At 72.2% G+C, this 54,639-nt stretch carries 53 protein-coding genes; 40 read left to right on the top strand and 13 right to left on the bottom strand.

Features of this window, described 5'->3' with window-relative positions; all coding sequences use genetic code 11:
• Window positions 1-133: 133 nt before the first annotated feature.
• On the bottom strand, window positions 134-586 hold the full coding sequence (locus AB0F11_RS26950; RefSeq protein ID WP_362178739.1) for a hypothetical protein: 453 nt from the start codon (window positions 584-586) through the stop codon (window positions 134-136).
• A gap of 176 nt (window positions 587-762) precedes the next feature.
• On the opposite strand from AB0F11_RS26950, the gene AB0F11_RS26945 reads away from it, so the two are divergent.
• From AB0F11_RS26945 to AB0F11_RS26915, 7 genes are all read left to right on the top strand, one after another.
• The gene (locus AB0F11_RS26945) at window positions 763-1,176 is read left to right on the top strand and encodes a DoxX family protein (protein ID WP_362178737.1); all 414 of its coding nucleotides are present in this window, start codon (window positions 763-765) and stop codon (window positions 1,174-1,176) included.
• A 160-nt stretch (window positions 1,177-1,336) separates the two neighbouring features.
• On the top strand, window positions 1,337-2,035 hold the full coding sequence (locus AB0F11_RS26940; protein ID WP_362178734.1) for a hypothetical protein: 699 nt from the start codon (window positions 1,337-1,339) through the stop codon (window positions 2,033-2,035).
• A gap of 45 nt (window positions 2,036-2,080) precedes the next feature.
• The gene (locus AB0F11_RS26935; RefSeq protein ID WP_362178732.1) at window positions 2,081-2,857 is read left to right on the top strand and encodes a hypothetical protein; all 777 of its coding nucleotides are present in this window, start codon (window positions 2,081-2,083) and stop codon (window positions 2,855-2,857) included.
• 1,970 nt (window positions 2,858-4,827) lie between these two features.
• The gene (rpe, locus tag AB0F11_RS26930; RefSeq protein ID WP_362178729.1) at window positions 4,828-5,514 is read left to right on the top strand and encodes a ribulose-phosphate 3-epimerase; all 687 of its coding nucleotides are present in this window, start codon (window positions 4,828-4,830) and stop codon (window positions 5,512-5,514) included.
• Between the two features lie 152 nt (window positions 5,515-5,666).
• Window positions 5,667-6,680: a sugar-binding domain-containing protein gene (locus AB0F11_RS26925; protein WP_361912582.1), complete on the top strand. Its 1,014-nt coding sequence runs from the start codon at window positions 5,667-5,669 to the stop codon at window positions 6,678-6,680.
• A gap of 82 nt (window positions 6,681-6,762) precedes the next feature.
• On the top strand, window positions 6,763-7,206 hold the full coding sequence (locus AB0F11_RS26920; protein WP_362178726.1) for a ribonuclease domain-containing protein: 444 nt from the start codon (window positions 6,763-6,765) through the stop codon (window positions 7,204-7,206).
• Window positions 7,203-7,568, top strand: a complete 366-nt coding sequence (locus tag AB0F11_RS26915; protein ID WP_362178723.1) for a barstar family protein — start codon at window positions 7,203-7,205, stop codon at window positions 7,566-7,568. The genes AB0F11_RS26920 and AB0F11_RS26915 overlap by 4 nt, the downstream gene beginning before the upstream one ends.
• A gap of 97 nt (window positions 7,569-7,665) precedes the next feature.
• Here the strand turns inward: AB0F11_RS26915 and AB0F11_RS26910 are convergent, their stop codons facing one another.
• The 5 genes from AB0F11_RS26910 to AB0F11_RS26890 form a co-directional block, all read right to left on the bottom strand.
• Window positions 7,666-8,148, bottom strand: a complete 483-nt coding sequence (locus AB0F11_RS26910; RefSeq protein WP_362178720.1) for a group II truncated hemoglobin — start codon at window positions 8,146-8,148, stop codon at window positions 7,666-7,668.
• Entirely contained in the window at window positions 8,145-8,480 is a 336-nt protein-coding gene (locus AB0F11_RS26905) for an antibiotic biosynthesis monooxygenase family protein (RefSeq protein ID WP_356850942.1), read from the bottom strand. Before AB0F11_RS26905 ends, AB0F11_RS26910 begins: the two co-directional genes overlap by 4 nt.
• An 85-nt stretch (window positions 8,481-8,565) precedes the next feature.
• On the bottom strand, window positions 8,566-9,111 hold the full coding sequence (locus AB0F11_RS26900; protein ID WP_362178717.1) for a hypothetical protein: 546 nt from the start codon (window positions 9,109-9,111) through the stop codon (window positions 8,566-8,568).
• A 70-nt stretch (window positions 9,112-9,181) separates the two neighbouring features.
• The gene (locus tag AB0F11_RS26895) at window positions 9,182-11,020 is read right to left on the bottom strand and encodes an FAD-dependent oxidoreductase (protein WP_362178714.1); all 1,839 of its coding nucleotides are present in this window, start codon (window positions 11,018-11,020) and stop codon (window positions 9,182-9,184) included.
• Complete coding sequence (locus tag AB0F11_RS26890; RefSeq protein WP_362178711.1) at window positions 11,017-11,286, bottom strand: UBP-type zinc finger domain-containing protein; 270 nt, start codon at window positions 11,284-11,286, stop codon at window positions 11,017-11,019. The genes AB0F11_RS26895 and AB0F11_RS26890 overlap by 4 nt, the downstream gene beginning before the upstream one ends.
• 279 nt (window positions 11,287-11,565) lie before the next feature.
• On the opposite strand from AB0F11_RS26890, the gene AB0F11_RS26885 reads away from it, so the two are divergent.
• The 28 genes from AB0F11_RS26885 to AB0F11_RS26750 all read left to right on the top strand — a co-directional run bounded on the left by AB0F11_RS26885 (window position 11,566) and on the right by AB0F11_RS26750 (window position 40,167).
• Window positions 11,566-12,390 carry a type 1 glutamine amidotransferase domain-containing protein gene (locus AB0F11_RS26885; protein ID WP_362178708.1) on the top strand — a complete coding sequence of 275 codons (825 nt, stop codon included), beginning with the start codon at window positions 11,566-11,568 and terminating at the stop codon, window positions 12,388-12,390.
• Between the two features lie 42 nt (window positions 12,391-12,432).
• Window positions 12,433-14,076: a thiamine pyrophosphate-binding protein gene (locus tag AB0F11_RS26880; RefSeq protein WP_362178705.1), complete on the top strand. Its 1,644-nt coding sequence runs from the start codon at window positions 12,433-12,435 to the stop codon at window positions 14,074-14,076.
• 54 nt (window positions 14,077-14,130) lie between these two features.
• Complete coding sequence (locus AB0F11_RS26875) at window positions 14,131-14,565, top strand: nuclear transport factor 2 family protein (RefSeq protein WP_362178702.1); 435 nt, start codon at window positions 14,131-14,133, stop codon at window positions 14,563-14,565.
• Between the two features lie 73 nt (window positions 14,566-14,638).
• On the top strand, window positions 14,639-15,094 hold the full coding sequence (locus AB0F11_RS26870; protein WP_362178700.1) for a nuclear transport factor 2 family protein: 456 nt from the start codon (window positions 14,639-14,641) through the stop codon (window positions 15,092-15,094).
• Between the two features lie 13 nt (window positions 15,095-15,107).
• Entirely contained in the window at window positions 15,108-15,488 is a 381-nt protein-coding gene (locus AB0F11_RS26865; RefSeq protein ID WP_361912545.1) for a nuclear transport factor 2 family protein, read from the top strand.
• 12 nt (window positions 15,489-15,500) lie between these two features.
• A complete protein-coding gene (locus AB0F11_RS26860; protein WP_362178697.1) occupies window positions 15,501-17,105 on the top strand; it encodes a GMC oxidoreductase in 1,605 nt (534 codons plus the stop codon).
• Window positions 17,098-17,709 (top strand): DJ-1/PfpI family protein, encoded by a 612-nt coding sequence (locus tag AB0F11_RS26855; protein ID WP_361912539.1) that lies wholly within the window; start codon window positions 17,098-17,100, stop codon window positions 17,707-17,709. The genes AB0F11_RS26860 and AB0F11_RS26855 overlap by 8 nt, the downstream gene beginning before the upstream one ends.
• Window positions 17,709-18,140, top strand: coding sequence for a VOC family protein (locus tag AB0F11_RS26850; protein ID WP_362178694.1), 432 nt, complete (start codon window positions 17,709-17,711; stop codon window positions 18,138-18,140). The genes AB0F11_RS26855 and AB0F11_RS26850 overlap by 1 nt, the downstream gene beginning before the upstream one ends.
• 1 nt (window position 18,141) lies before the next feature.
• Window positions 18,142-19,962, top strand: a complete 1,821-nt coding sequence (locus AB0F11_RS26845) for an AGE family epimerase/isomerase (RefSeq protein ID WP_362178691.1) — start codon at window positions 18,142-18,144, stop codon at window positions 19,960-19,962.
• 41 nt (window positions 19,963-20,003) lie between these two features.
• Window positions 20,004-20,378, top strand: a complete 375-nt coding sequence (locus AB0F11_RS26840) for an STAS domain-containing protein (protein ID WP_362178689.1) — start codon at window positions 20,004-20,006, stop codon at window positions 20,376-20,378.
• The gene (glgX, locus tag AB0F11_RS26835; RefSeq protein ID WP_362178686.1) at window positions 20,375-22,516 is read left to right on the top strand and encodes a glycogen debranching protein GlgX; all 2,142 of its coding nucleotides are present in this window, start codon (window positions 20,375-20,377) and stop codon (window positions 22,514-22,516) included. Before AB0F11_RS26840 ends, glgX begins: the two co-directional genes overlap by 4 nt.
• A gap of 1 nt (window position 22,517) precedes the next feature.
• The gene (locus tag AB0F11_RS26830) at window positions 22,518-22,829 is read left to right on the top strand and encodes an STAS domain-containing protein (protein WP_362178683.1); all 312 of its coding nucleotides are present in this window, start codon (window positions 22,518-22,520) and stop codon (window positions 22,827-22,829) included.
• Window positions 22,830-22,834: 5 nt separating this feature from the next.
• Complete coding sequence (locus tag AB0F11_RS26825) at window positions 22,835-23,311, top strand: anti-sigma regulatory factor (RefSeq protein ID WP_362178680.1); 477 nt, start codon at window positions 22,835-22,837, stop codon at window positions 23,309-23,311.
• Window positions 23,293-24,582, top strand: coding sequence for a PP2C family protein-serine/threonine phosphatase (locus AB0F11_RS26820; RefSeq protein WP_362178678.1), 1,290 nt, complete (start codon window positions 23,293-23,295; stop codon window positions 24,580-24,582). The genes AB0F11_RS26825 and AB0F11_RS26820 overlap by 19 nt, the downstream gene beginning before the upstream one ends.
• Window positions 24,582-25,325, top strand: coding sequence for a MinD/ParA family protein (locus tag AB0F11_RS26815; protein WP_362178676.1), 744 nt, complete (start codon window positions 24,582-24,584; stop codon window positions 25,323-25,325). The genes AB0F11_RS26820 and AB0F11_RS26815 overlap by 1 nt, the downstream gene beginning before the upstream one ends.
• A 73-nt stretch (window positions 25,326-25,398) precedes the next feature.
• Window positions 25,399-26,139: a type 1 glutamine amidotransferase domain-containing protein gene (locus tag AB0F11_RS26810; protein WP_362178673.1), complete on the top strand. Its 741-nt coding sequence runs from the start codon at window positions 25,399-25,401 to the stop codon at window positions 26,137-26,139.
• A gap of 30 nt (window positions 26,140-26,169) precedes the next feature.
• Entirely contained in the window at window positions 26,170-27,654 is a 1,485-nt protein-coding gene (locus tag AB0F11_RS26805; protein ID WP_361912510.1) for an aldehyde dehydrogenase family protein, read from the top strand.
• A gap of 67 nt (window positions 27,655-27,721) precedes the next feature.
• Window positions 27,722-28,336: an NAD(P)-binding domain-containing protein gene (locus tag AB0F11_RS26800; RefSeq protein ID WP_362178670.1), complete on the top strand. Its 615-nt coding sequence runs from the start codon at window positions 27,722-27,724 to the stop codon at window positions 28,334-28,336.
• Window positions 28,321-28,833: a (2Fe-2S)-binding protein gene (locus AB0F11_RS26795; RefSeq protein ID WP_362178667.1), complete on the top strand. Its 513-nt coding sequence runs from the start codon at window positions 28,321-28,323 to the stop codon at window positions 28,831-28,833. Before AB0F11_RS26800 ends, AB0F11_RS26795 begins: the two co-directional genes overlap by 16 nt.
• A gap of 4 nt (window positions 28,834-28,837) precedes the next feature.
• On the top strand, window positions 28,838-31,246 hold the full coding sequence (locus tag AB0F11_RS26790) for a xanthine dehydrogenase family protein molybdopterin-binding subunit (protein WP_362178665.1): 2,409 nt from the start codon (window positions 28,838-28,840) through the stop codon (window positions 31,244-31,246).
• The gene (locus tag AB0F11_RS26785) at window positions 31,243-32,070 is read left to right on the top strand and encodes an FAD binding domain-containing protein (protein WP_362178662.1); all 828 of its coding nucleotides are present in this window, start codon (window positions 31,243-31,245) and stop codon (window positions 32,068-32,070) included. Before AB0F11_RS26790 ends, AB0F11_RS26785 begins: the two co-directional genes overlap by 4 nt.
• A 25-nt stretch (window positions 32,071-32,095) precedes the next feature.
• Window positions 32,096-33,382 (top strand): MFS transporter, encoded by a 1,287-nt coding sequence (locus tag AB0F11_RS26780; RefSeq protein WP_362178659.1) that lies wholly within the window; start codon window positions 32,096-32,098, stop codon window positions 33,380-33,382.
• Complete coding sequence (locus tag AB0F11_RS26775; RefSeq protein WP_362178657.1) at window positions 33,379-34,893, top strand: ATP-binding protein; 1,515 nt, start codon at window positions 33,379-33,381, stop codon at window positions 34,891-34,893. Before AB0F11_RS26780 ends, AB0F11_RS26775 begins: the two co-directional genes overlap by 4 nt.
• Window positions 34,894-34,905: 12 nt before the next feature.
• Complete coding sequence (locus tag AB0F11_RS26770; protein ID WP_362178655.1) at window positions 34,906-35,247, top strand: nuclear transport factor 2 family protein; 342 nt, start codon at window positions 34,906-34,908, stop codon at window positions 35,245-35,247.
• Window positions 35,248-35,329: 82 nt separating this feature from the next.
• Window positions 35,330-35,977, top strand: coding sequence for a TMEM175 family protein (locus AB0F11_RS26765; RefSeq protein ID WP_362178652.1), 648 nt, complete (start codon window positions 35,330-35,332; stop codon window positions 35,975-35,977).
• Window positions 35,978-36,050: 73 nt separating this feature from the next.
• Entirely contained in the window at window positions 36,051-37,409 is a 1,359-nt protein-coding gene (locus AB0F11_RS26760; protein WP_362178650.1) for a transposase, read from the top strand.
• A complete protein-coding gene (locus AB0F11_RS26755) occupies window positions 37,409-38,578 on the top strand; it encodes an XdhC family protein (protein WP_362178647.1) in 1,170 nt (389 codons plus the stop codon). The genes AB0F11_RS26760 and AB0F11_RS26755 overlap by 1 nt, the downstream gene beginning before the upstream one ends.
• A gap of 146 nt (window positions 38,579-38,724) precedes the next feature.
• Window positions 38,725-40,167 (top strand): GuaB1 family IMP dehydrogenase-related protein, encoded by a 1,443-nt coding sequence (locus AB0F11_RS26750; protein WP_362178640.1) that lies wholly within the window; start codon window positions 38,725-38,727, stop codon window positions 40,165-40,167.
• Window positions 40,168-40,482: 315 nt separating this feature from the next.
• Here the strand turns inward: AB0F11_RS26750 and AB0F11_RS26745 are convergent, their stop codons facing one another.
• From AB0F11_RS26745 to AB0F11_RS26720, 6 genes are all read right to left on the bottom strand, one after another.
• Entirely contained in the window at window positions 40,483-41,748 is a 1,266-nt protein-coding gene (locus tag AB0F11_RS26745; protein WP_362178637.1) for a histidine kinase, read from the bottom strand.
• Window positions 41,745-43,475 (bottom strand): cation acetate symporter, encoded by a 1,731-nt coding sequence (locus AB0F11_RS26740; protein WP_362178634.1) that lies wholly within the window; start codon window positions 43,473-43,475, stop codon window positions 41,745-41,747. Before AB0F11_RS26740 ends, AB0F11_RS26745 begins: the two co-directional genes overlap by 4 nt.
• Before the next feature lie 161 nt (window positions 43,476-43,636).
• Window positions 43,637-43,936 (bottom strand): hypothetical protein, encoded by a 300-nt coding sequence (locus AB0F11_RS26735; RefSeq protein WP_362178632.1) that lies wholly within the window; start codon window positions 43,934-43,936, stop codon window positions 43,637-43,639.
• A 241-nt stretch (window positions 43,937-44,177) separates the two neighbouring features.
• Window positions 44,178-45,023, bottom strand: a complete 846-nt coding sequence (locus AB0F11_RS26730) for a LytTR family DNA-binding domain-containing protein (RefSeq protein WP_362178629.1) — start codon at window positions 45,021-45,023, stop codon at window positions 44,178-44,180.
• A 160-nt stretch (window positions 45,024-45,183) separates the two neighbouring features.
• The gene (locus AB0F11_RS26725) at window positions 45,184-46,194 is read right to left on the bottom strand and encodes an SCO0930 family lipoprotein (RefSeq protein WP_362178626.1); all 1,011 of its coding nucleotides are present in this window, start codon (window positions 46,192-46,194) and stop codon (window positions 45,184-45,186) included.
• 126 nt (window positions 46,195-46,320) lie between these two features.
• Window positions 46,321-47,346: a GDSL-type esterase/lipase family protein gene (locus AB0F11_RS26720; protein ID WP_362178625.1), complete on the bottom strand. Its 1,026-nt coding sequence runs from the start codon at window positions 47,344-47,346 to the stop codon at window positions 46,321-46,323.
• A 306-nt stretch (window positions 47,347-47,652) separates the two neighbouring features.
• On the opposite strand from AB0F11_RS26720, the gene AB0F11_RS26715 reads away from it, so the two are divergent.
• Together AB0F11_RS26715 and AB0F11_RS26710 are read left to right on the top strand one after the other, a co-directional pair.
• Window positions 47,653-49,122 (top strand): amino acid permease, encoded by a 1,470-nt coding sequence (locus tag AB0F11_RS26715; protein ID WP_362178622.1) that lies wholly within the window; start codon window positions 47,653-47,655, stop codon window positions 49,120-49,122.
• Window positions 49,123-49,132: 10 nt separating this feature from the next.
• Window positions 49,133-49,588 (top strand): Lrp/AsnC family transcriptional regulator, encoded by a 456-nt coding sequence (locus AB0F11_RS26710; RefSeq protein ID WP_007262967.1) that lies wholly within the window; start codon window positions 49,133-49,135, stop codon window positions 49,586-49,588.
• A 361-nt stretch (window positions 49,589-49,949) separates the two neighbouring features.
• On the opposite strand, the gene AB0F11_RS26705 is transcribed toward AB0F11_RS26710, so the two are convergent.
• The gene (locus AB0F11_RS26705; protein WP_362178619.1) at window positions 49,950-50,672 is read right to left on the bottom strand and encodes a GNAT family N-acetyltransferase; all 723 of its coding nucleotides are present in this window, start codon (window positions 50,670-50,672) and stop codon (window positions 49,950-49,952) included.
• A 416-nt stretch (window positions 50,673-51,088) separates the two neighbouring features.
• Here AB0F11_RS26705 and AB0F11_RS26700 point away from each other — a divergent pair, with 416 nt between their 5' ends.
• The 3 genes from AB0F11_RS26700 (at window position 51,089) to AB0F11_RS26690 (ending at window position 54,283) form a co-directional block, all read left to right on the top strand.
• Window positions 51,089-51,463 (top strand): hypothetical protein, encoded by a 375-nt coding sequence (locus tag AB0F11_RS26700; RefSeq protein ID WP_362178618.1) that lies wholly within the window; start codon window positions 51,089-51,091, stop codon window positions 51,461-51,463.
• A 258-nt stretch (window positions 51,464-51,721) separates the two neighbouring features.
• Window positions 51,722-52,522 (top strand): carbon-nitrogen hydrolase family protein, encoded by an 801-nt coding sequence (locus tag AB0F11_RS26695; protein ID WP_362178616.1) that lies wholly within the window; start codon window positions 51,722-51,724, stop codon window positions 52,520-52,522.
• A gap of 63 nt (window positions 52,523-52,585) precedes the next feature.
• Window positions 52,586-54,283: an NAD(P)/FAD-dependent oxidoreductase gene (locus AB0F11_RS26690; protein WP_362178613.1), complete on the top strand. Its 1,698-nt coding sequence runs from the start codon at window positions 52,586-52,588 to the stop codon at window positions 54,281-54,283.
• Window positions 54,284-54,639: the final 356 nt, after the last annotated feature.

Here is a 54,639-nt window from a genome sequence, read left to right as displayed (position 1 = left end):
ATACCCCCCGTTCGGGCGCCCCCCCCCCCACCCCCCCGCCCCCCGCCCCTCATGCGTGTCAGCGTCACGAGGCCGAGCCGACGGCTCGGCGGTCTCAGCAGGCGGTCTCAATAGGCGGTCTCAGTAGGCCGTCTCAGTAGGCCAGGGACGGGCCCTTCACGAATTCGGCGAACTCGTGGTTCTTCCCGTTGGGCAGGAACTGCAATTCGGCCCGGTACACGTGTCCGGCCGTGGGGTTCGACAGGACGAATTTCAGCTGCTGGGATTTTCCGCACGGCACGAGCGCGCCATCCCAGCGCCATCCGGTGGTGTCGTCGAACGAGACGAGCCGCAGCCGGCAGGCAGGGCCCGCGTCAGCGGCCAGGTCGGCCCGCGCGTCGAACCGGATCGTCGGCCGGCCCTCGTCTCCCGCCACCACGGCGACACACGCCTGCCGCGTCGACGGGCCGGTACAGCCGCCACCGGACGAGGCGACGGCGGGTCCGACCGCCGTGACGACGGTCGCGCCGCCCAGCGCGACGGCCGCAGCCGCCGTCATGGCGAGGGTGCCGAAACGGCGGCGTAAAGCGGATACGGAAAAGGTCATGGAAATCCCCTTTCTTCATTCATTTCGGAAGGACCAGCCGAGCATAGATGGGTGATGAAACTTTCTGTGCATGAATTTCGCCCCGACGCGGACGGGGGAGCGGGCGAAATCGGGCAGGCGCCGGGCGTCCCGCGCGACCGCGTGACGGCTGTCCGACAGCTCCCCCGGAGGCCACCATGGACGTCCTCGTGCTCATCGGGCGCATCCTGTTCGCCCTGCTCTTCGCGGTCTCCGCGGTGGGCCACCCGACCAAGACCATGGCCGGGTACGCGGCTTCCCGCGGCGTGCCGATGGCCACCGCCGCCACTCTCGGCAGCGGCTTCGTGATGCTGGTCGGCGCGATCAGCGTCGGCGTCGGCCTGTGGGCCGACATCGGCGCCCTCGCACTCGGCGCGTTCTGCTTCTCGGCCGCCCTGCTGATGCACGGCTTCTGGGCCGAGAAGGAACCGCAGGCCCGGCAGATGGAGCAGGTGAACTTCTTCAAGGACACCGCTCTGGGCGGCGCCGCCCTCGTCCTCTTCGCGTTCTTCGCCTTCGCCGGGCACGAACTCGGGCTCATGGTCACCGGCCCGCTGCTCCCCATCAGCTGAGCGCCTCCCGTTCGGGTGATGCTGCCGGACTCCCATGGACGCCGGTGGCCGGAAGCCGCTGCTCCGTCGGGGATCTTGACGCGTCTGCCGCGTATCGAAGCGGTGCCGTGATCGTTTCTTCATCCGAAAGCTCACACCTGCTGCGGAACGGGAGGACGAGGTGACCGCTTGGCAGTACCTCGCCGGAGCGGGCCTGGTGGCGGCGCTGTACCCGCTACAAGGCCAGGTGGCCGTCGCCGACGACGGCGGCGGCCACGCCGCCGCCCGGCCCGATGTGTGCGTGCCGTCCGGCAGCCCCCGCCCGACCCCAGCGCCGCCGCAGGCCGCGCCCCCGACGGTGCGGCCCCCGGCACGGGCCACCGAGCCCGGAGCCCAGCGGCCGACCGTGCACCACCCCGGGCAGGCGCCCCACCCCGCGCGGCCGATCCCCGCCCCGGCGAAACCACCGGCCCGGGCGGCTGCGCCCGTGGCGGGGCCGGTGGCGGGGCCGGTGGCGGGGCCCCGGCCGGTTCCGGCGTTGGCGCCGGCGCCGGCTCCAATGCCGGATCCGGTACCGGCATCGGCGCCGGGGCTGGTGCCTGCGGCGAAGGCCGGGGCCGCGGAGCCGGAGCCCCCGGCACCCGCGCCGGATCCCGGGCCACCTGCCGGGCCGCCACCCGCCGACACCCTCGCCCCGCCTCCGGCCGAAGCGGGGGAGCCGGTGCGTGCGACGGCCTTCCACGTGCGCCCGTACCGCTCGAAAGCCCTGGGACGACGGGGGCCTGACGGCCTGCCCACCGTGATGCTCATGGCCGTCGTCACCACCCCGGCCGTGCTCGCCGCGGCCGTCCTGCGACCGCGCTCCAAGAACCGCACCTGAGGCCGGTCCCACCGACCGGCCCCCTCCACCAACGGGAGAACCCTCGTGTCCGAATGGCTGATCCTGGCCATCGCCATGGCGCTCGTCTGCGCCCTCGTCTTCGCCTTCACTGCGCTCCGGCACCGCCGGGTCGCACCCGACGAGGACACCAGCGAAACCCCCGACGTCATCGAGTACATGACGATGATGGTCGGCGTGGTCTACGCCATCGTGCTCGGCCTGGCCATCGCGGGCGTCTGGGAGGCGCGCGGCGCCGCCGAGGACAGCGTGCGGCGCGAGGCCCAGGCCCTGTACGAGGTCACCCAGCGCGCCGACGTCTACCCGGCCGCCGTTCGCGACCGGATCCGCAGCGAGGTCGACGCGTACGTCACCCACACTGTCGCCGTGGACTGGCCGCGGCTGACCGCGGGTGACACCGCCTCGCCCGAGGGTGCGGACCTGCTGGCCAAGCTCCGCACCGACGTCACCCACCAGAGCCCCGCCACGGAACTCCAGGCCCAGGCGTACCAGCCGCTGCTGGACCAGATCGCGGCCGCCGACGACGCCCGCCACTCGCGGGTGCAGAGCGACGAGTCCACGCTGCCGAGCGTGGTCTGGTTCGGACTGCTGACCGGCGGCGTGGTCACCGTCGGCCTGATCTTCACCCTGCAGATCCGCCGCTCGGGCCGTGAGCTGCTGCTGGCCGGACTCTTCAGCGCGCTGATCGTCTTCCTGCTGTTCATGGTGTGGAGCTTCGACGCCCCGTACGGCCGCGGCGGAATCGATTCCGCGGCCCCGTTCGAGGACCTGTTCCCGAAACTGGCCCTGGCGGCGGAGCGGTAGGGGGCCGCGGGCGGGGCGGGGTCGGTCGGGCGCACGGCGGCGGGGCGGGGGCGGGGTTACGGCAGCAGCACGGGCGGACCGCGGCGGTCGGCAAGGCGGCAGCCGCGACGGGCAGCGATCCGGGGGCGGGGGCGGATCTGCTGGGCGGTGCCTCGTAGGGGCGGGGTCACGGTGGGGCGGGGTCGGGGAGTGTCCGGGGGCTTCCCGGCCGCCCATTGTCCTTTCGGTCCGCGCCGGCTCGTCAAGGGCGCTCCCTGCGGTCGCGTCGCTACGCGATGGCCTGCGGCCACCCTTGACAAGCCGACGCGAACCGAAATGCCAAAGAGCTGCCGGGAAGCCCCCGAAGGATGGCCAGGGGGTCAAGTCCAGCCTCCACTCCCGTCAGAGAGGGCAGTCCGGGTCCCGATGTGCAGAATCCGTCCTCCCCGGACCGCCACCCCTCCCCAGCCCCGGGCATACGGGTAGCCGAGCCCCCAAGGCCCGAAAGAGGACCCTCTCCGGACCCGAGGGGCGCCAACCTGCATGAGACTTCGACGAATTGGCTGCCAGGAGCGGGGAGACGCCCCAGATCGCTACGCGCTCCTCTTTTCTCGGCGTCCGACGGCCGTCCGTGGCTGATAGCGCACCAGATCGCTACGTCGTCCCTCACGTCTCAGCGTCCGACGGCCGTCTGGGCTTGTGGGCGCGTCAGTTCGCTACGCGCTGCCGGTCTCTCGGCGTCCGACGGTCGTCTGGAGCTGGCCAAGGGTCGCCGACGGTCACAGGCTTCCCCCTCACTACGTCTGACGACGTCTCAACATCGCCCGCGAGTCGAAGAAGGGCCCTCAGGTAGTCGGATGACGACTTTCGTGACGCCAGACTCCGTCTGACGCCCCTCCGCCTCCCACCCGGCATCAAAATGCGGACAAAACACCCGCTGGCGCGCCTACCAGCCACGGACGGTCGTCAGTCGCCGATAGACCGGCAGTACGTAGCGATCTGGCGCGTCTGCCAGCCCCAGACGGCGGTCGGCCGCCGAGCAATGCGGCAGCAGGTAGTGATCTGGTGCGCTATCGGCCACGGACGGCCGTCAGCCGCCGAGACGTGCGCGACCGTGTAGCGATCTGGTGCGCTATCAGCCCCAGACGGCCGTTGGACGCTGAGAGAAGAGGAGCGCGTAGCGATCTGGGGCGTCTCCCCGCTTCTGGCGGTCATTTCTTCGTCGTTTCGTGCAGGTTGGGGCCCCTTGGCTTCGGAGCGGGCCATGGAAGGGGGTTTTGGGGCTCGGCTGCCCGTATGCCCGGGGCTGGGGAGGGGTGGTGGTGCTGGGGGAAAGGATTCTGCACCTCCCGACCCGGGCTGCTCTCTCTGGCGAGGGCCGTGTGTGGATTGTTCCCCCTGGCCATCCTTCGGGGGCTTCCCGGCAGCTCTTTGGCATTTCGGTTCGTGTCGGCTTGTCAAGGGTGGCCGAAGGCGATCGCGCAGCGACGCGACGCAGGAGCGCCCTTGACGAGCCGGCGCGAACCGAAAGGACAATGGGCGGCCGGGACGCCCCCGGACACCCACCGACCCCGCCCCACCGTGACCCCGGCCATCGGCTCCTGGTCAGCCCCTAAGGCGCGTCCTCGGGTGCTGGCCGCCGCTCTTCCGGCTGCGGTCTTGGTGCCGGGTGGGCGGCCCTCCACCCACTCGCCCCTCCGCTCCGCCTCTCTCCCTCCGCTCCGCCTTCCCTCCCCCCTCCCTCCCCCCTCCGCCCCCCCCGCCAGGGTCCATGCAGAGGCTGACGCCGCGGTCGTCGGTGGCGCCGACCGGCGGCGTGGTCGGTGGCCACCCCGTGGCCGCCCGTCGCCGCGATCCGCGGCGCAGCCGTCGCCGGAGACGATCTCGAAGGGGAGCTTAATTGTTCTTCGGAGATCGTTTAGGAGCGCTACTTCTGGGGCCAGATACGGGGTCGTGGCCAGAAGTGCGCGCAGGCATGGCAGGCTTGGGGCATGGCCGCTCAGATTTCTCCCAGCATCCTGTCCGCCGACTTCGCCCGCCTCGCCGAGGAGGCGAAGGCCGTCGAGGGCGCCGACTGGCTGCATGTCGACGTCATGGACAACCATTTCGTCCCCAACCTCACCCTCGGTATGCCCGTCGTGGAGTCCCTGAGCAGGGCCACCGACACGCCGCTGGATCTGCACCTGATGATCGCGGACCCGGACCGCTGGGCCCCGCAGTACATCGAGGCCGGTGCAGGGTCCGTCACCTTCCACGCCGAGGCCGCCGCCGCGCCGGTGCGGCTCGCGCGGGAGATCCGGGCCAAGGGTGCCCGCGCGGCCATGGCGCTCAAGCCGGCGACGCCGATCGAGCAGTACGAGGACATCCTCCCCGAGCTCGACATGGTGCTGATCATGACGGTCGAGCCGGGCTTCGGCGGCCAGCCCTTTCTCGACATCATGCTCCCCAAGATCCGCCGGACCCGGGAGCTGATCGCCAAGCACGGCCTGGACCTGTGGCTCCAGGTCGACGGCGGGGTCTCCGCCACCACGATCGAGCGATGCGCCGAGGCCGGCGCGGACGTGTTCGTCGCCGGCAGCGCCGTGTACGGGGCGGTCGACCCGGCCGCTGCCGTCCGTACGCTGCGCGAGCAGGCGGACGTGGCGATCGCTGCGGCGCCCTGGGTCTGCGACCACTGAGCGCACCGAGGCAACCACGCCAGACGAGGGTTGGAGGACAGGTCGGTGAACGGCAGCTGTCCAGGCTGATCAACGGCCGTCGGATCTGACAGGATGAACGACGAGTCGAGAGTGTGAACAGCAGTAGCAGTGAGGAGAGCGCGGTGTCGGCAATGTCGGCGGGACGGTCAGCCCTGCGGATGGGACCCGCGGAGCTGGTGCAGGCGGCGGCCATGGCCCGCCGCTTCTACCTGGAGGGCAAGTCCAAGATCCAGATCGCCGAGGAGTTCGGCGTGAGCCGCTTCAAGGTGGCCCGGGTCCTGGAGACCGCCCTCGAGCGCGACCTCGTGCGGATCGAGATCCGGGTGCCGGCCGAGCTGGACGCGGAGCGCTCCGACGCGCTCCGCGCCCGGTACGGGCTGCGGCACGCGGTCGTCGTCGAGTCCCCCGCCGACACGAGCGAGGACGCCCCGGACCCGGAGAACCTCGGCGCGGTCGCGGCCGACCTGCTCGGCGAGCTCGTCAGCGAGGGCGACGTGCTGGGCCTGGCCTGGGGGCGGTCCACCATCCACATGGCCGCCTCGCTGCACCGGCTCCCGCAGTGCACCGTCGTGCAGCTGACCGGCGTGTACGACGCCGGCACCGCCGAGCGCGGCTCGGTGGAGGCCGTGCGCCGCGCCGCGCAGGTCTCGGGCGGTGACGCGCACCCCATCTACGCCCCGATGCTGCTGCCCGATCCGGCCACCGCGGCCGCGCTGCGCAACCAGACCGGGATCGCGCGGGCCTTCGAGTACTTCGACAAGGTGACCGTCGCGGCGGTGTCCATCGGCTCCTGGGAGCCGGGGATCTCCACCGTCCACGACATGCTGACCGACGAGGAGCGGGCCCACTACGCCTCGCTCGGCGTCGCGGCCGAGATGTCCGCGCACCTCTTCGACAAGGACGGCCGCAGGGTCGGGCGGGACCTCGGCGAGCGCTGCATCACCGTCGAGGCGGACCGGCTGCGCCGGATCCCCGAGGTCGTGGCGATCGCGGGCGGGCTGCGCAAGGCGGCGGCGATCGGCGCGGTGCTGCGCTCGGGCCTGGTGACCAGCCTGGTCACGGACACGGCGGTGGCGGACTATCTGCTGACCGAGTCGGAGCCCGGTCTGCGGCCCGCGCTGGACCGCGCCGACCCTGACGAGTGACGGAGTGACCGCCGATCGCATCCGGCCGGGTCCCGCCGCCGTGTGATTCGCTAGCGCATCCGACATTTGGCACGATCTATGCATGATCGTGCGGAACGCGCCCCGGGCCCGGTTGCTGCTGCGCCTGCTCGGGGCGGTGTTCCTCTGCGTCGCGCTCGTCGCCACGGCCGGCGGCTGCGGCGGCTCCGGGGCCCGGTCCGCGGCGCCCTCCCGGTCCGCGCCGGCGTCCGCGCCCGCCTGGGCGAAGGGGATGGCGACCGTACGGGCCGACGCGCTGCCGCCGCAGGCGCGCGAGGTGCTGAGGCTCATCGACCGGGGCGGGCCGTACCCGTACCGGCAGGACGGGACCGTGTTCGGGAACTTCGAGAAGGTGCTGCCGCAGCAGAAGCGCGGCTACTACCACGAGTTCACGGTGCAGACGCCCGGGGAGCGCGACCGCGGGGCCCGGCGGATCGTGACCGGCCAGGGCGGGGAGTTCTACTACACGGACGACCACTACGACACCTTCAAGGCGGTGCTGCGATGACCCTCGATCCGCAGCCCCTCGCCCCGGCCCTGGCCGCCGCCGAGCGGGCCGGCTGGGCGACCGTACGGGTCGACCTCGACGGCGTACGCGACAAGGCCGGGCTGATGCGCCGATGGGAGGCGGCGCTGCGGCTGCCCGACTGGTTCGGGCGGAACTGGGACGCGCTGGCCGATGCGCTGATCGACCTGTCGTGGCTGCCGCCGGCGCCGGGCCGGCTGCTCGCCGTGACCTCGTGGCGGGGCTACGCCGAGGCGCGGCCCGCCGACTGGGAGACGCTCCGGGAGGTGCTCCAGGAGGCCGTGGCGTACTGGCGGGAGGCCGAGGACGGGGCCCTGGAAGTGCTGCTCTCCGACACGCCGTGACGCGCCGTGACGGGGGCGGGGCCGTTCGCCCCGCCCCCGTCACGGGGCCGTTCGTGGTGCGCCTGTTCGTTCGTGCGCCGTGCCGCCGTTCGGCAGGTCAGCCTTTCGGGATCCACGGAGGGGTCTGGCCCCAGGACCAGATCGGGATCTTGGCCGCGTCGACCGGGGGCGGGTTGGGCCCCGAGTAGATGAGGGCCATCCGGGTGCCCCACTCGATGTAGTACGCGAAGACGGCGCGGAATTCGGGGTCGGTGGGCAGGCCGACCTCGTCGGCCGTGTCCATGAGCAGGTCCACCCAGCGGCGGCGCTGCTCCTCGGTGATGCCGCGGCCCAGGTGCTTGGTGGCCATGTGCTGGTGGCCGCCGTGGTGGGCGGTGTAGTCGGACGGGCCGCCGAAGACCTCCGACAGCCAGACCGCCACGTGCCGGGGGTGCTCCTTGTCCATGCCCGCGAAGACGGGGGCCAGGATCTCGTCCTGCAGGGCGTGGTCGTAGAAGGCGACGGTGAGGCGGTGCATCGCCTCGGCTCCGCCCATCCACTCGTAGATGGTCGGAGTGGTTCCGGGTGTGGTGCTGCTCATGACTGGGGTGCGGCCTTTCCGGGGCCGGCCACGTCGGTGACGCGGTAGTGCTGCATCTCCTCGATGGCCTTGACGTAGGGGCGGATCGCGCTGAAGAAGGCCGGGAAGTGCTCACCCTTGCGGAAGCCGTTCAGGTGGGCGTCGACCGAGGTCCAGCGGATGCGGAGGACGTAGTGCTCGCGGTCGTTCTCCTCCTCGCAGCGGGCCAGCTCGTAGTCGATGCACTCGGGCGAGGCGGCCAGGGCCTCCGCGGCCTGCCGGTACGAGTCCTCGAAGGCCTGCTGGTCGTCCAAGGCGATCCGGTAGCGGATGTATTCGACGGTGGTGGTCATGCTGCGTGCCTCTCCCTGAGTCCTGAGTCGGGCGTCGGTCGCGGCCAAGCCTGGCGCGATCATGCCCCGACGCGGGGCCCTTTCGTCATTCCGACGCAGACTTCTGGGAGTCCGTCTCCCCGGTGTCCGTCTTCGGGGAGTCCGTCTCCCGGGAGTCCGTACGGTCGGGGCCCTCCTCCCGCACCTTGCGGACCCTGGCCAGGGAGTCGCGCAGCTCGGTCAGCCACTCGTCCGTGTTGCGGCCGACCAGGCGTACGCACCAGGCGAGGGCGTCGGCCCGGCTGCGGGCCACACCGCCCTCGACCAGGGTGTCGAGGACCTGGCGTTCCGGCTGGCGCAGGCGCGTCATCACCGGTACCGCCAGGTGGGTGAACAGGATGCGGTCGTCCCCGGACTGGACGGCCCAGGCGACCTTGCGGCGGTAGAGCTCCTCCGCCTGCCGGGCCACCTCGATGCGCTGTTCGCGGGTGCGTTCGCGGAACGCCTTGACCGACTCGTTGGCCGGGAGGGTGCCGACGACCGTGATCTCCTCGCGGTCGACGGCCACCTCGACCAGGGACTCGTAGACGTCCACCGGAAGGCGGTCCGCGAACCAGGTGCGCAGCTGCTCGCTCTGCTCGGATGTAATCATGTAATCAACGTTGCATCCGTTCGCGGCTTGATCGCAAGGGATCCGCGTTCGCTCTGGGCTGCGTTCGCTCTCAGCCCATCGAGCGGTACCGGTGGATCAGCGAGACCGCCATCGCCCCCTCTCCCACGCCCGACGCGACCCGCTTGACCGAGTGGGCGCGGACGTCGCCGGCCGCGAAGACGCCCGGGACGCTGGTCTCCAGGGGGTAGGGGGCCCGCTCCAGGCTCCATTCCGCGGGCAGTTCGCCGCCGTTGGCGATCAGGTCGGAGCCGGTCAGGACGAAGCCGTACTCGTCGCGCTCGACCACGCCCGACAGCCAGTCCGTGTGCGGGCGGGCGCCGATGAAGGTGAACATGAAACGGGCCGGGACCTCGATGTTCTCGCCGGTGTCGGCGTCGTGGAGGGTGAGCCGTTCCAGGTGCTCGCCGCCGTCGAGGGCGACCACGGTCGTGCGGACCTTCACCTCGATGTTCGGGGTGCGCTCGATCTCGTCGATCAGGTAGCGGGACATGCTGGCGTCCAGCGACTCCGCTCGGACCAGCACCGTGACCTTGGCCGCGTACTTGGCGAAGTGCACCGCCGCCTGCCCGGCCGAGTTCGCGCCGCCCACGATGTAGACGTGCTGCGAGATGCAGGCCGAGCTCTCCGTGGTGGCCGCGCCGTAGTACAGGCCGGCCCCCTCGAAGCGCTCGGCGCCCGGCGCCTGGAGGCGGTTGTACGAGACCCCCGTGGCCAGCAGCACCGTCTCGGCGCTGATCTCCGTGCCGTCCGCCAGCGTCAGGATCTTCGCCGGGTCGTCGCGGGTCAGCGAGACGACCTCCACCGGGTGCAGGATCTCGGCGCCGAACCGGGAGGCCTGGATGGTGGCGCGGCGGGTCAGGTCCCCGCCGGAGAGGCCGGAGGGGAAGCCGAGGTAGTTCTCGATCAGGCTGGAGGTGCCGGCCTGCCCGCCGGGGGCGCGCGAGTCCAGCATCAGCGTGGACAGGCCCTCGGAGGCCGCGTACACCCCGGCCGCCAGGCCCGCCGGACCGGCTCCGACGATCACGCACTCGTAGTGCGGGCGTGAGGCGGTGGTGGCCAGGCCCAGGCGCTGGGCGAGCTCGGTGTCGGTGGGGGCGGAGAGCACCGCCCCGTCCGGGAAGCGGACGAGGGGCAGCGCGGCGTCGGGCTGGGCCGCGATCAGGGTGAGGGCCTCAGGGTCCCGTTCGACGTTGAGGAAGCGGAACGGCTGGCCGTTGCGGGTGAAGAAGTCGCGGACGGCGTGGGTGCCGGGGGAGACGAGGTGGCCGGCGACGATGATGCCGTCGTAGGCGGGCCGGTAGGTGGCCAGCCAGTCGGACAGCAGGTCGTCCAGGACCGGGAAGAGCCGCTCGTGCGGCGGGTCCCACGGCTTGAGCAGGTAGTAGTCCAGCCGGACCCGGTTGATGGCCGTGATCGCCGCGTCGGTCTCCGCGTACGCGGTGAGCAGCACGCGGCGGGCGTCGGGGAAGCGGCTGACGGCCTCCAGCAGGAACTCGACGCCGGTGACGTCGGGCATCCGCTGGTCCACGAGGAAGAGGGCCGGGTCGTGGCCGCGCTCGTCGAGGGAGTCCAGGATCTTCAGGGCGTCGGCGGCCGAGGAGGCGCCGAGCACCCGGTAGCGGTCGCCGTAGGCGCTGCGCAGGTCCCGGCGGACGGCCCGCAGCACCTGAGGGTCGTCGTCCACGGCCAGGATGACGGGCTTGCGGCTCTCCGCGCGCTCGGCGGTGGCCGCGCCGGTGGTGGCGGCCGTGGTGGCGGCGGTGGTGACGGCCGTGGCGGCAGGGGCGCCCGCGCCCGCAGCTGTGGCGGTCGCGGCGCTGGCTGTCGGGGCGGTCGCGGCGGTGGCCGTCGCGGCGCCGGCGGAGGTGCTCTCGGGGGCCGCGCTCATGCCGCTTCCAGCATCAGCTTGTCGGCGTAGCACCAGGCCCACGTCTCGCCGGGCTCGTGCGAGGCCGCGATCGGGTGGTCGGTGGTGCGGAAGTGCCGGGTGGCGTGGCGGTTCTTGGAGGAGTCGCAGCATCCGACGTGGCCGCAGGACAGGCACATCCGCAGGTGCACCCAGCTGTCGCCGAGGGCGAGGCACTCCTCGCAGCCCTCGGTGCCCGGCTCCACCGGGCGTATCTGATCGAGATGTGTGCACAACAGGTCCGTCATCGTCCCCGTCCCTCTCCTCGTCTGCGCGCGACGTACTCCGCCCGCCCGTGATTCACGGCGCGTCCAGACCATAGGCGGGAGGTGCGCGAATGGTTCAGCGATTCGGCCGATGTCAGGAAGTCCCGGGGCTACTTCATGACGTCCGCGGGCGACTAGGTGAGGTGGCCCGAGAAGGAGCCGTTCTACCTCACGAAGTCGCACACGGGCGCTTTGACGCTCGAGCCGCGCACAAGCAGTGTGGTGGACGCAAACGACAACAGGCGGCGCCTGGAGGAATCCGTGAGCAGAAAGATTCTGGTCATTGTCTCCGAACACGGTTACTGGGCCGAGGAACTGATAGGGCCGGTGTCGAAGTTCGACGAGCGCGGCTACGAGGTCGTATTCGCCACGCCGACCGGAAAGCGCGCGCACGCACTTCCGCCGAGCCTCGACGCGAACTTCATCGACCCTCCGCTGGGCCGCTCGGTCACCACCGAGGAGAACGCCCGACTGGGCCGCGAGTTCGAGCAGTCGAGCCGGCTGGACTCGCCGCTCGACATCGAGGCCTGGGTGCCCGAGCGCCCGTACACGAGCGACGAGGGCTACCTGCGCAAGCTGGAGCAGTACCACCGCGATCTGGAGAAGCTCGGGTCGGACATCGCCGACTACGACGCGATCCTCATCGTCGGCGGCAGCGGCCCGATCGTCGACCTCGCCAACAACGAGCGGGTGCACGCCCTGATCCTGGCCTTCAAGAACGCCGGCAAGGTCGTGGCGGCCGAGTGCTACGGCGTCGCCTGCCTGGCCTTCGCCCGAGACTGGGGCGACCGCCGCAGCATCATCTGGGGCAAGCACGTGACCGGGCACTGCAAGGAGTACGACTACAAGGACGGCACCGGGTTCCTCGGCACCGACTTCAACATGGGCCCGCCGCCGTACCCGCTGGAGTACATCCTGCGCGATGCGACCGGCCCGCGCGGGGCGTACCACGGCAATTTCGGGCACCCGCTTTCGGTGATCGTCGACTACCCGTTCGTGACGGGCCGGTCCACCCCGGATTCGTATCTCACGGGGCAGAAGATCGTGGAAGTCCTGGAGGAAGGCCTCACCCGCTACGGGTGGTGAACCGGGAAACTCCGGAAACTCTTCGGGAAAGAAGGGGGATTCATGGGAGCCACTCCCGGACGGGAAAGGCTGATCGAGCAGTTCAAGGCCGACGGCCTGACGGTGATGTTCGGAAATCCGGGGACGGTGGAGCAGGGATTCCTCGACGCGGTCGACGCTGCGGAGGACTTCCACTACGTCCTCGCCCTCCAGGAAACCGTGGCGGCCGGCATCGCCGACGGCTACGCCCGGGCCACCGGCGGTGCGGCCCTGCTCCAGCTGCACTCCGGTGTGGGCCTGGGCAACGGCATCGGCATGCTCTACCAGTCGCTGCGCGGCCACACCCCGCTGGTCGTGGTCGCCGGCGACGCGGGGGTCCGCTACGACGCCATGGACGCGCAGATGGCCTGCGACCTGGTGGCGCTGGCCCGGCCGGTCACCAAGTACGCGACCCGGGTCACCGACCCGCGGTCGGTGCTGCGCACCGTGCGCCGGGCGGTGAAGATCGCCCTGACGCCTCCGCGCGGCCCGGTGTTCGTGGCGCTGCCGATGGACGTGCTGGACGAGCTCAACTCCGAGCCCGTCCTGCCCGCCGCCGTCCCGCTCACGGACGTCGCGCCCTCCCCGTCCTCGGTGGGGCGCGCGGCGGAGCTGCTCGCCTCCGCGGAGCGGCCCGTGGTCCTGGTGGGCGACGGGGTGGCGCTCTCCGGGGCGCAGCGCGAACTCGCGGCCGTCGCCGAGCTGCTGGGCGCGGACGTGTACGAGGTGGACTCCTCGGAGGTGAACATCGCGGCCTCGCACCCGCTGCGCCGCGGCCAGACGGGCCACATGTTCGGCCCGCACAGCAAGGAGCTCGTCGCCGGGGCGGACGGTGTGCTGATCGTGGGCACGTACGTCTTCCCCGAGGTGTTCCCCGAGCTGGACAGCCCCTTCCGGCCGGGCGCCAAGGTCGTCCACATCGACCTGAACGCCTACGAGATCGCCAAGAACCACCCGGTCGACCTGGGGCTGGCCGCCGACCCGCGGTACGCGCTGCGCGCCCTGGCCGGCGTACTGGAGGAGCAGCTGAGCCCGCGGCGGCGGGCGGCCGCGGCCGCCCGGCTGGACGCCCGCACCCGGGAGCGGGCGCTGGCGGCGCGCTCGGGCGAGGCGCAGGACGACGGCACGCCGATGGCGGTCTTCCTGCGGACGCTGGCCGAGCGCACCGGCGGGGACCTGATCGTCTTCGACGAGGCGCTGACCACATCCCCGCTGGTCACCCGGTACCTGCCGCCGGAGCGGCCGGGCGACTACCACCTGACCCGCGGCGGCTCGCTGGGCGTGGGCTTCCCCGGCGCGGTCGGCATCAAGCTGGCCCGCCCGGACCGCCTCGTCGTCGGCTTCGCGGGCGACGGCGGGGCGATGTACACGTACCAGGCGCTGTGGACCGCGGTGCGGCACGGCGTCGACGCCAAGTTCGTGGTGTGCAACAACCGCAAGTACCGGCTGCTGGACGACAACATCGCCCAGTACTGGCGGGAGCGGGACATCCCCGAGCACGGCTTCCCGGGCTCCTTCGACCTGTCCCACCCGGAGATCGACTTCGCGGGCCTGGCCCGGTCGCTCGGTGCCGGGGGGATGCGGGTGGAGAAGCCGGACGAGGCGGTCGCCGCGGTGGGCCGGATGCTGGAGCACCCCGGTCCGTTCCTCGTGGACGTCCACATCTGAACCGCCACCCGATCCGACCAGAGCAGTCACCCAGCACGGACAGGAGGAGACCGCATGCCCGCCGAGCGGCAGCTCACCGAGGACGCGATCCGCACGTTCGCCGAGAACTGGTACGTGGCGCTGGACCGGCACGTGCCGGCCGGCCAAGTGCTCGCCCTGATCACCGAGGACCTGGAGTTCAAGGTCCCCGAGGACACCTTCCTCGGCCGCGAGGGCTTCGGCCGCTGGTACGAGGCGGTCACCCACCGGTTCTTCGACGAGGTGCACACGGTCACCAAGGTGGAGCCGGTCATCGAGGGCGACCGGGCCATCGTCCGGGTCCTCGTCAACTGGCAGGCGAAGATCTGGGACCCGCCGGCCGCGCGAAGCCAGTGGCTCGGCTTCGACGCCGACCAGACCTGGACGGTCGTGGCCGGCCCGGACGGCCCCCTGATCAAGCAGTACACCGTCAACGAGCTGGCCCCGATGCCCGGTTCCGGATCTCTGTGAGACGGCTGCCTGCGAGACGGCTGCCCGTGAGACGGCTCCGCACGAGGGCGGACGAGCAAGGAGCGACGAGACCATGACCGAAGTGACACGGGAGCGCGTGGAGGCGGCCTACCGCGCCCTCGGCTCCGGGGACCGGGCCCGCATCCTGGAGTACTACGCGCAGGACCTGCGCTGGCTGGTGCCGGGAAACCACCCGCTGGCCGGCCGGTACGAGGGCCTCGACGCCTTCCTGGAGCTGATGGGGCAGACCCACAAGCTCACGGGCGGCACCTTCCGGATGGACATCGAGGCGGTCATGGTCGGCGAGGACTGCAGCGCCGACGTGTGCCGCAACACCGCCGTGCGGGACGGCGCCGACCCGGCGAGCACGTCCCCGTACGAGCGGATGGACTACCCGGTCTTCCACTTCATGAAGTGGCGGGGCGGCCGGATCGTCGAGGGCCGCGACGGCCTCTTCGGGGACTCGGCCAGCGCCTTCAGCCAGTTCTGGGCGCCGTTCGCGCCGGACGGAACCCGCCGGGACCGATAGGGGGAGGAGCGCGATGAGCGCTGTGGACGCACGACAGATCCTTCAGAAGTACTACGAGTACGCGAACGCGGGGGACTGGGACCGCTGGTGCGACCTGTTCGCCGACGACCAGGTCATGGACGAGCAGCTGGCCGGGCACATCGAGGGCCTGGAGACGCTCCGCTCGATGATGAAGGGCATGGGCACCATGTACCGGGTCTTCCGGAACGAGCCCGTGCACTTCCTCGTCGACGGGGAGAAGGCCGCGGCGGTCTCCCACCTCAGTGCCGTCAGCGCCTCGGGCGAGGCCATCGAGGCCGAGGTCATGAACTTCTTCCGGATCGTGGACGGAAAGATCGCCTACATGGCGAACTACCACGACACCGTCCCCTTCCAGGTGCTGAGCCGGGGATGAGGGGGAGACGTGATGGCCGCGGATGAGTACGACTACGTCGTCGTCGGCTCCGGCACGGCCGGCAGCGTCCTGGCGAACCGCCTGAGCGAGGACCCGGACGTCACCGTCCTGGTACTGGAGGCCGGGGGCAACCGGATCCCGCCCGAGGTGGACGACCCCTCGTCCTGGTACAAGCTGCTCGGCGGGCCCGTCGACTGGGGCTACACCTCCGTCCCGCAGCCCGGCCTGGACGGCCGGCGGACGTACGAGCCGCGCGGGAAGGCGCCCGGCGGCAGCAGCAACCTGTACATCATGATGCACATCCGGGGCCACGCCTCGGACTTCGACAACTGGGCCTACCAGGGCGCGGCGGGCTGGGCGTACGAGGACGTGCTGCCGTACTTCGCGCTGCTGGAGGGGCAGGAGGACGCCACCGCCCCCACCACCGGCACGAAGGGGCCGCAGCGCATCACCCACGCCGGGCGGCACGGGCCCAACCCGGTGTCGCGGGCCTTCATCGACGCGGCCGTGGAGCTGGGCCACCGGGAGATCGCCGACTTCAACACCGACGGCCCGAGGCGCGGCCTGTTCGGCACCGGCTGGCACCACATCGACGTGGCCGACGGACGCCGCCAGGGCACCCTCGCCGCCTACCTGGAGCCGGCGCTGACCCGCCCGAACCTGACGCTGCGCACCAGCGCCCAGAGCACCCGGCTCCTCTTCGACGGGGACACCTGCACGGGCCTCCAGTACGCCCAGCTCGCCCCGCCCGCCCCGTTCCCCGGCCGGACGGTCGAGGACGGGCACAGCACCGCCGCCACGCCCGGGCTGCACACCGTACGGGCCCGCCGGGAGGTGATCGTGGCGGCCGGGGCGATCGAGTCCCCGAAGCTGCTGCTGCTCTCCGGCATCGGCCACCCGGAGCACCTGCGGGCGCACGGCATCGCCGTCACCGCGGCCGTGCCCGGCGTCGGCGAGAACTTCCACAACCACGTGCTGACCGGGCTGATGGCGGAGGTGACCCAGGAGCTGCCGCCGCCGGCGCAGAACCTGTCGGAGAGCGCGCTGTTCCTCTCCTCGCGCCCCGGGCTGCCCGCCCCGGACCTGCAGATCGCGTTCGTGCACGTGCCGTTCGACGTGATCGTCGGCAAGGACCACCCGAACACGGTGTCGATCCTGCCGGGTGTCGTACGCCCCGTCTCCCGCGGCTGGATCCGCCTCGCGAGCGCCGACCCGCTGGCCCACCCGCTGATCAACCCGAACTACCTGGGCGACCGCTGGGACCTGGAGCGGATGGTCCAGGGCGTGAAGCTGGCCCGGGAGATCTTCGCGACCTCGGCGTTCTCGCCCTGGTACAAGCAGGAGCTCCAGCCCGGCCCGGGCCTGGCCACCGACGACGAGCTGCGCACCTTCGTGAAGCAGAAGTCGGAGAGCTACCACCACCAGTCCGGCTCCTGCCGGATGGGCATCGACGACCTCGCCGTGGTCGACCCCGAGCTGCGCGTGCACGGCGTGCGCAACCTGCGCGTGGTCGACGCCAGTGTGATGCCGGCGGTGCCGTCGGGCAACTGCCACACCGCGATCGCGATGATCGCCGAACGCGCCGCGGACTTCCTCAAGGGGGCCAGCCGTGTCTGACACCGTGCTGCGCGAGGGCGCACTCACCGGGACCCGCATCGCGGTCCTGGTCGAGAGCGACTTCTACGAGCCGGAGATCTTCTACTACCAGCGCCGGTTCGCCGAGGAGGGCGCCGAGGTCGACTTCCTGACCCGGCTGTGGGGCAACGACTCCCTCACCTTCAGCGGCCACGAGTACCGGGCTCCGTTCACCGTCTCGAAGTCCCTGGAGGGGCTGGACGACGAGGAGCTGCGCCGGTACGCCGCGATCGTCGTGCCCTCGGGCATGGTCGCCGACCGGCTGCGCTACACCGAGGACGTCGACGTCCTCGCACCGGCGACGGAGCTGCTGCGCCGGGCGTTCGAGGAGCCGACGGTCCTGAAGGGGATCATCTGCCACGGCATGTGGCTGGCCTCCTCCATCCCGGGCAAGGTCCGCGGCCGTAAGGTGGTCTGCCACAACAACCTGATCGGCGACGTGCGCAACATGGGCGCGCAGTACGTCGACGAGGACGTGGTGGTCGACGGCGACCTGGTCACCGGCCGCACCGGCGCCCACCACCACCTCTTCGCCCGCCGGATCATCGAGCTGCTCGCTGCCGGGCGGGGGCGGAGGGCCGACTGATGCAGCGGATGGTCTGGTCGCACGTGGGCCTGAACTGCCGGGACCAGAAGACCACGGAGGAGTTCTACACCCGCCACTTCGGCTTCACCCGAGCCCGTGTCGTCGACCTCGGCGAGACGCAGATCGTGTTCCTGCGCAAGGGGGACGCGTACCTGGAGCTCTTCGCCTCGGAAGCCGAACCGGCCCGCCCGGCGCACGACGACGGGCCGGCGGCCCCGGGCCGGATGCGCCACCTGGCCTTCCAGACCGACAGCGTGGACGCGTTCCTGGCCGGGCTGGGCGACGCGGCAGAAGTGACGCTGGGGCCGCTGGACTTCGACGACTTCATCTGCGGCTGGCGGACCGTGTGGGTCCGCGATCCCGACGGGGTGATCGTCGAGGTCAGCCAGGGATTCGAGGACGACCGCTCTCACGACAAGGACGGTGCATGACATGGCGGACGCCGTGAGCTTCTCCTTCTCCGACACCATCGCGGGCTATGTCGGACGCTTCGACTCCGAGTCCCGCCTGCTGCGGCTGAAGACCGCCGACGGCCGTGAGTTCGACGTCTCCCTCGCCTCCGGGCCCAGCGCCGAGCTGGTCCGCAACCTCGACGAGCCCTACATCGACGCCTCCGGGCACATCGACGAGATGCTCTCCCCGGGCCGCTTCCTCTTCGTCTACGGCGTCCACTACCCCGAGCACGGCGGCCGCTTCGACGCCAAGCGCCTGGTCTTCCTGGGCCGCGGCGCGGAGGACTACCGCTTCGAGGAAGCCGGCTGGTGGGTCAGGCAGATCGAGTCCCTCGCCGACTTCTACCGGCGCGCCCAGTTCGGCGACGGACCCGTGGACTTCACCGAGTACCGCACCGAGATCCGTCTCGGCGGCGACAAGACGGCCAGCCACGTCCAGGAGACCGACACCATCTCCCGCCTCGTCTACGGCATGGCCTCGGCATACCTGCTGACCGGCAAGGACGAGTACCTGGAGGTGGCCGAGCGCGGCACCGAGTACCTGCGCAAGCACATGCGGGTCGTCGACAGCGAGGAGGACGTCGTCTACTGGTACCACGGCATCAGCGTCGACGGCGACAGCGAGCGCAAGCTGTTCACCTCGGAGTTCTCCGACGACTACGACGCGATCCCGATGTACGAGCAGATCTACGCCCTGGCCGGCCCGATCCAGACCTACCGGATCACCGGCGACATCCGGATCAAGAACGACGCCGACGCCACCATCCGGCTGTTCGACAAGTTCTTCCTCGACCGCGAGCAGGGAGGCTACTACTCGCACATCGACCCGATCCTGTTCAGCCCGGACCACGAGTCCCTCGGGGAGAACGCCGAGCGCAAGAACTGGAACTCCGTCGGCGACCACGCGCCCGCCTACCTGATCAACCTGTACCTGGCGACGGGCGAGCAGCGCTACGCCGACTTCCTCGAGTACACCTTCGACACCATCGCGGACAAGTTCCCGGACTACAAGAACAGCCCGTTCGTCCAGGAGCGCTTCTTCCGCGACTGGTCCCACGACACCGGGCACAGCTGGCAGCAGAACCGCGCGGTCGTCGGCCACAACCTGAAGATCGCCTGGAACCTGATGCGGATGAACTCGCTGAAGGCCAAGCCGGCCTACTCCGACCTGGCGAAGAAGATCGGCGAGATCATGCCGCCGGTCGGCTCCGACCGGCAGCGCGGCGGCTGGTACGACGTGGTCGAACGCCTGAAGGAGGGCGACCAGGAGGCGTACCGTTTCGCCTGGCACGACCGCAAGGCCTGGTGGCAGCAGGAGCAGGCGATCCTCGCCTACCTCATCCTGGGCGGCACCGTCGGCGGCGCGGACTTCCTGAAGGAGGCCCGCCAGGCCGAGGCCTTCTACAACACCTTCTTCCTCGACCACGACGAGGGAGCGGTCTACTTCAACGTGCTGGCCAGCGGGATGCCGTACCTGCTCGGCACCGAGCGGCTCAAGGGCAGCCACTCGATGTCCATGTACCACTCGGCGGAGCTGTGCTACCTGGCCGCCGTCTACAACAACCTGCTCATCAACGGCCGCGAGATGGACTTCCACTTCCAGCCCGACCCGACCAACCTGCCCGAACGCGTGCTGCGCGTCTCGCCCGACCTGCTGCCCGCGGGCTCGGTGCGGATCGCGTCCGTCGAGATCGACGAGAAGCCGTACCGGGACTTCGACGCCGACGGCCTCACCGTACGGCTCCCCGACGTCCAGGGGCGGGTCAAGGTCAAGGTCCGGCTCCGGCCGGTGACGTCATAGCGCTCAACGGGGGGCGCCCCGACAGAAGGGGAAAGCAAGCAATGACTCTCAACGTGAAGGAACGCCGGAACAAGACGGCCACCGTGGTCGTCGCCACCGGCGAGATCAACAGCGAGACCTCGCCGCAGCTGCTGGCCACGCTGCTGCCGGTGGTCCGCGAGGGCCGGCCGCTGCGCATCGACCTGACGGCCGTCACCTACGTCTCCAGCGCGGGCCTGCGCACGCTGCTGGTCGTCTACCGCGAGGCACAGCACGCCGGTGTCGCCGTCACCCTGTACGGGGTGAGCGAGGAGGTCCGGTTCGTGATGTCGGCCACCGGCTTCCTGGACTTCTTCGAGACCGGGGAGGCCGCCGAGGCAGAGGCCAAGGCGAAGGCCAGGAGCAGGACAGCGGCGAAGAGCGCGGTCGCCCGATGACCGAGGCCGCACCCGAGCAAGTCCTGCGGGTGGACGCGTACCCGACCCACGAGGTGGGCGGGTACCGCGTCCGCGCAGGCAAGCCCTTCCCGTTCGGGGCCAACGTGGTCCCCGGCGGGGTCAGCTTCTCCGTCTACTCCGACCAGGCCACCTCCATGACCCTGGTCATCTACAAGCGCGGAGAACCCGAGCCGATGGCCGAGCTGGAATTCCCCGAGGAGTTCCGCACCGGCAGCGTCTTCGCCATGACGGTCTTCGGCCTCGACCACGAGAACATCGAGTACGGCTACCGGGCCGACGGGCCCTTCGACCCGGCCACCGGGCACCGCTTCGACGCCCGCCAGGTCCTCTCCGACCCCTACGCCCGGCTGATCGCCGGCCGCGACGTGTGGGGCGTGGAGCCGGACCGCAGCCGCGGCTACCAGTACCGCTCCCGCGTCTGCCTGCAGGACTTCGACTGGGGCGACGACACCCCGCTGAGGCTGGCCGCCGAGGACCTCGTGATCTACGAGACCCATGTGCGCGGCTTCACCCGGCACCCGTCCTCGCAGGTCACCGCCCCCGGCACCTTCGCCGGACTGCGGGAGAAGATCCCGTACCTGAAGGAGCTCGGGGTCAACTGCATCGAGCTGCTCCCGGTGTTCGAGTTCGACGAGAGCGACAACCCGCGCACCAACCCGGAGACCGGCGAGCGGCTCTTCGACTACTGGGGCTACAACACCGTCTCGTTCTTCGCGCCGAAGGCCGGCTACGCGGCCACCGGACGCTACGGGATGCAGGGCGACGAGTTCCGCACCCTGATCAAGGACCTGCACGCGGCCGGCATCGAGGTCATCCTCGACGTGGTCTTCAACCACACCGCCGAGGGCAACGAGCAGGGCCCCACGATCTCCTTCAAGGGCCTGGACAACGCCACGTACTACATGCTCACGCCCGAGGGGTACTACTTCAACTTCAGCGGCACGGGCAACACCGTCAACTGCAACCACCCCGTCGTGCGCAACTTCGTGCTCGACTGCCTGCGCCACTGGGTCGCCGACTACCACGTCGACGGCTTCCGCTTCGACCTCGCGGCCATCCTCGGCCGGTCCCCGGACGGCACCCCGCTGCCCAACCCGCCGCTGCTGGAGATGCTCGCCTACGACCCCGTCCTGCGGCACACCAAGCTCATCGCCGAGGCCTGGGACGCGGGCGGCCTCTACGAGGTCGGCAACTTCCCGGCGTACGGCCGCTGGGCCGAGTGGAACGGCAAGTACCGCGACACCGTCCGCCGGTTCGTCAAGGGCGACGCCGGCGTGACCGGGGAGCTCGCCACCCGCATCGCCGGATCGCCCGACCTGTACGCGAGCCGCGGCACCGCCGCCTCGGTCAACTTCCTCACCGCCCACGACGGGTTCACCCTGGCCGACCTCGTCTCGTACAACGACAAGCACAACGAGGCGAACGGCGAGGGCAACAACGACGGGGCCAACGACAACAACAGCTGGAACTGCGGGGCCGAAGGACCGACCGACGACCCCGAGGTCAACGCGCTGCGGCTGCGGCAGATGAAGAACGCCCTGGCCATCCTCCTCACCAGCCAGGGCATCCCGATGCTGCTGTCCGGCGACGAGGTCGCGCGCACCCAGCAGGGCAACAACAACACCTACTGCCAGGACAACGAGCTCTCCTGGTTCGACTGGGAGCAGGTCGACGACAACGCCGAACTGCTCCGGTTCACCCGGGAGATGATCGCCTTCCGGGGGCGCCACCGGGAACTGCGCTCCACCTCCCACCCCACCGGGCAGATCCGCGAGAGCCTGGGCCTGCCCGACATCAGCTGGCACGGCGAGCGGGCCTGGCAGCCCGACTGGTCGGACGAGAGCCGGCTGCTGGCGGTGGCCCGCTGCGGCACCACGGACGACGACGTGGTCTACGTGGCCATGAACGCGCACTGGGAGCCGCACGACCTGGAGCTGCCGGCCCTGCCCCACGGGCGCAGCTGGCACCTGTTCGCGGACACCGGGGCCGAGGCGCCGTACGACATCCGCACCCCGGGCGGAGAGCCCGAACTGGACAACGCAGGCAAGTACCTGATCGGTCCGCGCTCGGTCGTGATCCTGGTCGGCCGTAGGCCCGACCCCGACAAGGAGACCTGACATGCCGCTTTCCGTGTCCCTGAGCATCGAGGGCGACACCACCGTGATCGAGCTGGAGGGCGAGCTGGACGCCAAGACGGCCCCCGACTTCCACCAGACGATCGAGAAGGCCGCCGGGCACGGCACCGGCACGGTCGAGATCAGGATGGCCGGCGTCGGCTACATGGCCAGTGCCGGGCTGCGGTCCCTGGTCTTCGCCCAGCAGAAGGTCGCGAGCCACGTGACCATCAAGGTGGTCGGCGCGATCGAGCCCGTCTCACGGACCATCCGGACGGCCGGCCTCGACCGCAGCATCGTGCTCTCGGACGAGTAGGGCCGATGGCCGAACCACTGCACGACACGGTCGGAGCGGCGACGGCGCCCGCCGAGCTGGAGGTGCCCGCCACGCTGGGGGCACTGGGCGACATCGCCGCGTTCGTCCTGCGGCTGGCCGGCCGGGCGGGGCTCGACAAGAGGGCCTCGTACCGGATCCGGCTGGCCGTGGACGAGCTGGCCACGAACATCGTGATGCACGGCTACCGGGGCGGCCGCGGACGGATCACCGTCCGGGGCCGCTCCGGTCCGGGCCGGGTGCAGATCGTCCTCACGGACCGGGCACCCGCATTCGACCCCGTCGCAGGCCGCCTTCCGCCCGCCCCCGGGACTCCCCCCGAGCGGCGCCGGATCGGCGGACTCGGCATTCACCTGGCGCTGACCAGCGTGGACGAGTTCAGCTACGCCCGCAGGGACGGCCGCAACGTCAGCACCCTCACCGTCACAGCCGAGGGGACGGACCCATGCCCTCCACGACCGTGATCATCCTCGACGAGTACCCGCCGCCGCTCGAACTGCTCGACGCGCTGCGCCGGATGGACGCGGAGCTCGTCGGCCGCACCCTGCGGGACCTGCTGAGCGGCCCCCTGGACGCGCTGCCCGTCGCCGACGTGCTGCTCGCCCCGGCCGAGACCGAGGGGGAGGCCGTACGGCTCGCCGTGCGCCGGCTGCGCACCTGGGCCGGGGCGCCCCTCGTGGTCGTCTGGACGGTGACCGCCTTCGCCGCGCTGGAGGAGCACGTCCGGCTCGGCCACGACTACCTCGTCCCACCCTTCCTGCCCGCCCTCGTCGCGGCCCGGCTGCACAGCTGCACGGAGCGCGCCGGACTCGGCCGCACCCTGCGCGAGGCCGACGCGCGCGCCGAGCTCATGGGCTACGAGAAGGAGCTGGAGATCGGCCGGGAGATCCAGGCCGGATTCCTGCCCGACGCGCTGCCGGTGCCCGACGGCTGGGAGATCGACGTCCGCTTCCGGCCCGCCCGGCAGGTCGCCGGGGACTTCTACGACGTCTTCGAGATCTCCCGGGGCCGCAGACTGGCCTTCGTCGTCGCCGACGTCTGCGACAAGGGCGTCGGCGCCGCCCTGTTCATGGCGCTCATCCGCTCGCTGCTGCGGCACACCGCGGAGAACAGCGGACTGCAGCACCTGGTGGCCGCCGGCCGGGCCGGCGGCAGCCGGCGCATCCCGGTGGTGGGGGCCACCCCCCTGCTCAACGCGGTCACCGCCACCAACGGCTACCTCACCCGCAACCACCTGCGGCAGGGCTACTTCGCCACCCTGTTCTTCGGGGTCCTAGACCCGCAGACCGGAAGCCTCGTCTACATCAACGGGGGCCACAACCCGCCGCTGCTGCTGCGCGCCGACGGAGGCGAACCGCACGCCCTGGACGTCACCGGACCCGCCGTCGGGGTGCTGCCCGACTGCGTCTACACCCTCGGGTACGCCCAGCTCAACCCCGGGGACACCCTCTTCGTGTTCACCGACGGAGTGCCGGAGGCCCGCTGCCCCGACGGCACCTTCCTCGGGGACGCGCGCATGCTGGAGCTGCTCGCCGGCCCCCCGGCGAGCGGCAGTGAGGTGGTCGACCGTATGGACACCGCGGTACGCGAGCACACCGGCACGGCCGAACAGCACGACGACGTCACCATGCTGGCCCTGCACCGGCCACGTGCGGCGCGGGGGCCGCATGCCGACCGGACTGCAGGCGTCCGTGCCGACCGCGCCGATCGCGCGGACCGTACGGCGGTGGCCTGATGGCCCGGACGGTCGTGGTGCACTCGCACCGCGGCGGCACCGGGAAATCGTCCGTCCTGGCCAACCTCGCGCTGCTGATCGCGGGCGCGGGGCGCCGGGTCGGGGTGGTCGACACCGACATCCAGTCGCCCACCCTCGACCTGCTCTTCCGACTCGGCCCGGGCCCCTCCCTGGCCGACTACCTGCTCGGGCGCTGCGAGATCGAGACCACGGCCCAGCAGGCCGGGGTGCCCGGCCTCTACGTGGTGCCCGCGCGCACCGGCACCGCGGCCCTGCGGGAGATCATGGCGAGCGGCTACGACGTCGGACTGCTGCCCGAGGGCTTCGAGCGGCTGGCCGCGTACCACTCGCTGGACATCCTGCTCCTGGACACCCACGCCGGGCTGAACAACGAGTCGGTGGCGGCCATGGCCAGCGCCGACGTCCTGGTGATCCTGGCGCGGGCGGACCGCATCGACCTCTCCGGGGTCGAGGAGACCATCGCCCTCGCCGGGCGGCTGCCCTGTCGGCGGACGCTGGTCCTGAGCATGGCCCCGGCGGGCGTCGACCAGGACGAGGCCCGCCGGCGTGCGGAGGAGGTGTACGGCGCCCCCCTGGCCGGAATCCTCCCGTACGTACCGGAAATGGCCGCCCTGTACGGCGAACGCATATTCGCCGAAGCCCATCCCGACCACCCCCTGGTCGGTGAATTCCGCACCATCATCTCCGCGTTGGACGCACGTGACGAAGTATCGCGCGCCTGACGCTCCCCCCTTACGCCCTCCCCCGAGCGGCGTGTTGAATCGGCAGCGATTCCTGAACAAGGAGAAATAAGTCATGAAGATTCTCGTCGTCATGACGGCCAAGGCAACCCTCCATCTGCTGGACGGGGAACAGCACCCCTCGGGATTCTGGGCCGAGGAATTCGTGGTGCCCTACAAGCTGTTCACGGCCGCGGGCCACACCGTGGACGTGGCGACCGTCGGGGGCGAGATCCCCTCGGTCGACCTGACCAGCATCGACCCCGACAACCTCCGGTTCGTCCGCCCCCAGGGCTCACCGGACGAGGACGAAGCCAACGCCGCCGAGTACGTGAGAGTCATCGAGAACACCCCCCAACTCAAGCACCCGATCGCCGTGGAGTCCCTGGAGGAGAAGGACATCGCCGACTACGACGGCATCTACGTCAGCGGCGGCCACGGAGCCATCGGAGACCTGCCCAAATCCGACGAGCTCGCCCAGGTCCTGCGCTGGGCCATCGCCCAGGACAAACCCCTCGCCACGGTCTGCCACGGCCACACCGCCCTCCTCGCCCTGCGCGACGGCGAGGGCCGCTGGCCGTTCGAGGGCTACCGGATGACCGCGTTCTCGCACGACGAGGAGATGGTCACCAACATGGCGGGCCGGCTCCCGCTGATCCTCGAGGCCGAGCTCACCCGGCTCGGCGCCCGCTACGAGAAGGCCGAGGAGATCTGGGACACCCACGTGGTCGTCGACCGCAGGCTCACCACGGGGCAGAACCCGTACTCCTCCAAGGCCCTGGCCGAGACGTTCCTGCAGGAGCTCGCCCAGGGCTAGCACCCCCGCATCCGACACCGGAAGGCAGCCATGACCAAGCGCGCGCTCAGCGACCAGCCCTTGGCCAACCCCGGGAAGCTGTTCATCGGCGGCACGTGGGTACCGGCCCAGGACGGCCGGACCGAGCCGGACATCAGTCCCGTGGACGGACAGGAGATCGTGCCGGTGGCCCAGGCCACCGCAGCCGACGCGGACGCGGCCGTGGCCGCCGCCCGCGCCGCGTACGAGGAGGGTCCCTGGAGCAGACTGTCCGCCCAGGAGCGCGCCCTGCGGCTGAACCGGGTGGGCGAGCTCATCGAGCGCGACCTGGAGGAGATCGCCCTGCTGGAGACGGTGGACATGGGCAAGCCGTTCGCCTTCTCCAGCACGGTCGACGCCCCCATGGCCGCCCAGCTCATGCACTACTACGCCGGCGCCGTCACCCGCGTCGACGGCTCCTCCCGCGCCCCGGCCGGCGGGCAGCTCGCGTACACCCTGCGCGAGCCGCTCGGCGTGGTCTGCGCCATCACCCCCTTCAACTTCCCGCTGCTGCTGTCGATGACGAAGATCGCCCCGGCCCTGGCGGCGGGGAACACGGTCGTCCACAAGCCCTCCCCGGCCACCCCGCTCACCGCCCTGAAGATCGCCGAGCTGTTCCAGGAGGCGGAGATCCCGGACGGGGTCCTCAACGTGATCACCGGACCCGGGGTGGAGCTCGGCGAGACCCTCACCGACCACCCGGGCATCGACAAGATCGCCTTCACCGGCTCCACCGCGGTCGGCCAGTCGATCATCCGCAAGTCGGCCGGCACCCTGAAGAAGGTCACGATGGAGCTCGGCGGCAAGTCCGCCAACATCGTCTTCGCCGACGCCGACCTCGACGCCGCCGAGGAACTCGCCTTCTTCGGCATCTACTACAACAAGGGCGAGATCTGCACCGCCGGCTCCCGGCTGCTGCTCCAGCGCCCCGTCCACGACGAACTGGTCGAACGCCTGGTCCGCCGGGCCGCCGCCCTCAAGCCCGGCGACCCGCGCGACCCCGAGACCCTCTTCGGGCCGCTGGCCCACCGCGCCCAGTTCGAGAAGGTCAGCTCGTACATCGAGATCGGCGAGAAGGAAGGCGCCGTGCTGCGCACCGGCGGCACCGGCTGGACCCCCGAGGGCGCCTCCAGCCAGGGCCTGTACTTCCTGCCGACCGTCTTCACGGGCGTGGACAACTCCATGCGCATCGCCCAGGAAGAGATCTTCGGCCCGGTGCTGTCGATCATCCCCTTCGACACCGAGGAAGACGCCATCCGCATCGCCAACGACAGCGCCTACGGCCTCGCGGCCGGCGTCCACACCAAGGACCTGCGGCGCGCCCACCGCGTCGCCTCCCAGATCAAGGCCGGCACCGTCTGGGTCAACTGCTACAACCAGTACGACCCCTCGGTGCCCTACGGCGGCTACAAGGCCTCCGGCTACGGCCGCGAATGCGGACCGGAATCCCTCGAGAGCTACACCCAGACCAAGTCGGTCTGGATCGGCATGGACTGACGCACTGTCTGTCGGGCCCCTACCGGGCCCGAAGGTCCACCGGCAACACAAGGACGAGGAGCGGCACATGCGCACAGGCATCATCGGCACCGGGCGGATCGGCTCCACCCTCGCAAGGATCCTGGTGGCCGCCGGCCACGAGGTCTTATTGGCCAACGCCCGCGGCCCGCAGTCCATCGGCCCGCTGCTGGCCGAACTGGGCCCGGCGGCCTCGGCGGCGCACCCCGCCGAGGTCGCCGAGCAGGCCGAACCCCTGGTGTTGATGGTGCCCTTCGCGAGCGTCCAAGGGCTGCTGCCGCCCGAGCTCGTACGGGACCGGGTGCTGGTGGACGCCACCAACGCGTTCAGCGGCCCCGGCACCGCGCTCGACCTGGGCGGGCGCACCTCCAGCGAACTCGTCGCCGAGTGGTATCCCGGCGCCCGGGTCGTGAAATCCCTGAACACCATGCATTTCGCCACCCTCGCCGTCGCCGGCACGCAGCCGGGCGAGCGCCTGGCCCATTTCACGGCGGGCGACGACGGAAAGGCGAAGGAAATCGTCGCGGGAATCATCACGGATCTCGGATTCGCCCCCGTGGACACCGGTTCGCTGCACGCCGGGGCAATTCTCCAGCAGCCCGGCGGGCCCCTTTACAACCGTCCGCTCACGGAAGCGCAGGCGCAGGCATGGATCTCTCACTGAACGTGAACGGAAGACCCGAGCAGTTCTCGGCCCGGCCGAACGAACTGCTCGTGGAACGGCTCCGCGACGGCCTGGGCCTGACGGGCACCAAGGTCGGCTGTGACACCGGCCAGTGCGGCTCCTGCGTCGTCCGGCTCGACGGCCGGTCCGTCAAGAGCTGCCTGGTCCTCACCGCCTCGGCCGCCGGCTCCCGGGTGACCACCATCGAGGGCGTCACCGAGCGGGGCGGCGAACTCACCGGCCTCCAGGAAGCCCTGCGCCAGGAGCACGGCACCCAGTGCGGGTTCTGCACGCCCGGCATGGTCATGGCACTCGGCGAGTTCGTCGAGACTGCCCTCACCGACGACGCCGCCGGCCGCGAGGCGCCCACCGAGCCCGAGATCCGCGAGTGGCTCACCGGCAACCTGTGCCGCTGCACCGGCTACCACAGCGTGGTCCGCGGCGTGCAGCGCGCCTGCGCCGCCGCCCGGGACGCCGCGTCCGGCCGGGAGGAGTGAGGACATGACCGCAGTGACGGGACAGAGCGCCCCGACGGCGGCCCCGCGCGTGCTCGGCGCACCCCTCGACGCCCGCGAGGACCCGCAGCTGCTGCGCGGCGAGGCCACGTACGTCGCCGACATCCACCTGCCGGGCACCGCCCACATGGCCATCCTCGGCAGCCCGGTCGCCCACGCCCGGATCCTGTCCATCGGGACCAAGGCGGCCGAGCAGCTGCCCGGCGTGCTGAAGGTGGCCACCGCCGCCGACTTCGCCGACGTCATGCCGCTGCCCTGCATCTGGATCCCCGGCGGCGTCGAGAGCCACTTCCCGCCCCACCCGTACGGAGTTCCCGGCGCCCGCCCGGTCCTCAGCGGCGACACCGTCCGGCACGTCGGCGACCCGATCGCCGTGGTCGTCGCCGAGACCCCGCACCAGGCCGCCGCCGCGCTCGCCGCGATCACCGTCGACTACGAGCCGCTGCCCGTGGTCACCCGCGCCGACCACGCCCTCGCCGACGGTGCCCCGCAGCTCCACGAGGCCGTCCCCGGCAACCTGAACGCGTACTGGACCTGCGGCGACAAGGACCGCACCGACGCGGCCATCGCCCGGGCCGAGGTCACCGTCGAGCTGGACCTCGTCAACCAGCGCACCATCAACAGCCCCATCGAGCCGCGCGGCGCGGTCGGCGACTACGACGCCGCCACCGGCGAGTACACCCTGTACGCCTCCACCCAGGGCCCGCACAACCACCGCTTCCTGCTCTCCGCGCTGGTCCTCGGGATCCCCTTCAACAAGCTCAGGGTGATCGCCCCGACCGTCGGCGGCAGCTTCGGCACCAAGGGCTACCTCTACCCCGACATGGCGCTGGTCCTGCTGCTGTCCAAGGCGCTGCGCCGCCCCGTGAAGTGGGTCGACACCCGCACCGGGCTGATGAACTCCACCGTCCAGGGCCGCGACCACCGCCAGCACGTCGTCCTCGCCGGCACCCGCGACGGCCGCATCACCGCCGTGCGCTGCACCAGCTACGCCAACCTCGGCGCGTACCCCTCCACCATCGGCCCCGGCGTCGCCACCGCCCTGATGGGCCGCTCCATCACCGGGATGTACGACATCCCCACCGCGTTCTGCGAGGTCTACGCCGCCTTCACCAACACCGTGCCGCTCGGCGCCCAGCGCGGCAGCGGGCGCGCCGAGGCCGCGTTCCTGATGGAGCGCCTCGTCGACCGGTACGCGGGCGAGATCGGCATGGACCCGGCGGAGGTCCGGCGCCGCAACCTCGTGCCGAAGGAGAAGTTCCCGTACGACAACGGCCTGGGCTGGACCTACGACTCCGGCGACTACCGGCTCAACTTCGACCGGGCCCTGGAACTGGCCGGCTACGCGGACATGCCCGCCCGCAAGGCCGAGGCCCGCGCCCGCGGCAAGCGCCTCGGCGTCGGCCTGGCCACGTACGTCGCCGTGTGCGGCGTCGGCCCCTCCACCCGGATGTCCAAGGAGGGCATGCTGGGCGGCACCTGGGAGAGCGCCAACATCCGCGTCCACCCCACCGGCGAGGTCACCGTCACCGTCGGCTCCGCCTCCACCGGCCAGAGCCACCACACCGTCTTCGCGCAGGTCGCCGCCGACGAGCTCGGCATCGACCCCGCCGCCGTGCAGGTGTACCAGGGCGACACGCAGAAGGCCCCGTACGGGCAGGGCACCTACGGCTCCCGCTCCTACAGCATGGCCGCGCCCGCGGTCGCCCTCACCGCCCGGAAGATCAAGAACAAGCTGGTCAAGGCCGGCGCCGTCTTCCTCGGCGTGCCCGAGGACCAGGTGGTCTACGAGGGCGGCGGGGTCCACGAGCAGGGCAACCCGCAGAACGCCAAGACCTTCGCCGAGCTGGCCATGGCCCTCTGGTACGGCTGGGGCCTGCCCCCGGAGATCGAGCCCGCCCTCGACGAGACCACCCACTTCGACCCGCCGGACTTCAACTACCCCTTCGGCACGCACGTGGCCGTCGTCGAGGTCGACGAACTCACCGGCGAGACCGAGGTGGTGGCCTACACCGCCGTCGACGACGCCGGCACCATCGGCAACCCGAAGATCGTGCGCGGCCAGATCGAGGGCAGCATCATGCACGGCCTCGGCCAGGCGCTGATGGAGGCCGCCGTCTACGACGAACAGGGCGTCCTGCTCACCTCCGACCTCGGCACCTACGCCCTGCCGCGCGCCGCGGACGCCCCGTTCTTCACCCTCGACCAGACGGTCACGCCCACCCCGCACAACCCGCTGGGCGCCAAGGGGGCCGGCGAGATCGCCACCGTGCCGCCCGCCGCCGCCGTCGTCAACGCGGTCGTCGACGCCCTGTCCGACCTCGGCGTGACCCACATCGACATGCCGCTCACGCCCGAGAAGGTCTGGCGCCGTCTGCAAGGAGGAGCCCCGTGATCCTCACCGACTTCGACTACGTCCGGCCCGCCGGCCTCGGCGAGGCCCTGGCCCTGCTCTCCGGGCGCCCGGGCGCCCGGGTCCTGGCCGGCGGCCAGAGCCTGCTGCCCGCGCTGCGCGCCGGGGAGGAGAGCGCCCGCCTGCTCGTCGACGTCCGCCGCCTGCCCGGGCTGCGGGGCATCGAGCGCACCGCCCGCGGCATCCGGATCGGCGCGCTCACCCCGCTCGCCGAGCTCGCCGCCAGCCCGCTCCTGCTGGCCGAGGCGCCCGAGCTCGCCGCGGCCGCCCGCGCCAACGGCGACCCCCAGGTCCGCAACCTCGGCACCGCCGGCGGCAACCTCGCCGTCCGCGGCGGCCGGGCCACCGACCTGCCCGTCGCGGCCATCGCCGCCGACGCAGCCGTCGAACTCGCCGGCCCGGGCGGCCGCCGCAGCACCCAGCCCGCCGAGCGCCTCGCCGCCACCGGGCCCGCCGACGCCCTGATCACGGCGCTGGTGGTGCCCGCCGCCGGTCCGGCCGCCGCCTTCGAGAAGACCGCGGACCGGGCGACGCGCTACCCGGTGTGCGCCGTCGCCGTACGCCTGACCCCCGGCGGGCCGCGCATAGCGGTCACCGGGGCCACCGCCGGCGCCCTGCGGCTGCGCGGGGTCGAGGACCGGCTGCGCGCGGGCCCGTACACCACGCAGGCCGTGCTCGCGGCCTTCCGCGCCGAGCCGCGGGAGCTGTTCGTGCCCAGGCGCGGCACCTCGGCCGAATACCTCGGCCATCTGGCCGGCGTACTGACCGCACGCGCGTTGCAGAGGGCAGAACGGGCCCTCGCCTGACCGCCCACCACGGGGAGTTGATGCAGTGGCCGACTTGTCCGGGACGACCGCAGGGGTGGCGCCACCGCACCCGGGTACCGGGGCCGGGACGGGCGCCGGGACCGGGGGCTCCGGCTTCTGGTGGGTGGGCGCCGTCCTCGTCCTGCTGATGCTCTCCTCCTCCGTGCCCTCCGCCCTGTACGTGCTCTACCAGCAGAGATGGGGGCTGTCCTCCGGGACGGTCACCGTCGTCTTCGCCCTGTACACGGTCACCGTGCTGCTCGGCCTGCTGCTGTTCGGGTCCCTCTCGGACACCCTGGGCCGGCGCCCCGTGCTGGGCGCCGGCCTGGTCCTGGCCATCGCCTCCATGGGCCTGTTCGCGGCGGCCGACGGGCTCGGGCTGCTGCTCGCCGCCCGCGCCGTGCAGGGCCTCGCCGTCGGCCTGGCCACCGGGGCGATGGGGGCGGCCCTGCTCGAGCTCAGCCCGCGCTCGCGGCCCGCGCTCGGCGCCCAGGTCAACAGCGCGGGCCCGACGGTGGGGATCGGGCTGGGCGGGATCGGCGCCGGGCTGCTGGTCCAGTACGCGCCCGCCCCGACCGTGCTCAGCTACCTGCTGCTCACCGCCGCCTTCGCGGTCACCCTGGCCGGGGTGGTGCGGATGCGGGAGAGCGCGCCCGTCGACCCGGCCGGGCACGGGTGGAGGCTCGCCGTCCGGGAGATCGGGGTCCGCCGGATCGGGGTCCCGGCCGCCGTGCGCGGCCGGTTCGCCGTCCTCGTGCTCACCGTCGTCGCCGTCTGGTCGGTCGGCGGCTTCTACCTCTCGCTGGGGCCGCACCTGGCCCTGTCACTCCTGCACAGCAGCAACTACCTCCTCGGCGGGGCCACCGTGGCCCTGCTCGCCGGCGCCGCCACCGCCGCCCAGCTGCTGCTCGGCTCCACCGAGGCCCTGCGCACCGCCGTCCTCGGCCTGTGCGGGCTGCTGGCCGGGCTCGCGCTGGTCCTGCTCGCGCTGGGCCTGCGCTCGGCCGCCGTGTTCCTGGCGGGCACGGCGGTCCTCGGCAGCGGCTGGGGCGCGGCGTTCCTCGGCGCCTTCCGGGCGCTGAGCACGCTCGCCGAGCCGGCGCACCGCGGCGAGCTGACCGCCGCCGTGTACGTCTTCGCGTACCTCGCGATGAGCGTCCCGGCGGTCCTCGCCGGGCTGCTGACCAACATCCACGGGCTGCAGCGCACCTCGGTCGGCTTCATGGCCGCCGTCGCCGGGGTGTGCGTGCTGGCCCTGCTCGTCACGCTGCGGCTGGCCGCCCGCATCCGGGCCGAAGGGAGTACGGCATGAACGACGCCGCGGTACGCGAGGGCGCTCTGCGCGCGGGCCTGCGCGGGCTGGAGATCTTCGCCGGGCTCACCGAGGAGCAGCTCGACTGGCTGGTCTCGGTCTCCGAGCCGAGGGTCCTCGCCGACGGCGAGGTCCTCTTCCGCGACGGCGAGGAGGCCACCGGCTTCCACGTCCTGCTCTCCGGCGGACTGGTGGTCACCAAGGTCGTCGACGGCCGCGAGGAGGTGCTGACCCGGCACTCCACCGAGGAGGAGAGCGCCGCCGCCGAGGACCACGACGGCAAGCCGTCGGCCGCCCACCGCTTCACCGGCGAGCTGCCGCTGCTCACCGACGGCGCGTACGTGGCCACCGCGTCCGCGAGCGGGCCCGCGACCACCGTCGTGGCCTACCCCAAGCCGGTGTTCTTCGAGATGCTGACCCGCTGCAACGGGGTCGCGGCCGTCCTGATCCCGGTGCTGGCCTGGCGGATCAAGTCCTCCGAGGTCCAGGCCCGCAAGCGGGCCACCGTCGAGGCGCTCGGCACCCTGGCCGCGGGCCTCGCGCACGAGCTGAACAACCCCGCCGCCGCGGTCGCCCGGGCCGCCCAGGAGCTCGCTCCGGCCCTGGACCGGCTCACCCGCAGCGCGCACGCCTGGGGCGCCGCCGCGTCGGGCGCGGAGCGCGCCGTACTGGACCGGCTGGCCGAGGAGCTGGACAAGCTGCCGCCGCCGACGACCACCGACCCGCTCGCCCAGGCGGACGCCGAGGAGGAGGTCGCCGACTGGGCCGAGGAGGCCGGCACCGAGCGCCCCGGGCTGCTCGGCGCGGGCATCGCGGACCTGGGGCTGGAACTGGGCTGGCTGCAGGAGCGGGTGGAGGGGATCGGCGAGCCGTCGCTGCCCGCCGCCCTGGACCACCTGGCGGCCCTGCTGGAGATCCGGTCGCTGGCCGCGGAGCTGCGGGCGGCGGGCCCGAGGATCTCGCAACTGGTCGCCGCCACCCGGGATTACGCCAATCTCGACCGGGCGCCCGAGCAGCGCTTCGCGGTGCCCGACGGACTGGAGAACACGCTGGTCGTGCTGCGTTCCAAGCTCTCCGGGATCACCATCGTGCGGGAGTACGAGCCGGGCCTGCCCGAACTGACGGGCTATCCGAGCGAGCTGAACCAGGTGTGGACCAACCTGGTCGACAACGCGGCCGAGGCCATGGAGGGCGCCGGCACCCTCACCCTGCGGGTGCGGGCCGAGGGCGCCTGCCTGGTCGTCGAGGTCGCCGACAGCGGGCGCGGCATCCCCGAGGACTCCCTCCCGCGGATCTTCGAGCCCTTCTACACCACCAAGGACGTGGGCAAGGGCACGGGCCTCGGCCTGCACCTCAGCTACCGCATCGTGACCCAGCGCCACCACGGCTCGATCACGGCCCGCTCGCGCCCCGGGGAGACCCGGATGGTCGTCCGGCTGCCGCTCACCGCGGCCGCCGCCTGCGCCGAACCACCTGCTGAACCCACCTCGCAACCCACCGCCACGAGTTGAGACGGAGTCGACATGGCCCAGTACGACATCTCCAAGCTGCACCCGGTCTTCGTGCGCCAGATGGAGGCGCTGGCCGCCCTCGACATCGAGGCGGTGATGAAGAACTACACCGACGACGCCGTGCTCCTTCGCTTCGAGGGGGCGTCCGTCGGCATCGACGCCGTGCGCGAAACCTTCACCGGCTACCTTTCGGTGAAGCCCACGCTCGTCGAACTCCAGGAGTACGTCGAGACCGAGGACACGATCTTCTACCGGGCGATCATGAATCTGAACGGAGAACCGGAGCACGCATTCGGGACACTGGTGGTCCGCGATGGCCGGATCTGGCGCCAGACGGCCGGCTTCGGCGGCTGACCGCGCTCATCTGGGTAGCGTGTGCGGGGAGGGCGGGGCAGCGCCCTCCCCGCACGTGCAAGGAAAAGGCAAAGGGGAGGTCATGGAACGCGAAACCAGCCGGGTCGAGGCATTCAGTGACGGTGTATTCGCCATCATCATCACGATTCTCGTCCTGGAGCTGAAGGTTCCGGAGGAAACCGGATCCGACTTCTGGCACGGTGTCCGGGAACAGTGGCCGCACTATGCGGCATACGTGGTGAGTTTCCTCATCATCGGCGTGATGTGGGTGAACCACCACACCATCTTCAGTCACCTCAAGCGGGTGGACCGACCGCTGTTGTTCCTGAATCTCCTGGTGCTGATGATGGTGTCGGTGATTCCGTACACCACCACCGTCCTCGCCGAACACCTCGTCCAAGGCGGCCGATCCGCCAACTCGGCCGCGGTCCTCTACAGTTCGGTCACCGTCGCCTACGCCTTGGCGTTCCTGGCCTTCTGGTGGTACGTCACCCGCGTCGGCCACCTGTTCCACGAACGCGTGGACAAGGAGGGCGCCCGGGCCACCCGGACGCGCTTCGGCCTCGGCGCGATCGCCTACCCCCTGACCGTCCTCCTGTCCCTCTTCTCCGCCACGCTCACTCTCGTCGCACACTTCCTCATTGCGCTCTACTATGCGGCGAACCAGATCCCGATCCCCCTCGTGGTAGAGGAAGAGCGGCTCGATTCTGCCAGCGACCTCAGGAAGTAGCCGCCGGGCCCTACGGCCGTTCTGCGCGGTCAAGTAGGGTATTGGATCTAGTGGTCGCGGGGGAGGCCCAAAGATGGCTCGCGCAGTGCTGCCGGAGGAATCCGCAAAGGAAATCTCCGAATTGATCGACGTCCTGATCTCTCTTTTCTTCGAATCTTTACCCAGGCGGGACCAGCGAAACTGGGCCCGCGTATACCTCAACGGCCTGGTACGTACCAGCGGGAAGAAAACAATCCGCAACATCGCCGGAACCGGGGCGAGTTCCGTCGAGCAGAGCCTCCAGCAGTTCATCAGCAAGTCGCCGTGGGACTGGACCCCCGTACGGCGCTCGCTCGCCCAGTACCTCGAACGCACCGCCCAGCGCCCGCTGGCCTGGGTGGTCCGGCCCATGGTCATAGAGAAGGCGGGCGACCGCTCCGTCGGCGTCGGCCGGCAGTTCGTACCCCAGCTCGGCCGCACCGCCAACTGCCAGCAGGCCAGCGGAATCTGGCTCGCCTCCAGCGAGGCCAGCTTCCCCGTCGAATGGACCCTCACCCTGCCCGCGCCCTGGACCGGCGAACTGCTGCGCCGCCGCCGGGCCGGCATCCCGGACACCGCCCGCTCGCTCACACCAGCCCAGGACGCCGTCCACGCCGTCCAGCGCATGGCCGCCACCTGGCAGCTCCAGCGCCGGCCCGTGGTGATGGAGGTCGCCAACTCCGACATGGCGGCCTGCGTGGAGTCCTTCACCCTCCAGGACATCCCGTTCGTCTTCAAGGTCGACGGGTCCCTGCCCGTCTCCTTCGTCGGCGCCGGCCGGCAGCGGCCCGGACCGCACACCGCACCCGCCCGTGAACTCATCGACTCCATGCGCTCCCAGCGCCGCGTCGTCGAATGGACCCGCCACGGCCGGGCCGAGGGCGCAGTGACCCTGCTGACCTCGGCGGCCATCCTCGCCGCCACCGGCGAGGACCGGCCCGTGCCGCTGCCGCCGACCCCGCTGCTGCTCGTCGGCGCCTGGACCGAGGCGGCCCTGCTGCCCTCCGAGTTCTGGATCACCAACATCGGCGACCGGCCGCTGGCGCAGCTGTTCCTGCTCGCCAAACTCACCGACCGGGTATCCCTCGATTTCACCGAGACCTGCGAACCCGTAGGCATCCGTGATTTCGAGGGCCGCTCCTTCCGTGGCTGGCACCACCACGCCACGCTCGCGAGTGTCGCCCACGCCTCGATGCTGCTCGGCGCCCGCGGGCGCGTGCCCGCCGGACACCCCGGCCCGGCCCGCGCCTCCCACGGCCCCGCCCGCGCCTCCGCCCTGCCCGTCCGCCCCGGCCCCGGAGCACCCGCCGGCGCGGCGCCCGCCGCCGCACCCGTCCGGACCGGCCCGCCGCCGGTCCTGCCGCCCCGGCCGCTGATCCCCGGCCAGAGCCCGAGACGCGAGTACATCCGCTGATGCTGGACATCGCCGAGGAGCTCCGCGCGTGGTGCGCCGCGCACCGGGAATTCGCCCTGGCCACCGTGGTCGCCGTCACCGGCAGTGCACCACGGGGCCCGGGCGCCTCCCTCGCCGTCGACGCCGACGGCACCGCGCTCGGCTCCCTCTCCGGCGGCTGCGTCGAATCCGCGGTGCACGAGCTGTGCCTCGACGCCATCGCCTCCGGGGAGGGCGGCCTGCACCGCTTCGGCTACAGCGACGACGACGCCTTCGCCGTCGGCCTGACCTGCGGCGGAGTCCTGGACGTGCTGGTCACCCCGGTCCGCGGGGGAGACCCCGTGCGCCCCGTGCTCGGCTCCGTCCTGCGGGCCGCCGCCGGGGGCGCCCGGGCCGCGCTGGCCCGGGTGGTCAGCGGGCCCGCGCCGCAGCTCGGCAGGGCCCTCGCCGTCCATGCCGACGGCTCGTACGAGGGCTGCCTGGGCGGTGGCGCGGCCTTGGACCGGGCCGCCGCCGACCGGGTGCGCGCGCTGCTGCTGGCCGGGCGCACCGGCACCGCCGAGCTCGGCACCGCCGGCGGGCTGTGCGGACAGCCGCTGACCCTGCTCGTCGAGTCGGCCGCCGAGCCGCCCCGCCTGATCGTCTACGGGGCCGTCGACTTCGCCGCCGCCCTCGCGCGGATCGGGGCCTTCCTCGGCCACCGGGTCACCGTGTGCGACGCCCGGCCCGTCTTCGCCACGCCCGCCCGCTTCCCCGACGCCGACGAGGTCCTCGTGGACTGGCCCCACCGCCACCTGGCCGCGGAGGCCGAGGCCGGCCGGCTGGACTCCCGTACCGCGGTCTGCGTTCTGACCCACGACGCCAAGTTCGACGTACCGCTGCTCGCCCTGGCCCTGCGGCTGCCGCTGGGCTACGTGGGCGCCATGGGCTCTCGGCGCACCCACGCCGACCGCGAGCGGCGGCTGCGCGAGGAGGGCGTGCCCGCCTCCGCCCTGGCCCGGCTGCGCTCACCGATCGGCCTGGAGCTGGGCGGCGCCACCCCCGAGGAGACGGCCCTGTCCATCGCCGCCGAGTTCACCGCGGTCCGCCACGGCGCCTCGGCCCGCCCGCTGACCGGCCGCGGCACCCCGATCCACCGCCGGCCGGCGGCTGGGCGCCGCGCCGTGCCGTTCGCGGGGAATGTCCCGTAGGAAGACACCAGCAGGTCCGGTATGTCCTGGACGATCAGCCTGGGCGGCATTAATGCCAGGTCATGGGAGAATGAAGTACGTGCGTTTCCTCGGCTGCCCTGCCTGGGTATGACGGGATCCTCCGACTCGACTGGGATGTTCTGCACGTGCGTTTCCTCAATGACCAGAAGCCGCCGTACGACCTGACGTACGACGATGTATTCATGGTGCCGAGCCGTTCCGCGGTCGGTTCCCGCCAGGGCGTCGACCTCGCGTCCCACGACGGCACCGGCACCACCATTCCGCTCGTCGTGGCGAACATGACCGCCATCGCGGGACGCAGGATGGCCGAGACGGTCGCCCGCCGCGGCGGCATCGTGGTCATCCCCCAGGACATCCCGATCGAGGTCGTCACCGACGTCATCTCCTGGGTCAAGACCCGCCACCGCGTCCTCGACACCCCGATCACGCTGGCGCCCACCCAGACCGTCGCCGACGCGCTCTCCCTGCTCCCCAAGCGGGCCCACGGAGCCGGTGTCGTCGTCGACGCCGACGGCCGCCCGATCGGCGTGGTCACCGACCACGACCTGACCGGCGTGGACCGCTTCACCCAGCTCTCCGAGGTCATGTCGAAGGAGCTCCTGCTCATCGACGCCGACATCGACCCCCGCGAGGCCTTCAACCAGCTCGACGCCGGCCACCGCAAGCTGGCCCCGGCCGTCGACGAGGACGGCAGGCTCGTCGGCATCCTCACCCGCAAGGGCGCCCTGCGCGCGACCCTGTACACGCCGGCCACCGACGCCGACGGCAAGCTGTGCATCGCCGCCGCCATCGGCATCAACGGCGACTACGTGGGCCGGGCCAAGCAGCTGCTCGACGCGGGCGTGGACACGCTCGTCATCGACACGGCCCACGGCCACCAGGAGTCGATGATCACCGCGATCAAGGCCGTGCGCGCCCTGGACCCGCAGGTCCCGATCGTCGCCGGCAACATCGTCGCCGCCGAGGGCGTCAAGGACCTGGTCGACGCCGGCGCCGACATCATCAAGGTCGGTGTGGGCCCGGGCGCCATGTGCACCACCCGCATGATGACCGGCGTGGGCCGCCCGCAGTTCTCCGCGGTGCTCGAGTGCGCCGCCGAGGCCAAGAAGTACGGCAAGCACGTGTGGGCCGACGGCGGTGTCCGCCACCCGCGCGACGTGGCGATGGCCCTGGCCGCCGGCGCGTCCAACGTGATGATCGGCTCCTGGTTCGCCGGTACGTACGAGTCGCCGGGCGACCTCCAGCAGACCGCCGACGGCCGGCTCTACAAGGAGTCCTTCGGCATGGCCTCGGCCCGCGCCGTGCGCAACCGCACCTCGGAGGAGTCCGCCTACGACCGTGCCCGCAAGGCGCTGTTCGAGGAGGGCATCTCCACCTCGCGGATGTTCCTGGACCCGCAGCGTCCCGGCGTCGAGGACCTGATCGACTCGATCATCGCCGGTGTCCGCTCCTCCTGCACCTACGCGGGCGCGGGCTCCCTGGAGGAGTTCGCCGACCGGGCCGTCGTCGGCGTCCAGTCGGCCGCGGGCTACGCCGAGGGCAAGCCCCTGCACGCCAGCTGGAGCTAGCCCCCGCTTCCGGGGCCCCGCCCCAGACCCCGCGCCTCAAACGCCAGCGGAGCTCAAAACCGGGGCTCGGCCCCGGTCCCGCACGGGTGCGGCGCCGCTGCGGGGGCTCCGCCCCGGACCGCCGCGCCTCAAACGCCGGCGGGGCTGGACAAATCCAGCCCGCGCGGCGTTTGAGCGCACCGGGCGCGGAGCGCACGGGTTCTTCAGCCCCGCCGGCGTTTGAGGCGAACGGGGTCCGGGGCGGAGTCCCGGTTACGGGAAGGGGCGGGTAGGGGAACGGCTCCGCGCAGCGGCAGCGCGCGCCCGCCCCGCCGGTCAGGCCGCGGGATCCCGCGGCCCGGTCCGCTCGGGCCCAGCCGGACCGATGGGCGGCGCCCAAGGGTGCACCCCCGCCCGATACTTCGGCACCCGGACGGTGATCTTCATCCCGGCCCCGACCCCGGTCTCGATGACGAGCCCATAGTCGTCCCCGTACACCTGCCGCATCCGCTCGTCCACATTCGGCAGCCCGATCCCCGAGGACGCCCCCGCCCGCTCCCCGGCCAGGATCCTCCGCAGCAGCGCGGGATCCATCCCGACCCCGTTGTCCTCGATCGTGATCACGGCCTCAGCCCCCGCATCCCGCGCCGCAATCGTGATCAGGCACTCCCCGGTGGAGTCCTCCACCCCGTGCTTCACCGCGTTCTCCACCAGCGGCTGCAGGCACAGGAACGGCAGCGCCACCGGCAGCACCTCCGGCGCCACCTGCAAGGTCACCTTCAGCCGGTCCCCGAACCGCGCTCCGGCCAGCGCGAGATACTGCTCGATGGACCGCAACTCCTCCGCCAGCGTGGTGAATTCACCGTGCCGCCGGAAGGAGTAGCGGGTGAAGTCCGCGAACTCCAGCAGCAGGTCCCGGGCCCGCTCCGGATCGGTCCGCACGAACGAGGCGATCGCGGCCAGCGAGTTGAAGATGAAGTGCGGGGAGATCTGCGCCCGCAGTGCCTTGATCTCCGCCTCCATCAGCCGGGTCCGCGAGCGGTCCAGCTCGGACAGTTCCAGCTGCACCGACACCCACCGCGCCACCTCGGTCGCCGCCCGCACCAGCACCGCCGACTCCCGCGAGCCGTACGCCACCAGCGCCCCCAGAACCCCGTCCTCGCCGGTGAGCGGGGCGACCACCGCCCACTTCAGCGGGCAGTCCGGCCGCGGGCACTGCGTCCGCACGCTCTGGCTCCGCCCGGAGGCCAGCATGACCGCGACCCGGGCCATCGCCCGCCGCTCGTGGTGGTCGGCGCCCGGGCCGTCCCAGGCCAGCACCGCCTCCCGGTCCGTCAGGCACAGCGCCTCGGTCCCCAGCAGCGAGCGCAGCCGCCGCGCCGCCTTGCGGGCCGCGTCCTGCGTCAGCCCGGCGCGCAGCGGGGGCGCGGCCAGCGACGCGGTGTGCAGGGTGTGGAACGTGGCCCGCTCCACCGGGGTCCCGAGGCCGAGCCCGGCCGTCCGCTCGCCGCGCCGGGCGTGCCACCGGCCGCCCGCCCAGCCCGCTCCGAGCAGCACCGCCGCGGCCGCCACCGTCCAGGCCGCGAGCACCGCCGCGGTCACGCGCGGCCGCCCGGCGGGGCTCCGGTCAGGGCCTCCGGCAGGTGCAGCCGGGCCAGGGTCGCCGCCGTCCCGGCCGGGATCCGCGAGCGCGTGGCCAGCGACACCAGGACCATCGTCAGGAAGCCCAGCGGCACCGACCAGGCGGCCGGCCACGCCAGCAGCGCATGCGGCCAGCCCGTCGGAGCCAGCCCCGCCCGCGTCGCCAGCACCGCGCCCAGCGCCGCCCCGCCCCCGGCGATCAGCCCGGCCACCGCGCCCGGCGGGGTCAGCCCGCGCCACCAGATGCCCAGCACCAGCAGCGGACAGAACGACGAGGCCGACACCGCGAACGCCAGCCCGACCGCATCCGCCACCGGCACCTCGGCCAGCGCCATGCTCCCGCCCAGCGGCACCAGCATCGCCACCACCGCCGCGAAGCGGAACGTGCGCACCCCGCGCCGCGCCAGCACGTCCTGGTGCAGCACCCCGGCCACCGCCATGGTCAGCCCCGAGGCCGTCGACAGGAACGCCGCGAACGCGCCGCCGGCCAGCAGCGCCCCCATCAGCTCCCCGAGCACTCCGCCGAGCATCCGCTCCGGCAGGACCAGCACCGCCGCGTCCGCGTCCCCGGTCAGCGCGAGCTCGGGCACGTAGGTCCGGCCGAGGACCCCGTACACCGGCGGCAGTACGTAGAAGCAGCCCAGCAGGGCGAGCACCGCCAACGTGGTGCGGCGCGCGGCCGGCCCGTTGGGACTGGTGTAGAAGCGCACCGCGACGTGCGGCAGGCCCATGGTGCCGAGGAAGGTCGCCACGATCAGCCCGTACGTCGCGTACAGGGCGAACCCCGGCCGGTCCCCGCCCGGCGGCTGCGACCAGCGCGACGGCCCCGGCCCGGCCGCGGGCCGGGACTGCGGCACCCGGGTCTGGGCGAGGAACTCCAGCCGGGTCCCGGCCCGGACCAGGTGCTCCCCGGGATCCAGCCGCAGCGGGGCCGAGGTGTACGCCGACCCGTCGACCCGCCCGGTCACGGTCAGCGGCACCGGCCCGTCCAGGGTCAGGCGTAGGTCTTCGGCGACCGTGACCGCGGTGCGCTCGCGGAGGACGGCCGGGGCGTCGAACGAGGCCCGCGGCGCGCCGTCCCCGGCCCACGCGGCCAGCAGGAAGAAGGCGGGCACCAGCAGTGCGGTGAGCTTCAGCCAGTACTGGAAGGCCTGGACGAAGGTGATGCTCCGCATCCCGCCGGCGGCCACGGCCCCGGTGACCACGACGGCGACGACGACCCCGCCCACCCAGTGCGGGGCCCCGGTCAGGATCTCCAGGGTCAGCCCGGCGCCCTGCAGCTGGGGCAGCAGGTACAGCCAGCCGACCCCGACCACGAACAGCACCGCGATCCGGCGCACGCCCTGCGACTCCAGGCGGCCCTCGGCGAAGTCGGGCAGCGTGTACGCCCCCGAGCGCCGCAGTGGGGCCGCCACCAGCGCCAGCAGCACCAGGTACCCGGCGGTGTAGCCGAGCGGGTACCAGAGCATCTCGGGCCCCTGGAGCATCACCAGCCCCGCCACCCCGATGAAGGAGGCCGCCGAGAGGTACTCCCCGCTGATGGCGGCGGCGTTCAGCCGGGGCCCCACGGTGCGCGAGGCGACGTAGAAGTCGGAGGTGGTCCGCGATATGCGCAGCCCCAGCGCCCCGACCAGCACGGTGGCCAGGACGACGACGGTGACCGCGGTCAGCGCGTACGTCTGGTTCACCGGAGGTCCTTCGGCCGGGGAGGGGAGGAGTGACCGGAGTCTACGCACGGTATCGGAGCGGCAACAGGCAGGATCCAGGCGGGATCCGGGCGCGATACCGGCCCCGACCTCGGCCGGGAGCGCTCCCGCGGAGGGGCCGAGCCCGGAGTCACGGCGCGGGGTCAGAGCGCGGGGTCGCGGTGCTCCGTGCAGTCCCTCAGCGCGATCTCCAGCTCCACGTACGAATCCTCGGCGCGCCGGAACGCCAGCCGCAGCGCGGCCTCCGCACGCGGCGGCAGCTGCCGGCGGGCCCCCTCGTTCGCCTCGTACAGCACGTCGGCCCAGCGGGCGGCGGCACTGCGCAGCCGGGCGAGGAGCACCTCGGCCTCGGCGGGCCCGGCGGGCCGGGTGCCGGGCAGTCCTGCCACCGCGTCGAGCAGCGCCTGGATCTCGGCCATCCGCACCCCCCGTGCTTCCCTCATGACCCGCCTGACCCGGGGGTCCACGATAGGGGCGGCCGCGGGTTTCGCCGCCCGGAGTGCCCCGCCCTGCGACCGACGGCACCGCTGGCGCGCCGTACGCCCCCCGCGGCGCGACGAACGGCACCACCGCGCGCCGGACGGTCGGGCCGGGCGGTCGGGCCGGGCGGTCGGGCCGGGCGGTCGGGCCGGGCGGGCCGGTTCGGGGCTGCCGGTTCGGGCGGGCCGGTTCGGGCGGGCCCGTTCAGCCCGTCGCCTGGCGCATCAGGAGGTCGCGGAGCTGGCGGGCGTGGCGGCGGCTGACCTGGAGTTCGGCCGTGCCGATGCGGACGCTGGTGGTACCGGCGTCGAGCCGCAGCTCGTCGATCCGGCGCAGCGCCACCAGGTGCCTGCGGTGGATGCGGACGAACCCCCGCGGGGCCCAGCGCTCCTCCAGGGTGGACAGCGGAATGCGGACCAGGTGGCTGCCGGCATCGGTGTGCAGGCGGGCGTAGTCGCCCTGGGCCTCGACGTACGCGATGTCCGCGATCGCCACGAACCGCGTGACGCCCCCGAGTTCCACCGCGATCTGGTCCGCGGTGCGCTCGGCACCGGCCCCGCCCCCCGCTGCCGGGGCGGGGGAGGGGCGGCGCTGTGCCGGGACGGCCGGCTGCGCGGGGGGCTGCGCCCGGTCGGCCGCCGACTGCCCGGTGCCGGTGCGGTCGAGCTGGGCGCAGGCCCGGCGCACGGCCTCGGCCAGCCGCTCCGGGCGCACCGGCTTCAGTATGTAGTCCACTGCCTTGAGGTCGAAGGCCTGGACGGCGAAGCCCTCGTGGGCGGTGACGAACACGACCAGGGGCGGCTGCGCGAACCCGGCCAGCAGCCGGGCGATGTCCAGACCGGTCAGCCCGGCCATGTGGATGTCGAGGAAGACCACGTCGATGCCGTCGGGCCCCTCCGGTCCGGTCTCCAGCGCCCGGGTGATCCGGCGCAGGGCCCCGGTGGCGTCCGAGGCGCCCTCGGCGCTGGTCACGCGCGGATCGGAGCGCAGCAGATACAGGAGTTCCTCGAGGAGCGGCTTCTCGTCGTCCACGGCCAGTACGCGCAGCATGCGAGGGAGTCTAGGGAGCGGCGCGCCCGGGCGGAACGGTGCGCGGCCCGCCCGCCGGGGGAGGGGGTGGCGGGGGGCCGCGCGGTCTGTCGGCCTCGTCGTGGTGCGAGTGCCGGATCCGGGGTCCGGGGTCGGGGGTTCAGGGTCCGGGGCGGAGCCCTTACGAGGTCGTGATCAGCTTGCCGTCCGGCGAGACGGCGTACCAGGTGCCGCCGACGCCCTGCCCGTTGATGTCGCCCGGCTTCTTGTCACCGGTGAAGGTGTAGACGGGCCAGCAGTCGATGCTCTGCTGCTTCTTGCCGTCGGGGCGGTCGAGCACCGAGAAGCCCTTCTCGATGATGCCCTTGGCGTTGGCCTTGTCCACCGGGGGCACCACCGGCCACTTCGCCACGCAGTCGCCGGTGCAGTTGGAGGCCATCGGCCAGGCGGTGTCCTTCTTGAAGCGGTAGACGGTCATGCCGTTGCCGTCGACGACGTGGTCGCCGAGCTTGGGGTCCTTGGCGACGGACAGCGCACCCTGGGCCGGCTGGGCCCCCGCCTCCGCCCCCGCCCCGGTGCCGGAGCCGTAGCCGGTCCCCGCGCCCGCGCCCGCGCCCGAGCCCGAGCCCGAACCCGAACCGGCCGCCGGCTTTGCCGCCTTCTTCCCGTCGGGTGCGAACGCGAACCAGGTGCCGCCCACGCCCTGCCCGTTGACCTCGCCCGCCTTGGTGTCCTTCGCGTAGCGGTACACGGGCCAGCCCGCCACGGTCAGCTGCTTGCTGCCGTCGCTGCGGACCACCTCGCCGAGCAGCGAGGCGTCCATCCCGGTGGCGGCGGTCGCGTCGCCGGCCGCGACCACGGGCCAGGCCTTGGCGCAGTCGCCGTCGCAGTTGGACTTCGGCGGCTTCGCGGTGTCCTTGTCGAAGCGGTAGAGGGTGAAGCCGGCGCTGTCGGTGAGGACCGGTCCCACCTGCTCGTCCTGGGCGACGGCCAGCTGTCCGGCGGGCTTGGCGCCGCTGTCCGCCCCCGCGCCGTAGTCGGAGCCGTAGCCGGAGCCGGATCCCGCGGCCTGGGCGGCGGCCCCGGCCGGCTTGGCGGCGCCGGCCTTGGTGTCGTCCCCGCCGCAGGCCGTGGCGGTCAGTGCGACGACGACCGCCACGGCGGCCAGGGTGGTTCCGCGCTTGATGCCCATCGTGATCTCTCCCGTGTGCTGTGTCCGTGTCCGGCGCGGCCGCATCCGCGGTGCGCCGGCAACTGTGCAAAGGACACGCCCTGGGAGCCCCGGTCTGTTCAACCCGATCGGTGTGGGGTGTTTCACTCAGCCCGCGTCGAACCAGGCCCGGCGCAGAGCCGTGGCCACAGCGAGGCCCAGAACCTGGTGTCCGGCGTCGTTGGGGTGCAGCCCGTCCGCGAGGTGCTCCGGTCCCAGCAGGTCACGGCCGGGCAGCAGGACCAGCCGGTCGTCTCCGGCGGCGATCCGGTCCCGGGCGACCCGCTCCATCGCGTCGCGCAGTGCCCCCAGGGTGGCGCCCAGCCGGTTCGGGGTGCGCTCGGCATCGGGCCGCAGTACGGGCGAGAGCAGCAGCAGCGGGGTCTGCGGGTGCCCCTGGCGGACCAGGTCGAGGAAGGCGCGCGTGGTCTCGTACAGCAGGGGCACCGAATGGGGCACCCGGGTCCAGCAGTTGGTGCCGAAGGCGAGGGTGAGCGCGTCGGCGGGCAGGTCCGCGAGCTGTTCGGCGGTGGCCAGCTCCCCGCGCGCGGCGCCCGCGTACCCGAGGTTCACGGTGTCCCAGCCGAGCGCCCGCCCGGCGACTGCGGGCCAGCCGTGCGCGGGCCGGGTGGACCACCAGCCCTCGGTGATCGAGTCGCCGTGCACCACCCAGCGCGGGGCGGGCGGGGCCGGGGCGAGGCTCCCGCCGACGCCGCGCAGGCCCAGGACCAGCGGCGCCTGCGCCTCGGGCGGGTGGACGGTGAAGGGCCCGGGCCCGCCGGGCAGGTCGATGCGTACGACGGCCTCGGGGGCGGGTTCGCTCCACACCTCGCGCAGCAGCCCGCGGCGGTCCCAGAGGGCGAATCCGTGCGCGAGGTCGTGCAGGGCGTCCGTGGGCCCGGGGACGGTCGCCCGGTAGCGGATCTCCACCGCGTGTGCCCCGGCCGCGGTGAACTCCAACCGCACCCCGATCGGCAGGGTGGCCCGCTCGCCGGTGTCCCAGGGCAGCCGCATGGTGTCGGCGGGGTCGGCGCGCACCGGTCGGCGGGCCTGGTCGAGCCAGGCGACCCCGCGCAGGAACGGCCCCGGATCGAGCCAGGCCAGGGCCGTGCGGTCGGCATCATCGGCATCCATGGCGGCACGCTGCGGCAATTCTGACGGGCTGTCAAGAACGGCGGACGGGGGAGCGGGCGCACTGATCGATCATCTGCATGCAACAAAGGGCCATCCAGGACAGATCCGCGCAACGATCGTGCGCCAATGTGCAAGGATGGTGCATTACGGGCGGTATCTCTCAGCTCGTAGGCTCACTCGCTGTACGTGGAGTGGCGCGGACCGCCTGCTCGGCGGTTCCCCATGCCCAGACTCTTGTCTGTGTCCTGCCCGGACCGCTGCGGTCGATGCCTCAGTCCCCATCCGCAGTGTCAAAGGAGTCCCCTCGTGCTCGATCAGGGCCAGGCACCCCCGCTCTCCCCGGAGACGCGCAAGCCCGTGAACCCGCTGCTCCGTCGCAAGCCGGTCGAGCAGCTTGTCTCCGAGGGCGGCCAGGGCGAGGGCGGCACGCTGCGCCGCTCGCTCACCATGTGGCAGCTGACCATGATCAGCATCGGTGCCACGCTCGGCACCGGCATCTTCGTCGTCCTCGGCTCCGCCGCCCCCAAGGCCGGCCCCGCCGTGACGATCTCCTTCGTGATCGCGGGCCTGACCGCCCTCTTCTCGGCCCTGTCCTACGCGGAGCTCGCCGGCTCCGTTCCGGTCTCCGGCTCCTCGTACTCGTACGCGTACGCCACCATGGGTGAGCTCATAGCCTGGATCTGCGGCTGGTGCCTGGTCCTGGAGTACGCCGTCTCCGTCGCGGCCGTGGCCGTCGGCTGGGGCCAGTACCTCAACGAGCTCCTCGACGGGACCATCGGCGTCACCATCCCCGAGTCGGTCTCCGCACCGCTGGGCGAGGGCGGCTTCGTCAACCTGCCGGCGCTGGTCGTCGTCCTGCTGTCGATGGTCTTCCTGATGCGCGGCGCCAAGGAGAGCGCCACGGTCAACTCGATCATGGTCGCGGTGAAGATCGTCACGCTGCTGCTCTTCATCGGCATCGGCGTCATGGGCATCAAGTCCGGCAACTACACCCCGCTCGCCCCGCTGGGCATGAGCGGCATCGCGGCCGGCGCCTCCACCCTCTTCTTCTCGTACATCGGCTTCGACGCCGCCTCCACCGCCGGTGAGGAAGCCAAGGACCCGAAGAAGGACCTGCCGCGCGCGATCATGCTCTCGCTGGGCATCGTCACCGTCCTGTACGTCCTGGTGGCCCTGGTCGCCGTCGGCGCCATGCCGTGGCAGGACTTCGAGGGCACCGAGGCCGCGCTCGCCCAGATCATGACCGACGTCACCGGCACCAGCGTCTGGGGCGTCGTCCTCGCCGCCGGCGCCGTGATCGCGATCTTCTCCGTCGTCTTCGCCGTCCTCTACGGCCAGACCCGCATCCTCTTCGCGATGTCCCGCGACGGCCTCGTCCCCAAGGTCTTCGCCAAGGTCGACGAGAAGACCGGCGCCCCCCGCGCCAACGTCGTCCTCGTCTCCCTCTTCTGCGGCGTCCTCGCGGCATTCATCCCGCTGGGCAAGCTCGCCGACGCCACCAGCATCGGCACCCTCTTCGCCTTCGGCCTGGTCAACATCGCCGTCGTCATACTGCGCTACACCAAGCCCGACATGCCGCGCACCTTCAAGGTGGCCCTCTTCCCGGTCACGCCGATCCTGGGCTTCCTCGCCTGCGGCTTCATGATGTTCAGCCTCGATATGGTCACGTGGCTCGTCTTCGGTGGCTGGATGGCGGCGGGCCTCGTGTTCTACTTCCTGTACGGCATCCGCCGCTCCCGACTGGCCACGGAAGAAGTGGCCACAGCAGAGAAGTGATCCACCCGCAGTGCGATTGAACGATCTCGACGAACGCATCGTGCACGCCCTCGCCGAGGACGCCCGCCGCTCCTACGCGGACATCGGCTCCGAGGTCGGCCTCTCCGCCCCCGCCGTCAAGCGGCGCGTGGACCGGCTGCGGGCGGAGGGAGCCATCACCGGCTTCACCGTCCGCGTCGACCCCGCCGCCATGGGCTGGGAGACCGAGGGCTTCATCGAGATCTACTGCCGCCACAACACCTCGCCGGACGACATCCGGCGGGGGTTGGAGCGGTACCCCGAGGTGGTGTCCGCGTCGACCGTCACCGGCGACGCGGACGCCCTCGTCCAGGTCTTCGCCTCCGACATGCGGCACTTCGAGCGCGTCCTCGAACGCATCGCAGGCGAACCCTTCGTGGAGCGCACCAAGTCGGTCCTGGTCCTCTCCCCCCTCCTCCGCCGCTTCACCTCCGGCGCCCCGGCGTAGCCCGGACCGCAGCCCCGCTCCCGAGGCCGCCGAGGCCGAGGGCCGGCATCCCGGGCCCACCCCGCCGCTACCGAGGCCGGGGGCCGGCAGCCCGCCCCCTCAGCTGCCGAATCCGGGGTCGCCATTCTTGGCCGGCCCGCGCTGGTCGAAGCGCCGGCAATGTCAGCCCGCCCCCTGCTTTCGAAGCGGGGGGCGGGCTTTTCCAGCCTCGCCGGCGTGTGAGGCGCGGGGTGTGGGGCGGAGCCCCAGGGATGGATCCCGGATCGGCGGGGTACCGGGCTCTGCCCGGACGCGCGCCTCAGTCGCCGGCGAGGCTGAAATTGCCCGACCCCCGTCACAGGCGGCGGCGGGGCTGGAATGGTCAGGCCGGCGGGGCGGTGGGCGGGGTGCGCAGGCCGAGGAAGTCCGGGCGGCTGCGCAGGGTGAAGCCCATTGACTCGTAGAGGGCGATCGCGCCGGTGTTGTCCGCCGCCGCGTGGAGGAAGGGGCGATCGCCGCGGGCGGTGATCGACGCCGCCACCGCGCGGACCAGCCGGGCCGCGAGGCCCCGCCCCCGGTGGTCCGGGTGGGTGCACACCGCGCTGATCTCGGACCACCCCGGCGGCCGCATCCGCTCACCGGCCATCGCCACCAGCCGTCCCCCGTCCCGGATCCCGAGGTACGTGCCCAGCTCGACGGTGCGCGTCAGGAACGGCCCCGGCCGCGTCAGCTCCACCAGCTCCAGCATCTCCGGCACGTCCGCCGGCCCCAGCCGCACCGCCTCCGGCGCCGCCTCGGCCCGTACCGCCGCGCCGTCCAGCTGCACTCCCGCTACCGTCGCCACGGTCGTCCAGCCCTCCGGCGGGGTCAGCAGCCCCGTCACCCACACCGGTGCGTCCGGACCCGCCAGCGCCGCCAGGTCCGCCCACGCGCGGGGATCCTCCGGATCGGCCAGGGCCGCGAACGGCGAGGCGTCCTCGACGTACCGGGCGGCGAGCCCCGCGGGACCGGTCTCGGCGAAGCCGCCGTTCGGGCCGGCCAGCGCGGCCCACACCGGGTTGTCGAGGACATGGACGGCCGCGGCCGCGGCGGAGTCGGGCGACATGGGAAACGGGCTCCTCTCGGTCCGGCGGGCAACCCGGGCCGTCCACACCTTCTTGACGGCCCTGCGCGCCGCCACGAGACTGCTGGGGACGACGGTCAGGAAGGTCAGCGTCCGTCGCAAGCGGCTTTATGCCCGAGAACAGGACGGAGCCGGTGGACATGGCCCCAGCAGCGGTCGCGGAGGCACAGACCCTCCGGCGCTGGTGGCTGACCCGGCGCCTGCACATCGACCTCCTGCGCGTCTGCAGCGCCTTCCGCACCGGCGCCTGACCTCCCCGCGTCCGTACGTAGGCCTGCCGCGCCTGCCGGCCTCCGCCGACACACCGCCCCGCCCCGGCCGCGTACGTCTCCCCGCACGGCCCCCGTGACCCGGCGCGCAGCACGTCGCCGGGCGTTCCGCCACGCCCCAGGAGAGTCATGCTTCAGATGGTCCTGCCCCGCACCGGCCCGGTCCCCGCCCTGCGCGGCCGCATCGGGTCCGGCTTCTCGCCCGTACCGCACCGCTACCGCCTCTACCTGTCCGCCGACTGTCCGCACTCCGCCCGCGTCGCCGCCGCCCTGAGCCTGCTCGGCCTGGAGCACGCCGTCGCCACCACCTTGCTCGGCTCACCGGCCTCGTACGCCGCCCTGCGCTGCGCCTACGAGGCTGCCGGCCACCACTACGACGGCACCCTGACCGTCCCCGCCCTCTGCGACACCTGGAGCGGCCGCATCATCGGCAACGACACCCCCGACATCCTCGAGGACCTCCGCCGCCTCAGCGTCCACCCGTCCTTCCGCCCGGCCTCCTAGCCAGGTCGTCACCGTCGACTGCTGGCAACCGGATCCCGCCGGCCGGCCCCGTACCCTGGGGGCCGAGCCCCGGCCCGCGGCCGCAGTGTTTCGCCGGGGTCGGGCAAAGCACCGGGCCCCGCGCAACGAATCGCCGCTCCGCGGCCGAAACGCGCAACGAACCGATGCTCGCAGCGCAACGGTCACGGCTTGTCCGGGTCGAACGCCGAAACGTACCTTCGTAGGACACCCCACCCCTCCTGCCCCAGAGGTACGCCCATGCCCCCGCTGCGCACCGCCCTCCTCCAGAGCTCCGGCCGGCTCGGCGACACTGCCGAGAACCTCAAGGCGCTCGACGAGGCCGCGGCCCGCGCCGCACAGGCGGGTGCGGGGCTCCTCGTGACCTCGGAGATGTTCCTCACCGGCTACGCCCTGCCGGTCGAGGAGATCGCCGCCCTCGCCGAGGCCGCCGACGGCATGTCGGCCCGCGCCATCGGCGAGATCGCCCGCCGCCACGGCGTCGCCGTCCTCTACGGCTACCCCGAGCGCGACGGCGAGACGGTCTACAACTCGGCGCAGCTCGTCGGACCGGACGGGGCCCGGCTGGCGAACTACCGCAAGACCCACCTCTTCGGCTGCTTCGAGCAGGAGGCCTTCACCCCCGGCGACACCCCCGTCGTCCAGGCGGACCTCGGCGGCCTCCGGATCGGCATCATGATCTGCTACGACGTGGAGTTCCCGGAGAACGTCCGGGCCCACGCGCTGGCCGGCACCGACCTCCTCCTGGTGCCGACCGCGCAGATGCACCCGTTCCAGTTCGTGGCCGAACAGCTCGTCCCCGTACGGGCCTTCGAGAACCAGATGTACATCGCGTACGTCAACCGCACCGGCCCCGAGGGCGAGTTCGAGTTCGTCGGACTCAGCTGCCTGGCCGCCCCCGACGGTGCCACCCGCACCCGGGCCGGCCGCGGCGAGGAGACGGTGATCGGCGAGGTCGATCCCGAGCTGCTGCGGGCCTCGCGCGAGAACAACCCGTACCTGCGCGACCGCCGCCCCGGGCTCTACGCCTCCCTCGTCTGAGCCCGAGCCTCCGCGCCCCCTGAGCCCCTCCCCCCAGCCCCACCCTGCAAGGAGTCGTACCCCATGACGTCCACGGTGCCCACGACCGCCGTTCCGCACAGCGACGGCCAGCCGCCGATCACCATGTTCGGCCCGGACTTCCCGTACGCGTACGACGACTTCCTCGCGCACCCCGCGGGCCTGGGCCAGATACCGGCGACCGAGCACGGCACCGAGGTCGCCGTCATCGGCGGCGGCCTGTCCGGCATCATCTCCGCCTACGAGCTGATGAAGATGGGCCTCAAGCCCGTCGTCTACGAGGCCGACCAGATCGGCGGCCGCCTGCGCACCGTCGGCTTCGAGGGCCCCGGCACCGAGGGCCTCACCGCGGAGATGGGCGCCATGCGCTTCCCGCCCTCCTCCACGGCCCTGCAGCACTACATCGACCTCGTGGGCCTGCAGACCCAGCCCTTCCCGAACCCGCTCGCCGAGGCCACCCCCTCGACGGTCGTCGACCTCAAGGGCGAGACCCACTACGCCGAGACCATCGCCGACCTCCCGCAGATCTACCGGGACGTCGCCGAGGCGTGGAACGCGTGCCTCGACGAGGGCGCCGACTTCTCCGACATGAACACCGCGATGCGCGAGCGGGACGTCCCGCGCATCCGCGAGATCTGGGCCAGGCTCGTCGAGAAGCTCGACAACCAGACCTTCTACGGCTTCCTGTGCGAGTCGGAGGCCTTCAAGTCCTTCCGCAAGCGCGAGATCTTCGGCCAGGTCGGCTTCGGCACCGGCGGCTGGGACACCGACTTCCCGAACTCCATCCTGGAGATCCTGCGCGTCGTCTACACCGAGGCCGACGACCACCACCGCGGCATCGTCGGCGGCTCGCAGCAGCTGCCGATGCGCCTGTGGGAGCGGGAGCCGGAGAAGATCGTGCACTGGGCCCAGGGCACCTCGCTGTCCTCCCTGCACGAGGGCGCCCCGCGCCCGGCAGTCACCCGCCTGCACCGCACCGCAGGCAACCGCATCACGGTGACGGACGCCACCGGCGACATCCGCACCTACCGCGCGGCGATCTTCACCGCGCAGTCGTGGATGCTCCTCTCCAAGATCGAGTGTGACGACACGCTCTTCCCGATCGACCACTGGACCGCGATGGAGCGCACCCACTACATGGAGAGCTCGAAGCTCTTCATCCCGGTGGACCGCCCGTTCTGGCTGGACAAGGACGAGGAGACCGGCCGCGACGTCATGTCGATGACGCTGACGGACCGGATGACCCGCGGCACCTACCTGCTGGACAACGGCCCCGACCAGCCGGCCGTCATCTGCCTGTCCTACACCTGGTGCGACGACAGCCTGAAGTGGCTGCCGCTGTCCGCGAGCGAGCGGATGGAGGTCATGCTGAAGTCCCTCGGGGAGATCTACCCGAAGGTCGACATCCGCCGGCACATCATCGGCAACCCGGTGACGGTGTCGTGGGAGAACGAGCCGTACTTCATGGGCGCGTTCAAGGCCAACCTGCCGGGGCACTACCGCTACCAGCGGCGCCTGTTCACGCACTTCATGCAGGACCGCCTGCCGGAGGACAAGCGCGGCATCTTCCTCGCCGGCGACGACATCTCCTGGACGGCCGGCTGGGCCGAGGGCGCGGTGCAGACCGCTCTGAACGCGGTCTGGGGTGTCATGCACCACCTGGGTGGCGCCACGGACGCCACCAACCCGGGCCCGGGCGACGTCTACGACGAGATCGCCCCGGTCGAACTCCCGGAGGACTGACCCTCCGGGTCCCCCGACCGACGGGCCGCCGCCGCGCACGAACGCGACGGCGGCCCGTTCCGCCATCCCCTGAGCCCCTGCCTCCGGGCGGGGGCCCGGCATTTCCAGCCTCCCCGGCAGAGCCGGGTTCCCTGGGGCGCTGCCCCAGACCCCGCGCCTCAATCGCCGGCGGGGCTGGTTTTGGCGAACCCCGGCTTCGAATGCGGGGCAGAGCAGGCTTTGCCGCCGTCTGCGCCGGCAATTGGCCGGAGGAGGAATCTGCCCCTGCCTTTGGGCGGGGGTCCGGCATTTTCAGCCTCGCCGGCGGGTTTGGGGCGGGGGGTTGGGGGGGGGGCCCCACAAACCCGCACCCCCCG

The organism is Streptomyces sp. NPDC032472 (genome assembly GCF_040636955.1).
GTDB lineage: Bacteria > Actinomycetota > Actinomycetes > Streptomycetales > Streptomycetaceae > Streptomyces.
This window is presented reverse-complemented; position numbering and strand designations above follow the sequence as displayed.

Excerpts from the sequence above, each read along its gene's own strand:
- AB0F11_RS26695 (WP_362178616.1), top strand. The coding sequence starts at position 51,722 with ATGCCCCCGCTGCGCACCGCCCTCCTCCAGAGCTCCGGCCGGCTCGGC.
- AB0F11_RS26870 (WP_362178700.1), top strand. The coding sequence starts at position 14,639 with ATGACCGAAGTGACACGGGAGCGCGTGGAGGCGGCCTACCGCGCCCTC.
- AB0F11_RS26945 (WP_362178737.1), top strand. The coding sequence starts at position 763 with ATGGACGTCCTCGTGCTCATCGGGCGCATCCTGTTCGCCCTGCTCTTC.
- AB0F11_RS26815 (WP_362178676.1), top strand. The coding sequence starts at position 24,582 with ATGGCCCGGACGGTCGTGGTGCACTCGCACCGCGGCGGCACCGGGAAA.
- AB0F11_RS26810 (WP_362178673.1), top strand. The coding sequence starts at position 25,399 with ATGAAGATTCTCGTCGTCATGACGGCCAAGGCAACCCTCCATCTGCTG.
- rpe (WP_362178729.1), top strand. The coding sequence starts at position 4,828 with ATGGCCGCTCAGATTTCTCCCAGCATCCTGTCCGCCGACTTCGCCCGC.
- AB0F11_RS26920 (WP_362178726.1), top strand. The coding sequence starts at position 6,763 with ATGATCGTGCGGAACGCGCCCCGGGCCCGGTTGCTGCTGCGCCTGCTC.
- AB0F11_RS26950 (WP_362178739.1), bottom strand. The coding sequence starts at position 586 with ATGACCTTTTCCGTATCCGCTTTACGCCGCCGTTTCGGCACCCTCGCC.
- AB0F11_RS26805 (WP_361912510.1), top strand. The coding sequence starts at position 26,170 with ATGACCAAGCGCGCGCTCAGCGACCAGCCCTTGGCCAACCCCGGGAAG.
- AB0F11_RS26735 (WP_362178632.1), bottom strand. The coding sequence starts at position 43,936 with ATGAGGGAAGCACGGGGGGTGCGGATGGCCGAGATCCAGGCGCTGCTC.
- AB0F11_RS26900 (WP_362178717.1), bottom strand. The coding sequence starts at position 9,111 with ATGATTACATCCGAGCAGAGCGAGCAGCTGCGCACCTGGTTCGCGGAC.
- AB0F11_RS26820 (WP_362178678.1), top strand. The coding sequence starts at position 23,293 with ATGCCCTCCACGACCGTGATCATCCTCGACGAGTACCCGCCGCCGCTC.
- AB0F11_RS26880 (WP_362178705.1), top strand. The coding sequence starts at position 12,433 with ATGGGAGCCACTCCCGGACGGGAAAGGCTGATCGAGCAGTTCAAGGCC.
- AB0F11_RS26775 (WP_362178657.1), top strand. The coding sequence starts at position 33,379 with ATGAACGACGCCGCGGTACGCGAGGGCGCTCTGCGCGCGGGCCTGCGC.
- AB0F11_RS26760 (WP_362178650.1), top strand. The coding sequence starts at position 36,051 with ATGGCTCGCGCAGTGCTGCCGGAGGAATCCGCAAAGGAAATCTCCGAA.
- glgX (WP_362178686.1), top strand. The coding sequence starts at position 20,375 with ATGACCGAGGCCGCACCCGAGCAAGTCCTGCGGGTGGACGCGTACCCG.
- AB0F11_RS26830 (WP_362178683.1), top strand. The coding sequence starts at position 22,518 with ATGCCGCTTTCCGTGTCCCTGAGCATCGAGGGCGACACCACCGTGATC.
- AB0F11_RS26840 (WP_362178689.1), top strand. The coding sequence starts at position 20,004 with ATGACTCTCAACGTGAAGGAACGCCGGAACAAGACGGCCACCGTGGTC.
- AB0F11_RS26905 (WP_356850942.1), bottom strand. The coding sequence starts at position 8,480 with ATGACCACCACCGTCGAATACATCCGCTACCGGATCGCCTTGGACGAC.
- AB0F11_RS26770 (WP_362178655.1), top strand. The coding sequence starts at position 34,906 with ATGGCCCAGTACGACATCTCCAAGCTGCACCCGGTCTTCGTGCGCCAG.
- AB0F11_RS26895 (WP_362178714.1), bottom strand. The coding sequence starts at position 11,020 with ATGAGCGCGGCCCCCGAGAGCACCTCCGCCGGCGCCGCGACGGCCACC.
- AB0F11_RS26850 (WP_362178694.1), top strand. The coding sequence starts at position 17,709 with ATGCAGCGGATGGTCTGGTCGCACGTGGGCCTGAACTGCCGGGACCAG.
- AB0F11_RS26910 (WP_362178720.1), bottom strand. The coding sequence starts at position 8,148 with ATGAGCAGCACCACACCCGGAACCACTCCGACCATCTACGAGTGGATG.
- AB0F11_RS26765 (WP_362178652.1), top strand. The coding sequence starts at position 35,330 with ATGGAACGCGAAACCAGCCGGGTCGAGGCATTCAGTGACGGTGTATTC.
- AB0F11_RS26690 (WP_362178613.1), top strand. The coding sequence starts at position 52,586 with ATGACGTCCACGGTGCCCACGACCGCCGTTCCGCACAGCGACGGCCAG.
- AB0F11_RS26790 (WP_362178665.1), top strand. The coding sequence starts at position 28,838 with ATGACCGCAGTGACGGGACAGAGCGCCCCGACGGCGGCCCCGCGCGTG.
- AB0F11_RS26865 (WP_361912545.1), top strand. The coding sequence starts at position 15,108 with ATGAGCGCTGTGGACGCACGACAGATCCTTCAGAAGTACTACGAGTAC.
- AB0F11_RS26795 (WP_362178667.1), top strand. The coding sequence starts at position 28,321 with ATGGATCTCTCACTGAACGTGAACGGAAGACCCGAGCAGTTCTCGGCC.
- AB0F11_RS26705 (WP_362178619.1), bottom strand. The coding sequence starts at position 50,672 with ATGTCGCCCGACTCCGCCGCGGCCGCGGCCGTCCATGTCCTCGACAAC.
- AB0F11_RS26860 (WP_362178697.1), top strand. The coding sequence starts at position 15,501 with ATGGCCGCGGATGAGTACGACTACGTCGTCGTCGGCTCCGGCACGGCC.
- AB0F11_RS26825 (WP_362178680.1), top strand. The coding sequence starts at position 22,835 with ATGGCCGAACCACTGCACGACACGGTCGGAGCGGCGACGGCGCCCGCC.
- AB0F11_RS26700 (WP_362178618.1), top strand. The coding sequence starts at position 51,089 with ATGCTTCAGATGGTCCTGCCCCGCACCGGCCCGGTCCCCGCCCTGCGC.
- AB0F11_RS26890 (WP_362178711.1), bottom strand. The coding sequence starts at position 11,286 with ATGACGGACCTGTTGTGCACACATCTCGATCAGATACGCCCGGTGGAG.
- AB0F11_RS26725 (WP_362178626.1), bottom strand. The coding sequence starts at position 46,194 with ATGGGCATCAAGCGCGGAACCACCCTGGCCGCCGTGGCGGTCGTCGTC.
- AB0F11_RS26755 (WP_362178647.1), top strand. The coding sequence starts at position 37,409 with ATGCTGGACATCGCCGAGGAGCTCCGCGCGTGGTGCGCCGCGCACCGG.
- AB0F11_RS26925 (WP_361912582.1), top strand. The coding sequence starts at position 5,667 with ATGTCGGCGGGACGGTCAGCCCTGCGGATGGGACCCGCGGAGCTGGTG.
- AB0F11_RS26845 (WP_362178691.1), top strand. The coding sequence starts at position 18,142 with ATGGCGGACGCCGTGAGCTTCTCCTTCTCCGACACCATCGCGGGCTAT.
- AB0F11_RS26915 (WP_362178723.1), top strand. The coding sequence starts at position 7,203 with ATGACCCTCGATCCGCAGCCCCTCGCCCCGGCCCTGGCCGCCGCCGAG.
- AB0F11_RS26720 (WP_362178625.1), bottom strand. The coding sequence starts at position 47,346 with ATGGATGCCGATGATGCCGACCGCACGGCCCTGGCCTGGCTCGATCCG.
- AB0F11_RS26730 (WP_362178629.1), bottom strand. The coding sequence starts at position 45,023 with ATGCTGCGCGTACTGGCCGTGGACGACGAGAAGCCGCTCCTCGAGGAA.
- AB0F11_RS26800 (WP_362178670.1), top strand. The coding sequence starts at position 27,722 with ATGCGCACAGGCATCATCGGCACCGGGCGGATCGGCTCCACCCTCGCA.
- AB0F11_RS26875 (WP_362178702.1), top strand. The coding sequence starts at position 14,131 with ATGCCCGCCGAGCGGCAGCTCACCGAGGACGCGATCCGCACGTTCGCC.